54 protein-coding genes (2 of these 54 running past the window's edge) are annotated in these 56,297 nt (G+C 72.4%); 39 read left to right on the top strand and 15 right to left on the bottom strand.

Going from position 1 to position 56,297, the window contains the following annotated elements; translation table 11 throughout:
- The 6 genes from H283_RS0117875 to H283_RS0117850 form a co-directional block, all read left to right on the top strand.
- Positions 1–940, top strand: the 3' portion of a protein-coding gene (locus H283_RS0117875; RefSeq protein WP_020144901.1) for an ATP-binding protein. It extends 509 nt beyond the left edge of the window; only the last 940 of its 1,449 coding nucleotides appear in the window; its start codon lies beyond the left edge, outside the window; the stop codon is at positions 938–940.
- Positions 937–1,557, top strand: a complete 621-nt coding sequence (locus H283_RS0117870) for a response regulator transcription factor (protein WP_020144900.1) — start codon at positions 937–939, stop codon at positions 1,555–1,557. Before H283_RS0117875 ends, H283_RS0117870 begins: the two co-directional genes overlap by 4 nt.
- 112 nt (positions 1,558–1,669) lie before the next feature.
- Complete coding sequence (locus H283_RS0117865) at positions 1,670–2,158, top strand: DUF4825 domain-containing protein (RefSeq protein WP_020144899.1); 489 nt, start codon at positions 1,670–1,672, stop codon at positions 2,156–2,158.
- 168 nt (positions 2,159–2,326) lie between these two features.
- Positions 2,327–3,139: an amino acid ABC transporter substrate-binding protein gene (locus tag H283_RS0117860; protein ID WP_020144898.1), complete on the top strand. Its 813-nt coding sequence runs from the start codon at positions 2,327–2,329 to the stop codon at positions 3,137–3,139.
- Positions 3,140–3,146: 7 nt separating this feature from the next.
- Positions 3,147–3,815, top strand: a complete 669-nt coding sequence (locus tag H283_RS0117855; protein WP_020144897.1) for an amino acid ABC transporter permease — start codon at positions 3,147–3,149, stop codon at positions 3,813–3,815.
- Positions 3,812–4,621, top strand: coding sequence for an amino acid ABC transporter ATP-binding protein (locus H283_RS0117850; RefSeq protein WP_051103681.1), 810 nt, complete (start codon positions 3,812–3,814; stop codon positions 4,619–4,621). The genes H283_RS0117855 and H283_RS0117850 overlap by 4 nt, the downstream gene beginning before the upstream one ends.
- A 50-nt stretch (positions 4,622–4,671) precedes the next feature.
- Here H283_RS0117850 and H283_RS0117845 read toward each other — a convergent pair whose 3' ends face one another.
- Entirely contained in the window at positions 4,672–5,385 is a 714-nt protein-coding gene (locus H283_RS0117845; protein ID WP_020144895.1) for an SGNH/GDSL hydrolase family protein, read from the bottom strand.
- A gap of 67 nt (positions 5,386–5,452) precedes the next feature.
- Here H283_RS0117845 and H283_RS0117840 point away from each other — a divergent pair, with 67 nt between their 5' ends.
- Complete coding sequence (locus tag H283_RS0117840; RefSeq protein WP_020144894.1) at positions 5,453–6,631, top strand: cystathionine gamma-synthase; 1,179 nt, start codon at positions 5,453–5,455, stop codon at positions 6,629–6,631.
- Positions 6,632–6,661: 30 nt separating this feature from the next.
- A complete protein-coding gene (locus tag H283_RS0117835) occupies positions 6,662–8,014 on the top strand; it encodes a glutamate mutase L (protein WP_020144893.1) in 1,353 nt (450 codons plus the stop codon).
- Positions 8,015–8,158: 144 nt separating this feature from the next.
- On the opposite strand, the gene greA is transcribed toward H283_RS0117835, so the two are convergent.
- Both greA and H283_RS0117825 read right to left on the bottom strand, forming a co-directional pair.
- Entirely contained in the window at positions 8,159–8,644 is a 486-nt protein-coding gene (gene greA, locus H283_RS0117830; protein ID WP_020144892.1) for a transcription elongation factor GreA, read from the bottom strand.
- A 210-nt stretch (positions 8,645–8,854) separates the two neighbouring features.
- Positions 8,855–9,226, bottom strand: a complete 372-nt coding sequence (locus H283_RS0117825; RefSeq protein ID WP_020144891.1) for a DUF4307 domain-containing protein — start codon at positions 9,224–9,226, stop codon at positions 8,855–8,857.
- A gap of 180 nt (positions 9,227–9,406) precedes the next feature.
- Between H283_RS0117825 and mca the strand changes: the two genes are divergently transcribed.
- Both mca and H283_RS25660 read left to right on the top strand, forming a co-directional pair.
- Positions 9,407–10,471, top strand: a complete 1,065-nt coding sequence (gene mca / locus H283_RS0117820; protein ID WP_231372318.1) for a mycothiol conjugate amidase Mca — start codon at positions 9,407–9,409, stop codon at positions 10,469–10,471.
- Positions 10,468–10,752, top strand: a complete 285-nt coding sequence (locus H283_RS25660; RefSeq protein WP_020144889.1) for a hypothetical protein — start codon at positions 10,468–10,470, stop codon at positions 10,750–10,752. The genes mca and H283_RS25660 overlap by 4 nt, the downstream gene beginning before the upstream one ends.
- A gap of 118 nt (positions 10,753–10,870) precedes the next feature.
- On the opposite strand, the gene H283_RS0117810 is transcribed toward H283_RS25660, so the two are convergent.
- Positions 10,871–11,605, bottom strand: a complete 735-nt coding sequence (locus H283_RS0117810) for a hemolysin III family protein (RefSeq protein WP_020144888.1) — start codon at positions 11,603–11,605, stop codon at positions 10,871–10,873.
- 212 nt (positions 11,606–11,817) lie between these two features.
- Between H283_RS0117810 and H283_RS0117805 the strand changes: the two genes are divergently transcribed.
- The 6 genes from H283_RS0117805 (at position 11,818) to H283_RS26870 (ending at position 17,993) form a co-directional block, all read left to right on the top strand.
- Entirely contained in the window at positions 11,818–12,609 is a 792-nt protein-coding gene (locus tag H283_RS0117805; RefSeq protein ID WP_051103680.1) for an isoprenyl transferase, read from the top strand.
- A gap of 204 nt (positions 12,610–12,813) precedes the next feature.
- A complete protein-coding gene (locus H283_RS0117800; protein WP_028785703.1) occupies positions 12,814–13,776 on the top strand; it encodes a WXG100 family type VII secretion target in 963 nt (320 codons plus the stop codon).
- Positions 13,777–13,902: 126 nt separating this feature from the next.
- Positions 13,903–14,574: a hypothetical protein gene (locus H283_RS0117795; protein WP_020144886.1), complete on the top strand. Its 672-nt coding sequence runs from the start codon at positions 13,903–13,905 to the stop codon at positions 14,572–14,574.
- Positions 14,571–14,909 (top strand): hypothetical protein, encoded by a 339-nt coding sequence (locus tag H283_RS0117790; protein WP_020144885.1) that lies wholly within the window; start codon positions 14,571–14,573, stop codon positions 14,907–14,909. The genes H283_RS0117795 and H283_RS0117790 overlap by 4 nt, the downstream gene beginning before the upstream one ends.
- A gap of 510 nt (positions 14,910–15,419) precedes the next feature.
- Positions 15,420–16,655: a PhoH family protein gene (locus tag H283_RS0117785; RefSeq protein WP_369791902.1), complete on the top strand. Its 1,236-nt coding sequence runs from the start codon at positions 15,420–15,422 to the stop codon at positions 16,653–16,655.
- A gap of 294 nt (positions 16,656–16,949) precedes the next feature.
- Entirely contained in the window at positions 16,950–17,993 is a 1,044-nt protein-coding gene (locus H283_RS26870) for a hypothetical protein (RefSeq protein WP_020144883.1), read from the top strand.
- 101 nt (positions 17,994–18,094) lie between these two features.
- Here H283_RS26870 and coaA read toward each other — a convergent pair whose 3' ends face one another.
- Entirely contained in the window at positions 18,095–19,096 is a 1,002-nt protein-coding gene (gene coaA, locus H283_RS0117775; protein WP_020144882.1) for a type I pantothenate kinase, read from the bottom strand.
- Between the two features lie 63 nt (positions 19,097–19,159).
- Between coaA and glmS the strand changes: the two genes are divergently transcribed.
- The 9 genes from glmS (at position 19,160) to tsaD (ending at position 28,211) form a co-directional block, all read left to right on the top strand.
- The gene (gene glmS, locus H283_RS0117770) at positions 19,160–21,019 is read left to right on the top strand and encodes a glutamine--fructose-6-phosphate transaminase (isomerizing) (protein ID WP_028785701.1); all 1,860 of its coding nucleotides are present in this window, start codon (positions 19,160–19,162) and stop codon (positions 21,017–21,019) included.
- 1 nt (position 21,020) lies between these two features.
- The gene (locus H283_RS0117765) at positions 21,021–21,371 is read left to right on the top strand and encodes a holo-ACP synthase (RefSeq protein WP_020144880.1); all 351 of its coding nucleotides are present in this window, start codon (positions 21,021–21,023) and stop codon (positions 21,369–21,371) included.
- Positions 21,371–22,885, top strand: a complete 1,515-nt coding sequence (locus H283_RS0117760; RefSeq protein WP_020144879.1) for a bifunctional ADP-dependent NAD(P)H-hydrate dehydratase/NAD(P)H-hydrate epimerase — start codon at positions 21,371–21,373, stop codon at positions 22,883–22,885. The genes H283_RS0117765 and H283_RS0117760 overlap by 1 nt, the downstream gene beginning before the upstream one ends.
- 66 nt (positions 22,886–22,951) lie before the next feature.
- Positions 22,952–24,166, top strand: coding sequence for an alanine racemase (gene alr / locus H283_RS0117755; protein ID WP_020144878.1), 1,215 nt, complete (start codon positions 22,952–22,954; stop codon positions 24,164–24,166).
- Positions 24,163–25,413, top strand: coding sequence for an alpha/beta fold hydrolase (locus H283_RS0117750; protein ID WP_020144877.1), 1,251 nt, complete (start codon positions 24,163–24,165; stop codon positions 25,411–25,413). Before alr ends, H283_RS0117750 begins: the two co-directional genes overlap by 4 nt.
- 4 nt (positions 25,414–25,417) lie before the next feature.
- The gene (tsaE, locus tag H283_RS0117745) at positions 25,418–25,882 is read left to right on the top strand and encodes a tRNA (adenosine(37)-N6)-threonylcarbamoyltransferase complex ATPase subunit type 1 TsaE (RefSeq protein WP_020144876.1); all 465 of its coding nucleotides are present in this window, start codon (positions 25,418–25,420) and stop codon (positions 25,880–25,882) included.
- 81 nt (positions 25,883–25,963) lie between these two features.
- Complete coding sequence (tsaB, locus tag H283_RS0117740) at positions 25,964–26,674, top strand: tRNA (adenosine(37)-N6)-threonylcarbamoyltransferase complex dimerization subunit type 1 TsaB (RefSeq protein ID WP_020144875.1); 711 nt, start codon at positions 25,964–25,966, stop codon at positions 26,672–26,674.
- Complete coding sequence (gene rimI, locus H283_RS0117735) at positions 26,671–27,168, top strand: ribosomal protein S18-alanine N-acetyltransferase (RefSeq protein ID WP_020144874.1); 498 nt, start codon at positions 26,671–26,673, stop codon at positions 27,166–27,168. Before tsaB ends, rimI begins: the two co-directional genes overlap by 4 nt.
- Positions 27,165–28,211 carry a tRNA (adenosine(37)-N6)-threonylcarbamoyltransferase complex transferase subunit TsaD gene (gene tsaD, locus H283_RS0117730; protein WP_020144873.1) on the top strand — a complete coding sequence of 349 codons (1,047 nt, stop codon included), beginning with the start codon at positions 27,165–27,167 and terminating at the stop codon, positions 28,209–28,211. The genes rimI and tsaD overlap by 4 nt, the downstream gene beginning before the upstream one ends.
- A 363-nt stretch (positions 28,212–28,574) precedes the next feature.
- On the opposite strand, the gene H283_RS0117725 is transcribed toward tsaD, so the two are convergent.
- Entirely contained in the window at positions 28,575–29,870 is a 1,296-nt protein-coding gene (locus H283_RS0117725; protein ID WP_020144872.1) for a glycoside hydrolase family 3 N-terminal domain-containing protein, read from the bottom strand.
- Positions 29,871–29,944: 74 nt separating this feature from the next.
- On the opposite strand from H283_RS0117725, the gene H283_RS0117720 reads away from it, so the two are divergent.
- The 4 genes from H283_RS0117720 to H283_RS26865 all read left to right on the top strand — a co-directional run bounded on the left by H283_RS0117720 (position 29,945) and on the right by H283_RS26865 (position 32,714).
- On the top strand, positions 29,945–30,934 hold the full coding sequence (locus H283_RS0117720) for a nucleoside hydrolase (RefSeq protein WP_020144871.1): 990 nt from the start codon (positions 29,945–29,947) through the stop codon (positions 30,932–30,934).
- The gene (locus tag H283_RS0117715; RefSeq protein WP_020144870.1) at positions 30,934–31,764 is read left to right on the top strand and encodes a PfkB family carbohydrate kinase; all 831 of its coding nucleotides are present in this window, start codon (positions 30,934–30,936) and stop codon (positions 31,762–31,764) included. Before H283_RS0117720 ends, H283_RS0117715 begins: the two co-directional genes overlap by 1 nt.
- A gap of 135 nt (positions 31,765–31,899) precedes the next feature.
- Positions 31,900–32,229 carry a metalloregulator ArsR/SmtB family transcription factor gene (locus H283_RS0117710; RefSeq protein WP_156023290.1) on the top strand — a complete coding sequence of 110 codons (330 nt, stop codon included), beginning with the start codon at positions 31,900–31,902 and terminating at the stop codon, positions 32,227–32,229.
- Positions 32,226–32,714, top strand: coding sequence for an SRPBCC family protein (locus tag H283_RS26865; RefSeq protein WP_020144868.1), 489 nt, complete (start codon positions 32,226–32,228; stop codon positions 32,712–32,714). The genes H283_RS0117710 and H283_RS26865 overlap by 4 nt, the downstream gene beginning before the upstream one ends.
- A 183-nt stretch (positions 32,715–32,897) precedes the next feature.
- Here H283_RS26865 and H283_RS0117700 read toward each other — a convergent pair whose 3' ends face one another.
- Positions 32,898–34,139: a class I SAM-dependent methyltransferase gene (locus tag H283_RS0117700; protein WP_020144867.1), complete on the bottom strand. Its 1,242-nt coding sequence runs from the start codon at positions 34,137–34,139 to the stop codon at positions 32,898–32,900.
- A 237-nt stretch (positions 34,140–34,376) separates the two neighbouring features.
- Here H283_RS0117700 and groES point away from each other — a divergent pair, with 237 nt between their 5' ends.
- Both groES and groL read left to right on the top strand, forming a co-directional pair.
- On the top strand, positions 34,377–34,673 hold the full coding sequence (groES, locus tag H283_RS0117695; protein ID WP_020144866.1) for a co-chaperone GroES: 297 nt from the start codon (positions 34,377–34,379) through the stop codon (positions 34,671–34,673).
- A 134-nt stretch (positions 34,674–34,807) separates the two neighbouring features.
- Positions 34,808–36,424 (top strand): chaperonin GroEL, encoded by a 1,617-nt coding sequence (gene groL / locus H283_RS0117690; protein ID WP_020144865.1) that lies wholly within the window; start codon positions 34,808–34,810, stop codon positions 36,422–36,424.
- Positions 36,425–36,621: 197 nt separating this feature from the next.
- On the opposite strand, the gene H283_RS0117685 is transcribed toward groL, so the two are convergent.
- Complete coding sequence (locus tag H283_RS0117685; RefSeq protein WP_020144864.1) at positions 36,622–36,909, bottom strand: WhiB family transcriptional regulator; 288 nt, start codon at positions 36,907–36,909, stop codon at positions 36,622–36,624.
- Positions 36,910–37,284: 375 nt separating this feature from the next.
- Between H283_RS0117685 and H283_RS0117680 the strand changes: the two genes are divergently transcribed.
- From H283_RS0117680 to H283_RS0117660, 5 genes are all read left to right on the top strand, one after another.
- On the top strand, positions 37,285–37,851 hold the full coding sequence (locus tag H283_RS0117680; protein ID WP_020144863.1) for a sigma-70 family RNA polymerase sigma factor: 567 nt from the start codon (positions 37,285–37,287) through the stop codon (positions 37,849–37,851).
- Complete coding sequence (locus H283_RS0117675; RefSeq protein ID WP_156023289.1) at positions 37,848–38,954, top strand: hypothetical protein; 1,107 nt, start codon at positions 37,848–37,850, stop codon at positions 38,952–38,954. The genes H283_RS0117680 and H283_RS0117675 overlap by 4 nt, the downstream gene beginning before the upstream one ends.
- Positions 38,955–38,996: 42 nt before the next feature.
- Positions 38,997–40,514, top strand: coding sequence for an IMP dehydrogenase (guaB, locus tag H283_RS0117670; RefSeq protein WP_028785697.1), 1,518 nt, complete (start codon positions 38,997–38,999; stop codon positions 40,512–40,514).
- Between the two features lie 94 nt (positions 40,515–40,608).
- A complete protein-coding gene (locus H283_RS0117665; protein ID WP_020144860.1) occupies positions 40,609–41,730 on the top strand; it encodes a GuaB3 family IMP dehydrogenase-related protein in 1,122 nt (373 codons plus the stop codon).
- Between the two features lie 189 nt (positions 41,731–41,919).
- Positions 41,920–44,541 (top strand): glycosyltransferase, encoded by a 2,622-nt coding sequence (locus H283_RS0117660; RefSeq protein ID WP_020144859.1) that lies wholly within the window; start codon positions 41,920–41,922, stop codon positions 44,539–44,541.
- A 13-nt stretch (positions 44,542–44,554) separates the two neighbouring features.
- Here H283_RS0117660 and H283_RS26860 read toward each other — a convergent pair whose 3' ends face one another.
- Positions 44,555–46,156, bottom strand: coding sequence for a glycosyltransferase family 2 protein (locus tag H283_RS26860; RefSeq protein ID WP_051103679.1), 1,602 nt, complete (start codon positions 46,154–46,156; stop codon positions 44,555–44,557).
- Positions 46,157–46,396: 240 nt separating this feature from the next.
- On the opposite strand from H283_RS26860, the gene H283_RS25640 reads away from it, so the two are divergent.
- From H283_RS25640 to H283_RS0117640, 3 genes are all read left to right on the top strand, one after another.
- On the top strand, positions 46,397–48,490 hold the full coding sequence (locus H283_RS25640; protein WP_196806016.1) for an acyltransferase family protein: 2,094 nt from the start codon (positions 46,397–46,399) through the stop codon (positions 48,488–48,490).
- 60 nt (positions 48,491–48,550) lie between these two features.
- The gene (locus H283_RS25635) at positions 48,551–50,218 is read left to right on the top strand and encodes a GMC oxidoreductase (protein ID WP_020144857.1); all 1,668 of its coding nucleotides are present in this window, start codon (positions 48,551–48,553) and stop codon (positions 50,216–50,218) included.
- A 112-nt stretch (positions 50,219–50,330) separates the two neighbouring features.
- Positions 50,331–50,624, top strand: a complete 294-nt coding sequence (locus H283_RS0117640; protein ID WP_020144856.1) for a hypothetical protein — start codon at positions 50,331–50,333, stop codon at positions 50,622–50,624.
- 317 nt (positions 50,625–50,941) lie between these two features.
- Here the strand turns inward: H283_RS0117640 and H283_RS0117635 are convergent, their stop codons facing one another.
- The 6 genes from H283_RS0117635 to H283_RS0117610 form a co-directional block, all read right to left on the bottom strand.
- Positions 50,942–52,717, bottom strand: coding sequence for an ABC transporter ATP-binding protein (locus H283_RS0117635; protein ID WP_020144855.1), 1,776 nt, complete (start codon positions 52,715–52,717; stop codon positions 50,942–50,944).
- A complete protein-coding gene (locus H283_RS0117630; RefSeq protein WP_043649994.1) occupies positions 52,717–54,438 on the bottom strand; it encodes an ABC transporter ATP-binding protein in 1,722 nt (573 codons plus the stop codon). The genes H283_RS0117635 and H283_RS0117630 overlap by 1 nt, the downstream gene beginning before the upstream one ends.
- Positions 54,439–54,557: 119 nt before the next feature.
- Complete coding sequence (mnhG, locus tag H283_RS0117625) at positions 54,558–54,923, bottom strand: monovalent cation/H(+) antiporter subunit G (protein ID WP_020144853.1); 366 nt, start codon at positions 54,921–54,923, stop codon at positions 54,558–54,560.
- A complete protein-coding gene (locus H283_RS0117620; RefSeq protein WP_020144852.1) occupies positions 54,920–55,246 on the bottom strand; it encodes a monovalent cation/H+ antiporter complex subunit F in 327 nt (108 codons plus the stop codon). Before H283_RS0117620 ends, mnhG begins: the two co-directional genes overlap by 4 nt.
- Entirely contained in the window at positions 55,243–55,962 is a 720-nt protein-coding gene (locus H283_RS25630; RefSeq protein ID WP_020144851.1) for a Na+/H+ antiporter subunit E, read from the bottom strand. The genes H283_RS0117620 and H283_RS25630 overlap by 4 nt, the downstream gene beginning before the upstream one ends.
- Positions 55,959–56,297: the end of a Na+/H+ antiporter subunit D gene (locus H283_RS0117610; protein WP_020144850.1), read on the bottom strand. 1,296 nt of this gene lie beyond the right edge of the window; 339 of the gene's 1,635 nt are visible here — the last part of the coding sequence; its start codon lies beyond the right edge, outside the window — the gene reads right to left on this strand; the stop codon is at positions 55,959–55,961. The genes H283_RS25630 and H283_RS0117610 overlap by 4 nt, the downstream gene beginning before the upstream one ends.

Here is a 56,297-nt window from a genome sequence, read left to right as displayed (position 1 = left end):
GGCCGAGGTCTCCGACCTCGACCGCTCCGAGAACGAGTTCGAGCGCTACGGCGGCAAGCTTCTCGAGGTCTACCGCCCGGTGTGGACCCCGTCCGGTTCCGAGCTGCTCTTCGAGGTCTACGGCGACTACGGTCCCGTCAGGACGCGCGCCTCCGACGTGTGGCGCGGTCTGGCCGGAGTGCTGGCGAGCAGCCTCCTGCTGCTCCTCGTCCTCATGGCACCGATCATCTGGCGACTGCTCGACCGACTCGGCACGGCGCAGGAGCAGCGCGAGTCCCTGCTGCGGCGCGCGGTCGACGCCTCGGCCCGGGAGCGGCGCCGCATCGCGGCCGACCTCCACGACGGTCCGGTCCAGGACCTCGTCGCGAGCTCCTTCGCCGTCAGCGGTGCCGCGGAGTCCGCGCGGGCACAAGGCCGCTCGGCGCTCTCCTCCACGATCAGCGACGCGGCCTCGACGGTGCGGGCGAGCATCGCCAGCCTGCGTTCCCTCCTCGTCGACATCTATCCCGAACGGCTCGCGGACGCAGGGCTCGCGACGGCCGTCACCGACCTCGCCCGTCCGCTCGCCGGACGCGGCATCGCGGTGTCCGTCGACGTCGACGAGGACCAGGCTGCGCGACTCAGCGAGCTGGCCCAGCAGGTGGCGCACCGCGTCACCCGCGAGTGCCTGCGCAACGTCGTGCGCCACGCCGAGGCCACCCACGTCTGGATCCGGCTCTGCGCCGAGGACGCCGACCCGGCGCGCCCGGTGGTGCTGCGGGTCCGGGACGACGGGATCGGCTTCGATCCCACACTGTTGCCCGGGTTCGAGGGACACTTCGGCGTACGCGTGCTCGCCGACCTGGCGACCGACGTCGGGGCGGTCCTGCGGGTCCGGTCCGCGCCGGGACGCGGCACCCAGTGGCTGCTCGCACTCCCGGTGCAGAAGGAGGAGGGATGACGACCGTCGTCGTCGTGGACGACCATCGCCTGGTCCGTGCCGGGCTGCGCACCATCATCGACGCCAGCGACGACCTTCGCGTCGTCGGGGAGGCTGCCGACGGGGCGGAGGCCGTCGTGGTCGTCGGCGACCTCGGTCCCGACGTCGTCCTCATGGACCTCTCGATGCCGGGCGTCGACGGCGTGGAGGCGATCCGCCGCCTCCGCGCCGCCGGCACCACGTCTCCCGTCGTCGTCCTCACCTCGTTCGCGGAGGCCGACCGGGTTCGCGCCGCGGTCGAGGCCGGAGCCATCGGCTACCTGCTCAAGGACAGCGAGCCCGGCGACGTCCTCGACGCGGTCCGCGCCGCGGCTGCCGGACACGCGCCCCTCGACCCGCGGGTGGCTCGCGCCCTGCTCCCGTCGCCCGACCCTCGCCCCGCCGGTCCGGCCCTGAGCGATCGTGAGCGGGAGGTGCTGACGCACGTCGCGCGAGGCCTCGCCAACAAGCAGATCGCCCGCAACCTCGGTATCAGCGAACGCACGGTCAAGGTGCACCTCGGCAACGTCTTCCGCCGGCTCGGCGTCGGTGACCGGACGTCGGCGGCGCTCTGGGCCCGCGACCACGGCGTCGGCTGAGGCCGCGAGGAGTGGGCCGGTCCCGCCGCGGCCGACCGGAACCGGGGGAGGGCGCGCAGCGTCCCTGACCTGCAGCGCACCGGTGGTCGGTGCCGCAGACAGGAGAGCCGTCATGGTCCGGAACGTCGTCGCCTCGCTGGCCGTCGGGGTCCTCGCCCTCGCCGGGTGCACCACGTCGCCGGCCGACGATCCGTCGTCTGGAGCGTCCGGGCCGGTCGCTGCGGACGACCGCGCGCAGGCGCTCTGGGCCGACCGGACGGCATACGTCGGCGACAACTCCAGGGTCGTCGCGCTCGTCGAGGACGCCGGGTTCGGGCCGGTCGGCAGCTTCTCGCTCTCGCTGTGGACGACCCGCCCTCCGTATGCCGTGACGATCACCGTCACCGACCCGGCCAAGCCGCTCGAGGCGACCGACCTCACCGGACCGGCCACGCTGCTGCTCGGCACGGTGACGAACCTCGACGCCGTCCACGTGACCGGACCGGGTCGCGAGTTCTCGCTGACGGCGCGCGAGGCGACCGCGGCCCTCGGGCACGACGTCAAGACGCTGGGTACCGACCGCGGCGCCCTCGCCGACTACGTCCGTTCGCTCGACGACTGAGGGCCTCCACGCCGGCGCGCGACACGCCGGGGTGGGAATGCCAGCGGCTCGCGCTCGGTTGGCACGCGGTGGGCCATGCCGACACCTGATTATGTCCATCCCAAGATGGGCTTATAGGTTGGCGCTCGCCCCGACCCCATCCGAACGATCCACCAGGAAGTGCCCACCATGCGTTCGAGGTTCACCCTCACCGCCCTGCTCGCCACGCTCGTCGCCGTCCTCCTCACCGCCTGCAGCACCGGCTCCGGTGGCGGCTCCGACCTCGAGTCCGTCAAGCAGGCGGGCGTCCTGCGCGTCGCCACGGAGGGCACCTACTCGCCGTTCTCGTTCCACGACCCGAAGACGAACGCCCTGACCGGCTACGACGTCGAGGTCGCGAAGGCGGTCGCCGACAAGCTCGGCGTCAAGGTCGAGTACGTCGAGACGCCCTGGGACGCGATCTTCGCCGGTCTGGCCGCCGACCGCTACGACGTCGTCGTCAACCAGGTCACGAAGAACCCCGAGCGCGCCGGCCTCTACGGCCTGAGCAGCACGTACACGTGGTCCGAGGGCGTCATCGCCACCCGCGCCGACGACGCGTCGGTCACCTCGCTCAAGAGCCTCGAGGGCAAGAAGTCCGCGCAGAGCCTGACGAGCAACTGGGCCAAGGTCGCCAAGGACGCCGGCGCCCAGGTCGAGTCGGTCGAGGGGTTCACCCAGGCCATCACGCTGCTCAAGCAGTCGCGCGTCGACGCGACCGTCAACGACAGCCTCGCGATCCTCGACTACCTGAAGTCGACGGGCGACACGACGGTGAAGATCGCGGCGAAGACCGGTGACGTCTCCGAGCAGGTCGTCGCGACGCGCAAGGACTCCGACCTCGTCGCCGCCATCGACAAGGCGCTCGCCGACCTCGAGGCCGACGGCACCCTGACGAAGATCTCGCAGAAGTACTTCTCGGCCGACGTCTCGAAGCAGCCGGCCGGCGTCTCCGGTTCGTGAGCGGGTCGTGAACGACCAGACGACCCAGCTGATCCTCGACTCGCTGGGCCCGCTCCTGCGGGCCACGGTGACCACGACGATCCCGCTGACCATCATCAGCTTCGTCCTCGGGCTGGTCCTCGCGCTCGGCGTCGCCCTCATGCGGCTGTCGTCGGTGCCCGTGGTCTCGTCCCTGGCACGGATCTACGTCTCGCTGGTCCGTGGCACGCCGCTGCTGCTCCAGCTGTTCATCATCTACTACGGCCTGCCCGCCCTCGGCGTGCGCTTCGACCCCTTCCCCGCCGCGGTCGTCGCCTTCACGCTCAACGTCGGGGGGTACGCGGCCGAGGTGATCCGTTCGGCCATCCTCTCGGTCCCCAAGGGCCAGTGGGAGGCGGCCTCGACGGTCGGGATGGGCTACGTCACCACCCTGCGCCGGGTGGTCCTGCCGCAGGCCGTGCGCACGGCGATCCCGCCGCTGTCCAACACGCTCATCTCCCTCGTCAAGGACACCTCGCTGGCCTCGACCATCCAGGTCACCGAGCTGCTCCGGGTGGCGCAGGAGGCGGCGGCACCCACGTACGAGTTCTTCGCCCTCTACGGCGTCGCCGCCGTCTACTACTGGGTCGTGTGCCTCGTCCTCTCCTTCGTCCAGTCCCGTCTCGAGGAACGACAGAACAGGTACGTCGCGACATGACCGAGCCCACCACCCCCCTGACAACGGCGGAACCCGCTGTGCTGCAGCCTGGCCCGCTCGTCTCGGTGTCCGGCCTCGCGAAGTCGTTCGGCGACCACGAGGTGCTCCGGTCGATCGACTTCGAGGTCGACCCCGGCAGCGTCACCGTCCTCATCGGGCCTTCCGGTTCGGGCAAGACGACGGTGCTGCGCTCGCTCAACGCGCTGGACGTGGCGGATGCGGGCGTCGTCCGCATCGGTGAGGTCGAGGTCGACTTCGCGCGGCGTCCGGTGACCAAGCAGGAGGTGGCGACCCTCCGCGCCCAGAGCGGCATGGTCTTCCAGTCGCACCATCTCTTCCCGCACCTGACGGTTCTCGAGAACGTCACGGCGGGACCGGTCCTCGCACAGCGTCGCGACCGGTCCGAGGTGGCGGGGGAGGCGCGAGAGCTGCTGCGGCTCGTCGGGCTCGAGGAGAAGGCCGACGCCTACCCCTACCAGCTCTCCGGCGGGCAGCAGCAGCGCGTCGGCATCGCCCGCGCGCTCGCGATCAGGCCCAAGCTGATGCTCTTCGACGAGCCGACGTCGGCCCTCGACCCCGAGCTCGTCGGCGAGGTGCTCGTGGTCATGAAGAACCTTGCGGCACAGGGCTGGACGATGGTCGTGGTCACGCACGAGATCCGTTTCGCCCAGCAGGTCGCAGACCAGGTGCTCTTCATGGATGGTGGCGTCATCGTCGAACGCGGCACGCCGGACGAGGTGCTGACCCGACCGCGCACCGAGCGCGCCCGCCAGTTCCTCCACCGGATCCTCGACCCGCTCGACTGACCCGTCCTGCTGCGCAACCGGACCCGGGGGGCGTATGCCGTCCGGCCGGCTCAGGCGACGAGGCCCGCCCGGTCGACGGCGCGCTCCACGACGGTGGCCATCTCGGCGTAGCCGCGGTCGTTGGGATGGAACTTGTCGGACGCCAGCCGGCCCCGCCAGGACCGGGGCCCGTCACGGCGCATGTCGACGAGGACGAGGCGTCCGGCGTCGGCGCGGTCGCGCAGCATGGCGTCGACGGCGCGGGCCTCGCGGTGCGGGTTGGGCAGGTTCGAGACGAGCGCACCCTCTGGCAGCCGGTCGAGCATCGCCGCGAAGCGCTCGACGAGGCCACGACGGTGGCGACGCACGACGACGTCGTTCGAGCCGATGACGACCGTGACCAGGGCCGGCGTCCGGCTGCCCGTGGCGAGGGTCTCGAGAGCCGGCAGCTGGCGGTCGAGCACGTCCTCGACCCGCGCGCCGTTGACCCCGAGGTTGACGACGCGGTGGTCCCACCCGCGCACGGCGAGCCGCCCGCTCAGCTGGCCGACCCAGCCACGGTCCGGGGCGCTCGCCCCGATCCCTTGCGTCATGGAGTCCCCCAGAGCGACCCACAATGGCCCGTCGCCCCCGGCGGCCACGCGGTTGTGGGACTCCCACCACACGGCATACGGCAGCACCTGCTCCTGGACCGCGCGCACGCCGGGGAAGGCCGTCGAGAGTGCCGACAGCACGGGACCGCGCGGCCGCTCGCTGCGGTTGCTGTAGTCGAACTCGGGCGCCATCACGGCAGCATCGCAGACGCCCGGGTGGCCGTCCGGCAGGTGGCGCTCAGGGCATAGGCTCGTCCCCATGTCTGACGAGCACGGCTTCTCCACACGCGCCATCCACGCCGGCCAGGAGGCCGACGAGCTCACCGGAGCGGTGGTGCCCCCGATCTACCAGGTCTCGACCTACAAGCAGGACGGCATCGGTGGCTTCCGTGGCGGCTACGAGTACAGCCGGTCGGCCAACCCGACGCGCACCGCGCTCGAGGAGTGCATCGCCGCGCTCGAGGGCGGCAGCCGCGGCTTCGCCTTCGCGTCCGGCCTCGCCGGCCAGGACACCGTGGCCCGCGCCCTGCTCGTCCCCGGCGACCACGTCGTCGTCCCGAACGACGCCTACGGCGGCACGTACCGCTACTTCAACAAGGTCGCGAAGCCCCAGGGCGTCGAGCACTCCATCGCGAACATGGGCGACGTCGAGGCGGTCCGCGCCGCGATCCGCCCCGGGCAGACGAGGATGGTCTGGGTCGAGACCCCGACCAACCCGCTGCTCGGCATCGCCGACATCGAGGCCATCGCCGCGATCGCCCACGAGGCCGGTGCCGTGCTCGTCGTCGACAACACCTTCGCGACGGCCTACCTCCAGAGCCCCCTGGCGCTCGGCGCCGACGTCGTGACGCACTCGACGACGAAGTACTCCGGCGGGCACAGCGACGTCGTCGGTGGGGCCGTCGTGACGGCCACGAGCATCACGGTGCCCGGCTACGAGGACGCCGAGGAGCGGATCGCCTTCCACCAGAACAGCATCGGCGGTGTCGCCGGCCCGTTCGACTCGTGGCTGACCCTGCGCGGGCTCAAGACCCTCGCCATCCGCATGGAGCGCCACTGCGACAACGCCGAGAAGGTCGTCGAGTTCCTCGAGGGGCACGACGGCGTCTCGCAGGTGCTCTACCCCGGTCTGCCCGGCCACGCCAACCACGACGTGGCCGCACGCCAGATGAAGCGCTTCGGCGGCATGGTCAGCTTCCGGATGCGCCGCGGTGAGGACGCCGCCGTCAAGGCGTGCGCCGCCGTCAGCCTCTGGACGCTGGGGGAGTCGCTCGGCGGCGTCGAGTCGCTCATCGAGCACCCGGGCCGGATGACCCACGCAAGCGTCGCCGGCACCGAGCTCGAGGTGCCCGCCGACCTCATCCGCCTCTCGGTCGGCATCGAGGACGTCGACGACCTCATCGCCGACCTGCGCGAGGCGCTCGACATCCACGGCTGACGCTCCGCCACGAGACCGCGACCACCGCGCATGACGATCCTCGCCGTCGACTTCGGGTCGACGTTCACCAAGGGTGCCCTCCTCGCCGACGACGGCGCCGTGCTCGGCACGGCGTCGACCCCGACGACCGGCACCGACGGCCGGGGCGACATCCTCGACGGCTACCGGACGTTGCGCGACGAGCTGGACGTCCCCGACGACGCGACGGTGCGTGCCTGCTCGAGCGCGGGTGGTGGGCTGCGGCTCGCCGTGGTCGGCTACGAGCGCACCGTCACCGCCCAGGCCGGGCACCGGGTCGGCCTGTCGGCCGGGGCCAAGGTCGTCCACGTCGCCGCCGGGGAGCTGACGACCGCCGACGTCGCGGGCATCCGCGCGGCCCGGCCCGACATGATCCTGCTCGTCGGTGGCACGGACGGCGGCAACAGCAACGTCCTGCTGCACAACGCCGTCCGGCTCGCCAAGGGCGCCATCGGCGGTCACGGGGCGCACGCCGTGCCGGTCGTCGTCGCCGGCAACGTCGACGCGCGCGACGAGGCGGAGGCCGTCCTCGCGACGACGGGCCGGCCGACGGTCCTCGCCGAGAACGTCCTCCCGCAGATCGGGGTCATCGCGCCCGAGTCGGCCCGTGCCGCGATCCGCGACGCCTTCCTGCGCCACGTCATCGGTGGCAAGGGGCTCTCGCGCGACCCGGCCTTCGCCGCGATGGTCCGGGCCGCGACCCCTGACGTCGTCCTGCGCGGTGTCGAGGTGCTGGCGTCGGTGACCGACGGCGGCGACGTCCTCGTCGTCGACGTCGGCGGTGCGACGACCGACGTCTACTCCTGCCTGACCCCCGAGGGCGAGGACGCCGGCCTGCGCAAGGACGTCGTCGCCCCGCTGTGGCACGCCCGCACCGTCGAGGGTGACCTCGGCATGCGGTGGAACGCCGAGCACGTCGTCGAGGCCGCCGTGACCGAGCACCTGCTCGACACCGTGGCAGACCCCGACGCCCTGACCGCGTATGCCGCCCGCGTCCACGAGCGCCCCGGCTCGCTCCCCGTCGACGACCGTGAGCGTGGGCTCGACCTCGAGCTCGCGCGGCTCGCGGCGCTCGTCGCGGTGCGCCGGCACGCGCGCCCGGCCCAGCCGACGGAGTCGCCGCGACCGCTCGCGAACGTCACGGCGCTCGTCGGGTCCGGGGGAGTGCTGCGCCACACCGACGCCGCCGGGCGCGACCACGTGCTCGGCGCGGTCCTCGCCGACCACGCCGGAGGCTGGAAGGTGCCGCGCGCCGCGCGCGCGACGGTCGACACGGCATACCTCCTCTTCGCGGCCGGCCTGCTCGCCGACGACCCCGACGAGGGGCACCTCGCCCGGGCCGTCGCCGCCCAGATCGTGCACTGACGCCGGTCCCGCTCGTGCGCGCCGGTCCGACTCAGCGCACCCGGAGCGCTTCGGCGTCCCTGAGCGCATTCGACGGCGGACAAACCGAACGGGCCGGCCACCCCCGAGGGGATGGCCGGCCCGTTGGTCAGGCGTCTGGGGTGCTCAGCCGGTGTAGGGCTTCGCGGCGATGATCTTGACGCCGATGGTCTTGCCGTTGGGGGCGACGTAGCTCGTGCTGTCGCCGACGCTCTTGCCGTTGATGGCGGCGCCCATGGCGGACTTCTCGGAGAAGACCTGCAGGTCGGAGCCGTCGGCGATCTCGCGGTTGCCGAGCAGGAAGGTCTCCTCGTCGCCGAAGATCTCGACGGTCACGAGCATGCCCGGCTCGACGATGCCGTCGTCGGGAGGCGTCTCGCCGATCGTCGCGTTCTGGAGCAGCTCGGTGAGCTGGCGGATGCGGGCCTCCATCTTGCCCTGCTCCTCGCGGGCGGCGTGGTAGCCGCCGTTCTCCTTGAGGTCGCCCTCCTCGCGGGCCTCCTCGATCTTGTGCGCGATCTCGATGCGACCTTCGCCCGTCAGCTGGTCGAGCTCCGCCTTGAGGCGGTCATGGGCCTCCTGGGTCAGGAAGCCAGCGGCAGTCTCGGTCACGGTGTGTCACTCCTCGGATGAACAGCGCCCACGCGGTGCTCGCGTGGGCGCCTGCACAAAAATATGGGCCCGAACCGTGGTGTCGTCGACTCGTGATGCCGGTCGGCGACGGGTCCGGACCCTGGATGAAGGAACAAGGATAACAAAATGACGGGCAAACGTGCAGTTCACGCGGCATTTCCGCGGCGGCGACCCCGCGGCGCGGCCCGCTCAGGAGCAGGTCTTGACCTGCCCGGTCACGGCCCGTGACGTCGTGCGGAGCATCACCGACTCGTCCGTCGTCTCGTCGGCGCTCGCCGGCACCTGCACGGTGCTCGTCCCGACCGGTGCGAAGTCGCGCGCCAGCGCCTCGACCGTGCAGGTCAGGGCCGTGCCGCCGGGTCGGTAGACCTGGAAGTCGACGCGCACCTGCTGGTCGCTGACCACCTTGTAGCCCAGGGTCTGCCACGACGGCTGGCCCAGCGTGGACGACAGGCCGAACCAGATCGCGAGGCCGACACCGGCGAGGATGCCGACCGTGCCGACGACCCACCACTTCAGCTGGCCGGGGGCGGGGCGGGGCAGGGTCGTGCGGGACGGCATACGGAGTCCTGGCGGTTCGAGCCCCCGCATCGTCAGGTGCGGGGGAGTGAGAGGATGGCGGACGGGTCCAGTGTCTCCCATGGCACCGGCGAGAGCCGCACGGACCCGGACGCCGAGGGGCACCGGAGATCACCAGCCGCCCGCGTCCCACCGAGGAACTGACGACGAACAGGGAGCCACGTGGCCCAGGGCATGCGTTTGATGGCGGTGCACGCGCACCCGGACGACGAGTCGAGCAAGGGCGCCGCGACGACGGCCAGGTACGTCGCCGCCGGCACCTCCGTCATGGTCGTGTCGTGCACGGGGGGTGAGCGCGGCGACATCCTCAACGAGAAGCTCAAGGACGACCCGCACATCCTGCGTGACATCGCCCAGGTGCGGCGCGACGAGATGAAGGCCGCGCAGGAGGTGCTCGGCTGCGAGCACACGTGGCTCGGCTTCGTCGACTCCGGTCTGCCGGAGGGCGACCCGCTGCCGCCGCTGCCCGACGGCTGCTTCGGCCTCGAGGACATCGACGTGACCACCGAGGCGCTCGTCCGCGTCATCCGCGCGTGGCGACCGCACGTCATGACGACCTACGACGAGAAGGGTGGCTACCCCCACCCCGACCACATCATGTGCCACACGGTCTCCATGGCGGCCTTCGAGGCGGCGGGCGACCCGACCCGCTACCCGCACGCCGGCGAGCCGTGGCAGCCGCTCAAGATCTACTACAACGGCGGCTGGTCCAAGGACCGCCTCGAGGCGATCCACGACGCGATGCTCGCCGAGGGGCTCGAGAGCCCGTATGCCGAGTGGCTGGCCAACTGGAAGCCGCGGCGTTCCGGACGCCCCACGACGACGATCGCGTGCGGCGAGTACTTCGAGACGCGTGACCGTGCGCTCATGGCGCACGCGACGCAGGTCGACCCCGACGGCTTCTGGTTCCAGGTGCCGCTCGAGATCCAGAAGCGCGTCTGGGGCGTCGAGGAGTTCGAGGCCGCCCTGTCCTACGTCGAGATCGCCGACGGGGAGGACGACCTCTTCGCCGGGCTCGGGACCCCTGCGGAGGCGGACGCGCTCGCGACCCGCACCGACCTCGAGCTCGTCCACGACGGCCGCGTCACGGACGAGCCCGAGCCCGAGGAGGTCGAGCAGGAGTCCGGTCGCGCCCACGGCGACAGCTCCGACACGCACACCGACGAGGATGACGCCGACCGGGACAGCGACAGCGACAGCGACAGCGAGAAGGCGGACGCGCGATGAGCGGCGGCGGCAACCTCCCGATCGGTCCCGGCATCTGGGGCTTCATCGCGTTCTTCGTCCTCGCGGTCGCCCTGTGGTTCCTCGTGCGCAACATGAACAACCGGCTGCGACGGATGGCCTACCGCGACCGGGACCGGGCCGAGCAGTTCGTCGCGGACGCCGACGGCACCACGGGCGGCCGGGCGACGGACGGCGCCCCCGAGACCGACGCGGCCGGCGAGGCCCCGATGCGCGACCACGATGACGACCCGCACCCGAACGGTGAGGCGCCGCGCCCCTGAGACGCCGCGGACGGCCTACGCCACGACCGGCGTGCGCCCTCGGACACGACGAACGCCCCGGCACGGTGCCGGGGCGTTCGGACGTTCTGGGCTCAGGTGAGCACGGTGCCTGCCGGCGTCACGTCGCTGCCTGGTAACCGATGACGGCGAGCGTCACGGCCACGAAGTGCGTGAGGAAGCCGCCGAGCGTGAAGGCGTGGAAGACCTCGTGGAAGCCGAACCACCGGGGCCACGGGTTGGGCCGCTTCGTGCCGTAGACGATGCCGCCGGCGGTGTACATGAGGCCGCCGAGGCCGATGAGCGAGCCGATGAGCGGGCCACCCTCGCGCCAGAACGGCACGACGTAGAAGATGGCGGCCCAGCCGAGCGCGAGGTAGAGCGCCGTGTAGAGCCAGCGCGGGGCGCCGACCCAGAAGACCCGGAAGAGGACGCCGGCGATGGCGCCGCCCCAGATGACGAGGAGGAGCAGCCGGGCCTGGTCGGCCGGCAGGAGCGTCACGGCGAACGGCGTGTAGGTGCCGGCGATGATGAGGTAGATGTTCGAGTGGTCGAACCGCTTGAGCAGGCCCGACATCTTCGGGCCCCAGGTGCCGCGGTGGTAGACGGCCGAGACGCCGAAGAGCAGGGCGGCGCTGATCGTGAAGACGATCGAGGCCGTGCGCACGGATCCGGGGTCGGAGAGGAGCACGAGGACCAGGCCGCCGATGAGGGCGACGGGGAACATGCCGAGGTGCAGCCAGCCGCGCAGGCGGGGCTTGACGATCGCGACGAGGTCGGCGACGGGGGTGCCCGACGCGTCCTCGGTGCTGGGGTCAGGGCTGTGGCCAGCGGTGGGCTCGGGGGTGCTGCTCATGGCCCCACTCTAACCTACGCAACCGTAAGTTACGGCAACGTAGGTTCAACGTCTCCTGAGTGCCACTGGCTCCCGGGCCACCTTCACGAGACCCTCACGAGGTCGTCACCGAACCCCCGCGACGACTCCCGCCCGACCGCCTCGGCACGCCGATGGGCGAGCGGTACGGTGGGACCGCGGCCCGCTCGGGGCTGCCCAGACCGTGACCGGCGATGACACGAGCGAGTCGACGAGGAGGCCCCGTGGGGTGGCGCGATGTGGTCTACGGCGCGTACGAACGCCGAGTCCTCAAGGATCTCCCCAAGGAGGCGCTCCCGCGGCACGTCGCCGTCATGCTCGACGGCAACCGGCGGTGGGCCAAGGCCCGCGGCGCCGGCACGGCGAGCGGCCACCAGGCAGGGGCCGACAAGATCGAGGAGCTGCTCGAGTGGTGCCGCGAGGCCGGCGTCGAGTACGTCACCCTCTGGCTGCTCTCGACCGACAACCTGCGCCGCGCCGAGGAGGAGCTCGCACCGCTCCTCAAGATCATCGAGACGGCCGTCGCCGACCTCGCCGAGTCGGGCCACTGGCAGCTCAAGATCGTCGGCGCCCTCGACCTGCTGCCGCCCGAGACCGCCGCGAGCCTCAGCGCGTCGGCCGAGCGCACCAAGGACGTCGACGGGATGACGGTCAACGTCGCCGTCGGCTACGGCGGACGCCGCGAGATCGCCGACGCCGTGCGCGACCTGCTGCTCGCCCGGGCCGCCGACGGCGAGACCATCGAGCAGATCGCCGCCGAGCTCACGGTCGAGGACATCGCCGAGCACCTCTACACCAAGGGTCAGCCGGACCCCGACCTCGTCATCCGCACGTCGGGGGAGCAGCGGCTCGGTGGCTTCCTGCTGTGGCAGAGCGCGACGTCGGAGTTCTACTTCTGCGAGGCCTACTGGCCCGACTTCCGTCACGTCGACTTCCTCCGCGCACTCCGGGCGTATGCCGGTCGGCACCGTCGCTTCGGCGGCTGACCGGCCGCTCGACCGACCGCTCGACCGACCACCGGCCGTCCCGACTGCGACACTCCGCAGCCGTGGGGAGTCCTCCCCATTGTCCGGGTTGGCCCGGTTGCGTAGGTTGCGGGTGGGCCGAGACGCCGGGGGCACGTACAGCGGCTCCGGGGCGGCCGGCACGAGCACGACGAACACCGCGACGACGTCAGGGGAGTACGAGAGATGGCGATCTACAAGAAGGGTGCCGACCCGGTGGCCCTGCGGGCGTCGGCCGAGCGCATCTCCGGGCACGCCCGTGAGTGCGACACCCTCAAGGGCGAGGCCAGCCGCGCGGTCCACGCCCTCAAGGGCCAGTGGGGCGGCGCGGACCTCGACCACCTCATGGACCGCTGGCCGCCGGTCGAGGCCCAGCTCACCCAGTTCGGCACCGACCTCGGCAAGCTGGCCGAGGCGCTGCGTCGCAACGCCGGCGCCCAGGACAGCACGAGCGGCCAGGGCGGCTCGGGGTCGGGAGGCGGACCCGGCGGGTCCGGCGGCAGCGGTGGCGACGGCGGCATCCCGGGCTACGACCTGCTCAAGTCGCTCTGGACCCCGATCAAGGGCCTCGGCACCGCCGTCGGCCTGCTCGGCACCGGCATGAAGATCAAGAACTTCCTCTCCAACCTCGGCAGCTGGGACCGGGCGACGGGCCTGTTCGCCAACCTCAAGAACGCGTGGAGCACCGGTCGGCTCGCCGAGTTCGGCGACGCGCTCAACCCGAAGAACTGGAGCTCCCTCTCGCGCTTCATGCCGTCGCTCGCCGAGGGCGGCGCGCTCGCCCGCTCGCTCGGCACCGTCGGCAAGGCCCTGGGCCCGATCGGTGTGGCCTTCGGTGGCTTCACCGTCGCCAACGACATCTCCGAGGGCAACTACGGCCGCGCCGGCTACGACTCCGTCATGACCGGTCTCGGCGCGGCGGCGCTCATGACGCCGCCTCCCGTCGACGTCGTCTGCGGCATCGCCGCCGGTGGCATGGCCGTCGGCCAGCTCGTCTACGACAACTGGGACACGATCAGCGACTTCACCGGTGACGCCGTCGACGCCGTCGGCGACTTCACGGGTGACGCCGTCGACGCGGTGGGTGACTTCGCCTCCGACGCCGGCCACGCGATCGGTGACCTCGCCGACAAGGCCTGGCCGTTCTGACCGGTCCCGAGGGCCCCGGGAGGCGAAACCTCGGGGCACCCGGCATCGTTGACGTGACGACGGGGCCCCGACGGCGGCCGCACGACCATCCCGCGAACGACACACAGACCACGACCGAGGAGAACCATGGCTGACCCGATGAAGGGCACCCCGCTCGAGGGCTTCGAGCTCCCCGAGGACGTCTTCGGGCTGGGAGCCGCCGAGCTCGCCTACCTGATGGCCCGTCACGAGACCCCGGCCGGGGAGCGCTCGCGCCGCCTGCTCATGCTCGACCCCCGTGCGGCCGACGACGCCGCCCTGCTCGCCGGCGCCTCGAGCCTCGCGTCGCGTGGCTGGCTCACGGTCGCCGACGACGGCACGCCGCAGTCGCGGTCGAACGCCGCGCTCGTCGAGTACGCCGTGGGGGCCGCCACACGGTGGACGCGCATCGGGCTCGTGGGTGAGAACGTCAGCCAGGCCGACTTCGCGATCCTCGTCGAGTCCGACACCGTCATCGCCCTCATGCAGCCGCGCCAGCTCGCGTCGTGGTTCATCCGCCTCGGCGAGCGCGACGGCAACACCGGTGCCCTCGTGACCGGGCTCGTGCGCGAGCGGTTCGCCGCGAACGCCGAGGCCGGCGTCTTCCTCGAGGTGCAGACCCTCGAGGGCAGCACCAACCTCGCGATACGCCGCTCCGGCACCGACTTCGAGGCGCTCACCGACGTCGCCGGGCCGGGCACCGGCACGGGCGGGGTCGTCGACGCCGAGGGCCTCCAGGATGCCGTGTCCGCCCTCTACAACGAGAAGGTCGACGCATGAGCGCCCCGACGCCCCGCCAGACCGATCCCACCGGCGCCACCCCGCCGAAGGAGCCGTTCTCCTACGTCAGCCAGCAGCGCGGGCTGCTCACGCTCAAGATCCGTGAGCCCGCGCTGATGTTCGTCTTCTTCCTCGCCTTCACGGTCGTCGGCGTCATCTTCTTCTCCATGGTCAAGAAGGGCGCCGACCAGGGGGCCGAGGGCGCCATGGGCGTCGCCTACCTCATCCTCGCGATCTTCGGCGGCCTCGGCGTCATCGGCATGGCCATCGCCGCCGTGCGCTGGCGCTGGAAGCGTGAGTACGTCCGCGTCATGGGTCGCTCTCCCTGGGCCTGACGCCCAGCCGCGCCGACCACGGCGCGAGCACCCGAGTGCGCCCGCCTCGCCGTCGGTGCCGGTCCACGACCGGTGCCGGCGGCGACCGGCGTGTTACGCCCACGTGAACACTCCGGCGACACGACGACACGACGTCACTCAATCCCCGAAGCCGTCGTCTCCGGGTCGTACCGTCGTCCCAACGGCCGACACCCGTCGGGCGTTGCCAGGAGGCCCACCCATGGAGCGATCGCTCAGGACGGAGGGTCGGGCAGTGCGCCACCCTCTGGTGGTCACCGCCCGGCATCTCGGGAGCGATTAGGCGCGCGACGCGCGCCGCGTAGGGAGTGGCACATGGCTCGTACGACCCGTCAGGTCACGTCGGACCCCGCCAGCACGAACACCAAGCCGGCCGCGGCCTCCACACGCGCCACGACTCGCGCCTCCACGCGCACGACGGCCCGCGAACGCGAGCCCGAGCACAAGACGTACGTCCTCGACACGTCGGTGCTCCTGTCCGATCCCCGGGCCATGCTCCGCTTCGCCGAGCACGAGGTCGTCCTGCCGGTCGTCGTGGTGACCGAGCTCGAGGGCAAGCGGCACCACCCCGAGCTCGGCTACTTCGCCCGCCAGGCCCTGCGCCTGCTCGACGACCTGCGCGTCAGCGAGGGCCGGCTCGACAAGCCGGTCGCCGTCGGGACCGACGGAGGCACGCTGCGCGTCGAGCTCAACCACACCGACCCGTCGTCGCTGCCGGCGGGCTTCCGCCTCGGCGACAACGACACCCGCATCCTCGCGGTGGCCCGCAACCTCGCCAACGAGGGCGCCGACGTCACCATCGTGTCCAAGGACCTCCCGATGCGGGTCAAGGCCTCGGCGTGCGGTCTCGAGGCGGAGGAGTACCGCCACGAGCAGGGCGTCGACTCGGGCTGGACCGGGCTGCAGGAGCTCGAGGTCAGCAGCGAGGAGCTCGACCAGCTCTACGACCGTGGCCGCATCGAGCACACCGGCGCCGCCGAGCTGCCGTGCCACACGGGTCTCGTCCTGCTCTCGCCGCGGGGAAGCGGTCTGGGGCGGGTCGGCGCCGACAAGCAGATCCGGCTCGTGCGCGGTGACCGGGACGCGTTCGGCCTGCACGGCCGCAGCGCCGAGCAGCGGATCGCCCTCGACCTGCTCCTCGACCCCGACGTGGGCATCGTCAGCCTCGGCGGTCGGGCCGGCACCGGCAAGTCGGCGCTCGCGCTCTGTGCGGGCCTCGAGTCGGTCATGGAGCGCCGAGCCCAGCGCAAGGTCCTCGTCTTCCGCCCGCTCTTCGCCGTCGGTGGCCAGGAGCTCGGCTACCTGCCCGGCACCGAGCAGGAGAAGATGAACCCGTGGGGCCAGGCGGTCTTCGATACCCTGGGGGCGCTCGTCTCGACGGAGGTCGTCGAGGAGATCATGGACCGTGGCCTGCTCGAGGTCCTGCCACTGACGCACATCCGCGGACGCTCGCTCCACGACGCGTTCGTCATCGTCGACGAGGCCCAGTCGCTCGAGCGCAACGTGCTCCTCACCGTCCTGTCGCGCATCGGCCAGAACAGCAAGGTCGTGCTCACCCACGACGTGGCCCAGCGGGACAACCTGCGCGTCGGGCGGCACGACGGCGTGGCCGCCGTCATCGAGAAGCTCAAGGGACACCCGCTCTTCGCCCACGTCACGCTGACGCGAAGCGAGCGCAGCCCCATCGCGGCGCTCGTCACCGACATGCTCGAAGGTCTCGAGATGTGACCTGAGTCACAGGCCGCACGGCGTTCCCCGAGCACGTAGCTCGGGGACGCTGTGCGCTGGACCACTCGCTCTGGCCTCTGGAACGCCCCTCGACACTGGACGCCGACTTGCCCCTCGGGGCGGTCGAATGGCACCGTGTGAGGTTGCACGTCTCGGAACGGTAACGCTCACCTTGGGGTGTGAGCGCGATCGGCCGGGTCGTTTCCACACGTCGGGCGCAGCCGTCGACGGGCCAGCGCCCGCAGACGCACGCGCCGGGCACCCCCTCGACACAGGAAGGCGTGACGTCTGTTCATGGCACGGTATGAAGGCCGGCACCGCAACGCACCGGCTCCCTCGACCGCTCCGCGCCCGAACCCCGCCACACCCTCGGCGCGGTCCGGCCGCGTCCACCCCGAGACGGCTCCGGCCGTCCCCCGCAGCCCCCGCCCCGTCAGCCACGGCTCGACCGGCGCAGCCGTCGCGGCAGGCGCTCGGGGCGCGAAGGGTGCGACGCAGGGGGCCCGGCGGGCCTTCGACCCGACGCGTGCCATCCCCGTCACCCCGGCCGCTGACCGCGCCGCCTCCTCCAGGAGTGCTGCCGGCCCCGACGACCGCCGCTCGTCGTCGGCCCAGGCGCACGCGACGCGCAGCAGCCGACACCACAAGCCGTCCGCGCGCAAGCGGCACGTCGGCCGACCGATCCTCGCCGGCGCCCTCGCCGTCGGCCTCGGCGCCTCCGGGTTCGCCTACGCCAAGGCCACGAACCTCATCGGCGCCGACGCGGCCGCCTTCGTCGTCGGCAGCGGCGTCGTCGCCCAGACCGACGAGCTGGCCCGCGCCTCGACGGTCGACACGACCTACCGCGCCGCCGCCTCCGTGTCGCGCAACGAGCGCCGCACCGCCATCGCGGCCACCGGCCTGCGCACGGCCAAGGAGCTCGAGGCCAAGAAGAAGAAGGAAGCCGCCAAGCAGGCCGAGCTGGCCCGCGAGGAGGCGGCGAAGGCCGAGCGTGCCAAGGAGCGCCAGCGCGCCATCGACAACGCCAAGGACGACCCGCAGGCCGCGGCCCGCGTCCTCATGGCCGACCACGGCTGGACGAGCGACGCGCAGTACAACTGCCTCGTCAACCTCTGGACCGGCGAGAGCGACTGGCGCTGGTTCGCCGAGAACCCCAGCTCGGGCGCCTACGGCATCCCGCAGTCCCTGCCCGCCCGCAAGATGTCCCAGTTCGGTGCCGACTACCGCACCAACCCGTTGACCCAGATCAAGTGGGGTCTCTGGTACATCGAGATGTCCTACGGCAACCCGTGCAACGCCTGGTCCACGTGGCAGGCGCGCTCGCCGCACTGGTACTGACCTGACCCAGCCGTATGCCGTGTGGCCGGCTCCCAGCGGAGCCCGCCACACGGCATACGTGCGTCGGGGGCGGAGCGGCCGGGTATCCGGCAGCCGGTCGGTCAGATCTTGCGGAGGCGCACCCGGCGGACCTCGTGGTTGTCGCCCTTGGACAGCACGAGGCTGGCCCGTGAGCGCGTCGGGAGGATGTTCTCGACGAGGTTCGGGCCGTTGATCTCGCGCCAGATCCGGTTGGCGGTCGCGACGGCCTCGTCGTCGGACAGCACGGCATACCGGTGGAAGTACGAGTCGGGGTCCGAGAACGCCGTCTCGCGCAGGCGCAGGAAGCGCTCGACGTACCACTTGCGCACGTCGTCGACCCACGCGTCGACGTAGACCGAGAAGTCGAAGAAGTCGCTGACCGCGAGACCGGTCCCGCGCACGGGGTGCACCTCCGGTGCCTGGAGCACGTTGAGGCCCTCGACGATGAGCACGTCGGGCTGGCGCACGACGATGCGCTCGCCGGGGACGATGTCGTAGGTCAGGTGCGAGTAGACGGGGGCGGTGACCTCGGCCCGACCGGACTTGATCTCGGCGACGAAGCGGAGCAGGGCGCGCCGGTCGTAGGACTCGGGGAAGCCCTTGCGCTGCAGGATGCCCCGGCGCTCGAGCTCGGCGTTGGGGAAGAGGAAGCCGTCGGTCGTGACGAGCGCGACGCGCGGGGTGTCGGGCCAGCGGGCCAGCATCTCGCGCAGGATGCGGGCCGTCGTCGACTTCCCGACGGCCACCGAGCCCGCGACGCCGATGACGAAGGGCGTCTTGGCCGGACGCTCGCCGAGGAAGTCGCTCGTCACCTGGTGCAGCTGGCGCGTGGCGCCGACGTAGAAGTTGAGCAGGCGCGAGAGCGGGAGGTAGACCTCCTCGACCTCGTTGAGGTCGACGCGGTCACCGAGGCCGCGCAGCCGCGCGAGGTCGGCGTCGTCGAGGTTGAGCGGGTGGTTCTCGCGCAACCGGGACCACGCGGCCCGGTCGAACTCGACGTACGGCGACGGGATCGCGGTCCCGTTGGCGCCGTCGCCGCCGTTCCCGCCGGTACCGCTGGATGGCTCCGACACGTGCGACATTCTTGCGGACGTCAGGGGCGGGGGTGGCGTTGGGCCCCCGGACGGTCCCCTAGGCTGGACCTCATGTGCGGAATCGTGGGATACGTCGGGCGGACCGACGACGGGACGGCGCTCGACGTCGTCATGGAGGGTCTGGCGCGCCTGGAGTACCGCGGCTACGACTCGGCCGGCGTGGCGCTCATCGACGGAGACCACGTCGAGACCCGCAAGAAGTCGGGCAAGCTGGCCAACCTCACGGCCGAGCTCGAGGCCGACCCGATGCCGTCATCGACGACGGGCATCGGCCACACCCGCTGGGCCACGCACGGCGGCCCCACCGACCAGAACGCCCACCCGCACCGCGGTGGCAAGGACGGCAAGCTCGCCCTCATCCACAACGGCATCATCGAGAACTTCCACAGCCTGAAGAAGGGCCTGCTGGCCGACGGCGTCGAGTTCGCGAGCGAGACCGACACGGAGGTCGTCGCCCACCTCGTCGCTGCCGCCTACGAGCGCGATCAGGACCTGACCGACGCCATGCGCGCCGTCGTCGCCGAGCTCGAGGGCGCGTTCACGCTCCTCGCGATCCACGCCGACCAGCCCGGCGTCGTCGTCGGTGCCCGCCGCAACAGCCCGCTCGTGGTCGGCCTCGGCGACGACGCCAACTACCTCGGCTCCGACGTCGCGGCCTTCATCGGCCACACGCGCCACGCGCTCGAGCTCGCCCAGGACCAGATCGTCACGATCACGCCCGAGGGTGCCAGCGTCATCAACTTCGACGGCACGCCCGCCGAGGGCAAGGCGTACGAGGTCACCTGGGACGCCGCGGCTGCCGAGAAGGGCGGCTACGCGACGTTCATGGAGAAGGAGATCCACGACCAGCCGCACGCCGTAGCCGACACGCTCCTCGGGCGCACCGACGCCGAGGGCCGGCTCGTCCTCGACGAGATGAGCATCTCCGAGGAGCAGCTCCGTTCGGTGGACCGCATCACGATCGTGGCGTGCGGCACCGCCGCGTACGCCGGCATGGTCGCGAAGTACGCCATCGAGCACTGGACGCGGATCCCGGTCGAGGTCGCCCTCGCCCACGAGTTCCGCTACTGCGACCCCATCGTCAACGAGCGCACCCTCGTCGTCTCGATCAGCCAGTCCGGCGAGACGATGGACACCCTCATGGCGGTCAAGCACGCCCGCGAGCTCGGTGCCATCACGGTCTCCGTGTGCAACACGCACGGCTCGACGATCCCGCGAGAGTCCGACGCCGTGCTCTACACGCACGCCGGCCCCGAGATCGCCGTGGCCTCGACGAAGGCGTTCCTCGCCCAGATCACCGCCTGCTACGTCCTCGGCCTCTACCTCGCGCAGCTGCGTGGCGGCTCGTTCGCCGACGACGCGCAGTCGGTCATGAAGGAGCTGAGCGGCGTTCCCGCCAAGATCGAGACGCTGCTCGGCCAGATGGGCCGCGTCCGGGAGATCGCCAAGTTCATGGCCGACACCCGCTCGGTCCTCTTCCTCGGGCGTCACGTCGGCTACCCGATCGCCATGGAGGGCGCACTCAAGCTCAAGGAGCTCGCCTACATCCACGCCGAGGGCTTCGCGGCCGGCGAGCTCAAGCACGGCCCGATCGCGCTCATCGAGCCGGGACAGCCGGTCTTCGTCGTCGTGCCGTCGCCGACGAGCGAGCACGGCCTGCACGGCAAGGTCGTCAGCAACATCCAGGAGATCCGCGCCCGTGGCGCCCGCACCCTCGTCATCGCCGAGGAGGGCGACGACTCGGTCGAGCCCTTCGCCGACGAGGTCATCCGGGTGCCCGCCACGTCGTCGCTGCTCGCGCCGCTGCTCACCGTCGTGCCGCTCCAGGTCTTCGCGCTGTGGCTCTCGACGGCCAAGGGCCTCGACGTCGACCAGCCGCGAAACCTCGCCAAGTCGGTCACGGTCGAGTGACGTGATCGTCGGGGTCGGGATCGACGTCGTCGACATCGCGCGTTTCGAGTCCACCCTCGAGCGCACCCCGGCGCTGCGCGAGCGGCTCTTCACGATCGAGGAGCGCCACCTCGGCATCGCCTCGCTCGCGGCGCGCTTCGCCGCGAAGGAGGCGCTCGCCAAGTCGCTCGGTGCCCCGGTCGGGCTGCACTGGACCGACGCCCGGGTCGTGACGAACGACGAGGGACGTCCCACGCTCGAGATCGGCGGCACCGTGCTCGCACGGGCCAACGACCTCGGCGTCGACTCCTTCCACGTGTCCCTGTCGCACGACGCCGGTGTGGCGTCGGCCGTCGTCATCGCGGAGGGCTGATGATCCGCGCGCACTCCGTCGACGCGGTCCGGTCCGCCGAGGCCGCCGCCATGGCGCAGCTCCCCGAGGGGGAGCTCATGTCCCGGGCCGCGCTGGGCCTCGCCGAGGTGGCCCTGGCCCGTCTCGCCGACGTCGAGGGCACGACCGTCGTCGGGCTGATCGGAGTCGGCGACAACGGCGGCGACACGCTGTATGCCGTCGCCCACCTCGCGGAGTCGGGCTTCGCCTGCGCCGTGGTGCTCGTGCCGGCCTCGGGCCGTGCGGGGGTCCACGCGGCCGGCCTCGAGGCCGCCGAGGCAGCCGGTGTCATGGTCCACGCCGCGAGCGACGACCCGGCTGCCGCCGCTGCCGTCGTCGCCGAGGCCGACCTCGTGCTCGACGGCATCGTCGGCATCGGTGGTCGCCCCGGCCTGCGTCCCGAGGCGGCGCACCTCGTCGACGCGGTGGACGACGACGCCTGGGTGCTCGCCGTCGACCTCGCCAGCGGGCTCGACCCCGCCGGTGAGTCCGGCGAGGACGACGCCGTCTGGGCCGACGAGACCGTCACCTTCGGCACTCCGAAGCCCGTGCACCTGCTCCCGGCGGGAGAGGCCGCGACCGGCCGGCTCACGGTCGTCGACATCGGGATCGACGTCGACGAGGTGCCAGCGGCCGTCGAGCGCCTGACCTGGGACGACGTCGCCGGCCTGTGGCCCGTGCCCGGCCGGGGTGACGACAAGTACTCCCGCGGCGTCCTCGGCGTCGTGGCAGGCAGCGAGGCCTACCCCGGCGCTGCCGTGCTGTGCACGACGTCGGCCGTCGAGGCCGGCGTCGGGATGCTCCGCTACGTCGGAACGCCGACCCCGGTGGGTCTGGTTCACCAGGCTGTGCCCGAGGCGGTCATGGGCGACGGTCGGGTCCAGGCCTGGGTCATCGGCCCGGGCCTCGACGTCGAGAGCACCGACCCGGAGGCACAGGCCCAGGTCGCGGTGGCCCGGGCCGCCCTCGCCTCCGACCTGCCCGTCGTCGTCGACGCGGGCGGCCTCGACCTCATCGAGGGCTGGCGCGACGCGCCGACCGTGGTCACCCCGCACGCGGGAGAGCTCGGCCGGCTGCTCGCACGGATGGTCCGGCCCGGCGCCGACCCCGGCGAGCTCGAGATCACCGCCGCCGACGTCAAGGCCGATCCGCTGCGCTCCGCCCGCGACCTCGCCGGGCTCATCGGCGGCACCGTGCTGCTCAAGGGAGCCACGACGCTCGTCGTCAGCCACGGCGACCTGCCGGTGCGTTCCCAGGCCGATGCGCCGCCGTGGCTGGCCACGGCCGGAGCCGGTGACGTGCTCTCCGGCGTCATCGGCGCCCTGCTCGCTGCGGGGCTCTCCCCGCTCGACGCGGCCTCGCTCGGCGCGCTCGTCCACGGCGTCACCGCCGACCGGGTCTCCGGCGGCGGCCCGCTGCGGGCGCTCGCGGTGGCCCACGGCATCCGACCGACGGTGCGCGACCTGCTGGCCCGGGGACGGTCCGCGCCCGGCTGAGCCCGTCCCGCGCCGCGCGCGGGGCCCTGCACCCGGACCTCCCACACGAACTGCGAGACTGAACCGATGAGCCAGATCGACGCCTCCGACGCCGAGCGGACCGCGACGCCCACCGCGGGCGAGCGCCCCGCCGCGCCGGAGACCCACGGACTGACGGTCTGGGCCGAGATCGACCTCGACGCGCTCGAGGCCAACGTGCGCACGCTGCGCGCCCTTGCGCCCGGCGCCGAGTTCATGGCCGTCGTCAAGGCGGACGCCTACGGGCACGGCCTGCTGCCCGTCGCGCGCGCAGCCGTGCGCGGTGGCGCCACCTGGCTCGGCGCGGCCCAGCTCGCGGAGGCGTTCGCGTTGCGCGACGCCGGCCTCACGACGCGTCTGCTGACGTGGCTCACGGTGCCCGGATCGGACGTCGGCGGCGCCATCCGGCGCGACATCGACCTCTCGGCCTCGGCGCCGTGGGTCCTCGACGAGATCGCGGCCGCCGCGTCGGCGCTCGGTCGCGCCGCCCGCGTGCACCTCAAGGTCGACACCGGCCTCGGGCGCGGGGGAGCCTACGGCCCTGACTGGACCACGCTCGTGCAGCACGCTCGTCACCTCGAGGAGGAGGGTGCACTCTCGGTCGTCGGGGTGTGGACCCACTTCGCCCACGCCGACTCACCCGAGCACCCCACGGTGCTCGCGCAGCAGGAGCGCTTCTTCGAGGCCGTCACCGAGGCCGAGCGGGCCGGTCTGCGGCCCGAGCTGCGCCACCTCGCGAACTCCGCCGCGACCCTCGTGCACCCGTCGGCGCACGCCGACCTCGTGCGCCCCGGCATCGCGATGTACGGCCTGACGCCGGTGCCGCAGGTCGACGACGACTTCGGGCTGCGTCCGGTCATGACCCTCCGCGCGCGCCTCGCCCTCGTCAAGGCGCTCCCGGCCGGACAGGGGATCAGCTACGGACACGCGTACGTCCCGGACGTCGACACGGTCGTCGGGCTCGTGCCCGCCGGCTACGCCGACGGCGTCCCCCGCAACGCTACGAACGTCGGACCACTGCTCGTCGACGGCCGGCGCACCACCATCGCCGGGCGCGTCTGCATGGACCAGTTCGTCGTCGACCTCGGACCGGGGTCCACGGCGCAGGCCGGTGACGTCGTCACGCTCTTCGGTGGCGCGCCGGGCGAGCCGACGGCCCAGGAGTGGGCCGACGCGACCGACACGATCAGCTACGAGATCGTGACGCGGCTCGGGGCCCGCGTGCCGCGGCTCTACGTCGGCGGCTCGGAGGCCGGCGCATGAGCCCGCGTCGCAACCCCGTCATCGGCATCGCCGCCGCGACCCTCGGTGTCGCCGCGGGTGTGGCGGCCGGCATCGCCGCCGACCGTGCCGGCAAGCACCGTGCGGCGATGGCCGCACTCGAGACGCCCGAGCTGCTCGAGATCACTCCCGACGAGGAGCACGTCGTGCTCACCGACGACGGTGTGCCGCTCCACGTCGAGATCGACCTCCCAGCTGCGGCCGCAGCCGAGACGGCCGCCGACGGCACCACCCGCCACGGCCGTCCCGACGAGCTGCCCACCGTCGTGCTGACCCACGGCTACTGCCTCAGCCTGCGCTGCTGGGTCTACCAGCGCCGGGCCCTCAAGGAGGCCGGCTACCGCGTCGTCAGCTGGGACCAGCGCGGGCACGGCCGCTCGGGGAGCGGCGAGAAGGACAGCTACACGATCGACCGGCTCGGTCAGGACCTCCACACCGTCATCACCGAGCTCGTGCCCGAGGGCGACCTCGTCCTCGTCGGCCACTCGATGGGTGGCATGACGATGCTTGCGCTCGGCGAGCACCAGCCGCGGCTGGTCCTCGACCGAGTCGTCGGCGCCGCCTTCGTCGCGACGAGCCCGGGGGGCATCATGCTCGCCAACGGCGGACGTACCGCGACCCTCGGACGCCTCATGCTCGAGCGCCTCGGACCGGGGGTGCTCGGCCCGCTGAGCCACCGGCCCGAGCTCTTCACCCGGATCCGTCGCGTCGGCCGAGACATCGAGCACTTCATGGTCGAGCAGAACTCGTTCGCCTCGCCGGTGCCGCGCTCGGTCGTGCGCTACACGAGCGACATCCTCCTCGGCACGCCTCTCGACGTCGTCAACGACTACCTCCAGACGTTCGACGGCTTCGACAAGCGTCCCGCGCTGCTCGAGTTCCGGCACGCCGTCGTCCTCGTCTTCAACGGGCGCGACGACATCCTCACGCCGCCGTCGCACAGCGAGCTCATCGTCGAGGGCATCCCGGGCGCCGAGCACATCGTCGTCAACGACGCCGGGCACGTCATCATGCTCGAGCACCCCGACCTGCTCAACGCGCACCTCGTCCAGCTCGTCGACCAGTCGGCGCGGGCGCGTGCCGAGCAGATCGAGGTCGCCCAGCAACCGCGGGTGCGGCGCATCGTCACCGACGTCGCCAAGAACCGCCGCCAGCGCCGCCTCGAGAAGGAGGCCGCCGAGCTCGTCCGCTCCGGTCGCGTCAAGCAGGCGCGCTCCAAGGGGGCGTGAGCACGTGGAGCGCCAGGTCCGCTGGGCCACCACCGACGACACCCAGGACTTCGGCCGCCGGCTCGGCGCCCTGCTGCGCGGTGGCGACGTTCTCGTCCTCACCGGCGACCTCGGTGCCGGCAAGACGACGCTGACCCAGGGCATCGCCGAGGGGCTGGGCGTCCGCGGACCCATCACGTCGCCGACCTTCGTCATCGCGCGCGTGCACCCGTCGCTCGTCGGCGGCCCGCTGCTCGTCCACGTCGACGCCTACCGCCTCGGCAGCGCTCTCGAGCTCGACGACCTCGACCTCGACGCCGACCTCGACGCGAGCGTCACGGTCGTCGAGTGGGGCGCGGGTCTCGCCGAACAGCTGAGCGACACCCGGCTCGAGCTGACCATCAGCGGCGACGACCTGCGCACGGCGCGGTTGGTCGGGGTGGGCGACCGGTGGGACGAGGTCCTCGAGGTCGTGGCGCCCGCGACCTGAAAGCGGTCGCGTGAGCCGGGTGGACGGCATACGCCGGCGCGGGTTCGGGGACCCGGCGCGTGCTCGGATAGCCTGACCGACGTGCTCCTGCTCGCGATCGACACCTCCACGACCGCCATCACCGTCGGCCTGCACGACGGCAGCTCGGTCGTCGCGGAGGCCTCGACGCTCGACGCCCGGGCGCACGCCGAGCACCTCGCCCCCAACATGCGCGACGTCCTGGCCACCGCCGGGGCGGAGCCCGGCGACGTCACCGACGTCGTCGTGGGCATCGGCCCGGGCCCGTTCACCGGCCTGCGTGTCGGGATCGTCACCGGACGCACCTTCGCCTTCGCGCTCGGCCTGCCCGTGCGCGGGCTGACGAGTCTCGACGCGATCGCGCACGAGGCATGGCTCGACGGCCGACGTGGCGAGCTCGTCGTCGCCACCGACGCCCGTCGCAAGGAGGTGTACGCCGCTGCGTACGTCCTCGGGGACGAGCGCGCCGACCGTGTGAGCGAGCCCACCGTGTCCCGCGCGGCCGACCTGCCTGCCGAGACCCGCGCCCTGCCGACCGCGGGTCGTGGTCCCATCCTCTACGCCGAGGCGCTCCCGCACGCCGTGGCACCGCTCGACGTCAGCGGGGGAGCGCTCGCCGACCTCGCGGTGCGCCGACTCCGCGAGAGCGCACCCGGCCCCGGTGAGCTGCAGTGGGTCGACCCCGGCCACGGCTTCGACGGGCTCGAGCCGCTCTACCTGCGCCGGCCCGACGCGGCGCCCGCTCCGCCATCGACCAAGTCCACCCTCGGATGACCGTGACCCAGCCGCGCACGCACCCCGGCGAGGAGGTCGTGCTGCGCGACCTCGAGTGGACCGACCTCGCCCACCTCGCGACGCTCGAGCAGCTGCTCTTCGCCGACGACGCGTGGTCCGAGGCCACGTGGTGGAGCGAGCTCGCCGGCCGCCCGCGTCGCGACTACGTCGTCGCCACGACGCTCGACGGCACGATCGCCGGCTATGCCGGCCTCGACGTCGCGGGAGACGTCGCCGACGTCATGACCATCGCCACCAGCCCCGGTCACCAGGGCCGTGGCACGGGGCGGGTCCTGCTCGACGAGCTCGTCCGTCGGGCGACCCTGCGAGGCGTCGACGCGGTGCTGCTCGAGGTGCGCGCCGACAACGACGCGGCGCGGCGCCTCTACGACCGGGCCGGCTTCGAGGTCATCTCGGTGCGCCGCCGCTACTACCAACCAGGCAACGGGGACGCGCTCGTCATGCGCCTCCTCGTCACGAAGGGAGACGCATGAGCGACGAGCCGCTCGTCCTCGGCATCGAGACGTCCTGCGACGAGACCGGGGTCGGCATCGTGCGCGGCCAGACGCTCCTCGTGGACACGGTCGCGAGCAGCGTCGAGGAGCACGCCCGTTTCGGTGGCGTCGTGCCAGAGGTCGCGAGCCGCGCCCACCTCGAGGCCATGGTGCCGACCATCGAGCGCGCGTGCCGCGAGGCGGGCGTCCGGCTGCGCGACCTCGACGCCATCTCGGTGACCTCGGGTCCCGGTCTCGCAGGTGCGCTGCTCGTCGGGGTCGCCTCGGCCAAGGCCCTGGCGCTCGCCCTCGGCAAGCCGATCTACGGCGTCAACCACCTCGCCTCGCACGTCGCGGTCGACATCGTCGAGCACGGGCCGCTGCCCGAGCCGACGATGGCGATGCTCGTCTCCGGCGGGCACTCCTCGCTGCTCCTCGTGCCCGACGTCACCAACGACGTCCGCTCGCTCGGCTCGACGATGGACGACGCCGCCGGTGAGGCCTTCGACAAGGTCGCGCGGGTGCTCGGGCTGCCCTTCCCGGGAGGTCCGCACGTGGATCGCGCTGCGCGAGAAGGCAACCGGATCGCCATCGACTTCCCCCGCGGCCTCACCACCGGGCGCGACATGGAGCGGCACCGCTTCGACTTCTCCTTCTCGGGCCTCAAGACCGCCGTCGCGCGGTGGGTCGAGACGCGCCAGCGTGCCGGCGAGGCCGTACCGGTCGCCGACGTCGCCGCGAGCTTCCAGGAGGCGGTCGTCGACGTCCTCACCCGCAAGGCCCTGCTCGCCTGCAAGGAGCACGACGTCGACCACCTGCTCATCGGCGGCGGCGTCGCGGCGAACTCGCGCCTTCGCGCGCTCGCCGAGGAGCGGTGCGCCAAGGCCGGTGTCACCCTGCGCGTACCGCGCCCCGGACTGTGCACCGACAACGGGGCGATGGTCGCGGCGCTCGGGGCGCAGATGGTGGCGAAGGGGCGCTTGCCCAGCGACCTCGGCCTCCCAACCGACTCGTCGATGCCGGTCACGCTCGTCCAGGCGTAGGCCCGTCACGGGCCGCTCGGCTGGCGCTCGTCGGGCGTGCCCGTGCGAACGGCGGGCACCCGTTCGCCCGCGCGGCGTGGAGCGAAGGCGGCGTATGCCGTCACGTGGCCTTCCAGCGTCACCGTGCCGCCTTCGATGCCGCGCGGACGAACGGCTGCCCACCTCCGGTCACGCGCAACCGAGCGTCCCATTGTCAGCTCGCCTGGCGCCATCTCGTCCCGGCTGGGTGTGACCGGGCTGCAGCGGGTCCGCACCCGCACCCGGTCGGCGGCTCGCGCCTGAGGAGTTTGGGGTTCGGTGGGACGGGTCTCGATGTCGGGGCCGGTGCGGGGGCGTTGCGACTGGGGGTGTTGCGGTGCGGGGCTAGGGGCAGCGAGCGAGGCCCATTCTCAGCTTGAGGTCGACGACGCGCGTGGCTGCGGCCCGGACCTGTTCGGCGAAGGCGGGGCTCGCGTTCATCTTCTTCGTGATGGCGTCGTGCATGGTGGGCACCGTGGCCGGACGGGCGGTCAGCGTGATGTCACCACCGGCCTCGATGAAGCGCGTGGCGCGCGCGCCGACGGGCACGTCGGCGACGGCCTTCGCGGCGCCGACGTCGTCGGTGATGACGACCCCGTCGTAGGAGAGCCGGTCGCGGAGCAGGTCGGTGACGATCGGCCGTGAGAAGACGGCGTTGGTGCCCGGATCGATGCGGCTGTAGATGGCCGAGCCGACCATGACGAGCTCGACGCCATCCTGGATGCCGGTGCGGAACGGCTCGAGGTAGGGGTCGTCGACGGTCGTCGTGCGGTCGGTGATGCCGCGTGCCGTGACGTCGGTGTTGCCGGTGATGCGGCCCAGGCCGGGGAAGTGCTTGACGGTCGAGGCCACGCCGCCCGCGCGCATGCCGGCGATGAACGCACCGACCATGCGTGCGTTGCGCTCGGGGTCGCTGGAGAACTGACGGTCGTACTGGCCGATCGGCCCGTTGGCGCGCCCGATCGAGGTCGGGACCGTGTCGGCGACCGGCGCGAGGTTGACGTTGATGCCGGCCCGGCGCAGCTGGTCGGCCCACCGCGTCGCATCGGCGGTGAGGGCGCTCGCCGAGCCCTGGTCCTGGACGCGGGCGGACGGCATACGGCTGAAGCCGTCGCCACGCAGCTGCTGCACGGCGCCGCCCTCCTGGTCGGCGGCGAGGAGCAGGCCGAGGCCGGCGGTGTCCTCCTTCGAGGCGAGCGCCGCGAGGTGGCGGGTCGTGGCGCGGACGCGTTCGGTGCCGCCGTCCCAGCCCCCGAGCAGGATGACGCCGCCGAGGTGGCGCCGGGCCACGAGCGCGTCGAGACTCGTGCGGCTCGCCCCGTTGTCGAGGCCGACCATGAGCAGCTGCCCCGCGCGTTCGTCGTCGTCCATGCCGGCGACGATCGCCGGGGCGCAGGAGGAGGGCGTCGACGGCGTGGTGGTCGTCGGGGCGGGAGTGTGGCTCGTGGACGGGGTGGCGCTCGTCGGCGCGGTCGTCGTGGGCGCGCTCGATGCCGAGGTCGTCGTGCCCGTCGTGCCCGTCGCGCGGGGCCCGGCTGCCGGCGGGGCTGAGGAGCAGGCGGTCGCGACCGCGGTCACGGCAGCCGCGAGGACGGCCCACCGGGCGGGGGACGGGCGGCGTCGGCTGTGGCTCGGGCGCATCGTTCGAGCCTATCCTCGGACGCCGGTGGTCCCCACCGGGGCTGCGGCGGCCACCCGACCGGTACGTTGCCGCTGTGACGACCGAACCCACCCCCATCGTGCTCGACGTCGACACCGGCGTCGACGACGCGTGCGCCCTGCTCCTCGCCGCCCTGCACCCGGCACTCGACCTGCGCGCCGTGTCGTGCGTCGGGGGCAACGCCCCCGTCGACGACGTCGTGCGCAACACGCTGCTCGTCCTCGAGACCGCGGGACGCACCGACGTCCCGGTGGCCCGGGGTGCCGAGCGGCCCCTGCTCGAGGCGCCCGTCGACGCCCGCCACGTGCACGGTGCCGACGGCATGGGCGAGCTGGGCTGGCCACCCCCGTCCGCGACGGCCGACCGGCGCCACGCCGTCGAGCTGCTCCGGGACGCCTGCCGGGAGGCCGCGGATGCGGACCGCCCCGTCACGCTCGTGCCCCTCGCCCCGCTGACGAACATCGCCCTGCTGCTCCGGACCTATCCGGACGTCGTGGCGGGCATCTCCGAGATCGTCTTCATGGGCGGCGCCGCCAACGTCGGCAACGCGACGGCGTCGGCCGAGTTCAACGTCTTCCACGACCCCGAGGCGGCGGCGGTCGCGCTCGACGCCGCGGCCGACCTCGGCATCCCCGTGACGATGTACGGCCTCGACGTCTTCTACGAGCCTGTCGTGTCGGCCGAGCTGGCCGACGAGCTCGTCGCCGTCGGTGGCCGGGGCCCCGCCGAGCTCGCAGGCAGCCTGATCCGCTTCCAGAACGCCCGCTTCGACCGGCCCGCGTCGACCATCGGTGACGCCGGCGCCGTCTGCGTCGTCATCGACCGCGCCGGGATCCGGACCGAGCCGCTGCCGCTGCGCGTCGAGCTCGCCGGCACGTGGTCACGGGGACGCACCATCGTCGACCGGCGCGACTGGAGCGGCGACATGGCCCACGACCCGCACGGCGAGGCGCCCGTGCGCGTCGACGTGGCGCTCGAGGTCGACGGTCCCCGCTACGCACGGCTCTGGGCCGACACCCTGCTCGGCCGGGTGGGCGAGCGCTGATGGGCCGCGTCGCGGTCCTGGGCTCGCTCAACGTCGACGTCGTCACCCTCGTCGAGCGGCACCCGGTGCCCGGGGAGACCCTGCTCGGTGAGGCCGAGGGCACCTATGCCGGTGGCAAGGGCGGCAACCAGGCCGCGGCCGCCGCTCGGGCCGGGGCGGCCGTCTCGATGCTCGCCCGGGTCGGCGACGACGGACCGGGCCGGGCCTACCTCGACCGCCTCAGCGGCCTCGGCATCGACACCGCGGCGGTGTCGACGAGCGACAGCGCCCCGACCGGCACGGCCTTCATCACCGTCGACGAGCAGGGCGAGAACTCGATCATCGTCGTGGCCGGCGCCAACGGTGAGCGAGACCGTGCGCTCGTCGAGCGGGCCGGAGGGCTCGAGCCCGGCGACGTGCTGCTCTGCTCGCTCGAGGTCGACCTCACCACGGTGGCCGACGCCGCCCGCGCGGCCCACGCCGCCGGGGCCCGGGTCGTCCTCAACCTCGCGCCGTATGCCGCACTGCCCCCCGACGTCGTCGCGCTCGCCGACCCGGTCGTCGTCAACGAGTCGGAGATGCGCGACCTCGCCGACTCCGACCTCGTGCCGCAGTCGCTGCTCGTGACGTTCGGGGCAGCGGGCGCGCGCTGGGGGATGGACGGCGTGGACGGCATACCCGTGGCGAAGCGTGACTTCGGTGACACGGTCGGCGCCGGGGACGCGTTCTGCGGGGCGCTCGCAGCGGCGCTCGCCGGGGGAGCGGACCGTCAGGACGCCCTCGAGGCGGCCAACGCGGCCGGCGCGGCCGCCGTGCGTTGGGTCGGGGCTCAGCCGGACGCCGCCCTCTGACCCACCTCACTTCGCAACACACCGAGCAGGTCACAACACACCCGGATCGGATCGCGGTGGGTTGTGACCTGCTCGGTGTGTTGCGGACGAGGGCGTACCTTGTCAGTTACGTAACTCGTGGGTTACTCTTTGCTCGTGAGTGGGACCTGGGACGCGTTGACCGACCCGACGCGGCGGACCATCGTCGAGCACCTCGCCCGTGAGGAGCTGACGGCGGGCGAGGTCGCGGCGCTCTTCGACGCCGCGCGGCCCGGGATCTCGAGGCACCTGCGGGTGCTGCGGGAGGCCGGCGTCGTCGAGGCCGAGGCCGTCGGGCAGCGGCGCCTCTACCGGCTCGCGCCGGGCGCCCTCGACGAGGTCGAGCAGTGGTGCCGTGAGGTCCGCTCGTTCTGGGGGCAGCGCCTCGACGCCCTCGACACCGAGATCGCCCGTGGCGCGCGGGCCCGACGACAGGGACAGAGATGAGCGAGCTGACGCAGGTGCTGGGCCGGATCGACCGCGACGGCGACGCGGTGGTGGTCGTGTTCGACCGGCACTACGCGACGTCGCCCGACGACCTCTGGCGAGCGTGCACCGAGCCTGACCGCCTCGCCCGCTGGTTCGCCCCCGTCGAGGGGGAGCTGCGACCCGGTGGCGACTTCACGATCCACTTCGACGACGCCGACACCCCGGTGTGCCGAGTCGTGGCGTGCGAGGTGCCGAGCCGGCTCGTCTGGGAGTGGCCGCTCGGCGACGTGCGGTCGGTCGTCACCGCCGAGGTCGTCGCCGACGGGGACGGCGCCCGCCTGCACCTCCGGCACGAGCGGCTCTCCGGCGCCCAGGCGTCGGGGTATGCCGCGGGCTGGGACACCTATGTGCGTCGCCTGGAGTCGGACCTCGCGGGTGCTGCGATGCCGGACTGGGACGCCACGTGGAGCGCCCTGCACGCGCTCTACGCCGCCACCGCCTGAGGCCGGTGGCGGCCGTCGCGCTCAGTCCAGGAGTGCGGAGGCGTCCGTTGCCGGGAGCGGCATCGGCGGCGGGCCGCTGACGCTGGAACGCCACGTCGGAGACGGACGCCCGCCGACGCTCCACGCCGCGAGCGGTGGCGGTCGCCTTGGCAGTCGAGGGCGCCGGTCAGCCGGGGCCGCCGATCAGGCGGGGGTGACGACGAGGGCGACCTGGCCGCCGCCGACGCGCGTCAGGACGAGCGTCGCCTCGGAGCCGCCCTTGCCCCGGCCGGTCATCTTCAGCTGCCGGCGCAGCAGGTCGGCGTCGAGGGTCACGCCGCGCTTCTTGATCGTGACCCGGTCGTGGCCGTGGTCGCGCAGCCAGCGGGCGAGGCGCTTCGTCGACAGGGGCATCGCCTCGACGACCCGGAAGCGCCGCGCCCAGGGCAGCTCGCGCGCGCCGCCGCTCGAGACGTAGCCGACGCCCGTCGCGAGCTCGGCGCCGTCGACGGCCGCGACGAGCGCCCCCGTGAGCCCGGCCCGGATGACGGCCCGGTCGGGCTCGTAGAGCCACTCGCCGATGTCGGTGACCGACCCGAGGCCGGGCCGCTGCCCGCCGTCGAGGGCGTCCTGCTCCGTGACGACGGAGGTCGAGGTCTCGGTGCACACGGCGGCCGTGCGCCCCGCAGTCGTGACGAGCGGGCCCCACCACACGGCGCACTCGAGCACCTCACCGTGCCACGACGTCCACTGCGCCTCCGCGCCTGACGGGACCGAGCCGTGCGGGAACGCGGGGGAGAGCTTGGCGCCCGTCGCCGGCACCTGCTCGGCGAAGTCGAGCACCTGTGACCACGACGGCGAGATCGCGTCGAGCGAGAAGACGCGCTTCGTGCGCCCGCTGATGTCGGCCACCCCGGTGACACGGCGGGCCGGGTCGAGCCACAGCCCGAGGTGCCGCCGCCCCTCACCCTGCGGCAGGCTCACGTCCTCGGCGAGCCCGTGCGTCACCCGAGCTGACGGCCAGTGGCGCAGGTTGACCGCGGCGATGCGGGCCGTCGTGTCGTCGGCGTCGACGGCGTGGACCGTCAGGTCCAGTCCGGCGAACGCCATCGCGTCGGCGCCCAGCCCGCACCCGAGGTCGTAGACGTCGCGGACCCCGGCGGCGGCATACCGGTGCGCGTGGCGGGCGGCGACGGCGAGGCGCGTCGACTGCTCGAGCCCGTCGGGGGTGAAGAGCATGCCGGCGGCGAAGTCGCCGAACTTGTCGGTGCCGCGCGAGCGCAGCCGCGACTGGGTCATGGCGGCCGCGACGAGGTCGGCCGCGAAGCCCGCCTCGCGCAGTCGGCCCTGCAGGTGCAGCGAGCCCTCCTCGTCGTAGGGAGGCAGCGACTGGAGCAGGGCCCAGCCCTCACCTGCGGAGAGGCGATCGACCATGGCGGCGTCCATGGCCTCATCCTGCCAGCGCCGGCGGGTGCGTCCGTCCGACCGCGGCGCGCCGTCGAATCTGGCACTCGACTTGACCGAGTGCTAATGACAAACCTAGATTTCATCTTGTTGGCACTCTCGACCTGAAAGTGCCAGCACCCTCATCGAGGGAGGTCGACCCCCGCGACGGCGGCCAGCCTCGAAGAGCCCACAGTCCGTTGTCAGTTTTCCGACTGTCCCGAAGGGAAGGTCACCACCGTGTCGGTTTCCATCAAGCCGCTCGAAGACCGCATCGTCGTCAAGTCCCTCGAGGCCGAGCAGACCACTGCGTCCGGCCTCGTCATCCCGGACACGGCCAAGGAGAAGCCCCAGGAGGGCGAGGTCCTCGCCGTCGGCCCCGGCCGCTTCAACGACACCGGCACCGAGCGCGTCCCGCTCGACGTCAAGGTCGGCGACAAGGTCATCTACAGCAAGTACGGCGGCACCGAGGTCAAGTACGGCGGCGAGGAGTTCCTGATCCTCTCGGCCCGCGACGTCCTCGCCATCGTCGGCTGACCCAGCCGTATGCCGTGACCGCACCCCGGTGAGCCCCGCTGGGGTCTCCCCGGGGTGCGTCTCGTTTGACCGGGCATGCTCGCAGATGCCCGCATTCCCAGGAACCACAAAGCAACCCGAGCCAAAGGAACACCATGGCCAAGCAGCTGGAGTTCGACGACTCCGCCCGCAAGTCGCTCGAGCGCGGCGTTGACGCGCTCGCCAACGCCGTCAAGGTGACGCTCGGCCCGAAGGGCCGCAACGTCGTCATCGACAAGAAGTGGGGCGCCCCCACGATCACGAACGACGGCGTGACCATCGCCCGCGAGATCGAGCTCGAGGACCCCTACGAGAACCTCGGCGCCCAGCTCGCCAAGGAGGTCGCGACCAAGACCAACGACGTCGCCGGTGACGGCACGACGACCGCGACCGTCCTCGCCCAGGCCATGGTCAAGGAGGGCCTGCGCAACGTCGCCGCCGGTGCCGCCCCGGCCGCGCTCAAGCGCGGCATGGACAAGGCCGTCACCGCGGTCAACGACCGCCTCCTCGAGAACGCCCGCGAGGTCGACGGCAAGGACGAGATCGCCTCCGTCGCGACGCTCTCCGCCCAGGACGCCACCCTCGGTGGCCTCATCGGCGAGGCGTTCGACAAGGTCGGCAAGGACGGCGTCATCACCGTCGAGGAGTCCTCGACGACGGCTACCGAGCTCGAGTTCACCGAGGGCATGCAGTTCGACAAGGGCTACCTCTCGGCGTACTTCGTCACCGACACCGAGCGCATGGAGACCGTCCTCGAGGACGCCTACGTCCTCATCAACCAGGGCAAGATCTCCTCGGTCGCCGAGATCCTCCCGGTCCTCGAGAAGGTCGTGCAGTCGGGCAAGCCGCTGCTCATCATCGCCGAGGACGTCGACGGCGAGGCCCTCTCGACGCTCGTCGTCAACAAGATCCGCGGCACGTTCAACGTCGCGGCCGTCAAGGCCCCCGGCTTCGGCGACCGTCGCAAGGCCATGCTCCAGGACATCGCCATCCTCACCGGTGGCCAGGTCATCGCGCCCGAGGTCGGCCTCAGCCTCGACCAGGCCGACCTGACCGTCCTCGGCCAGGCCCGCCGCGTCGTCCTCACCAAGGACAACACGACGATCATCGACGGCAACGGCGAGGAGGGCGAGGTCTCCGGCCGCGTCCACCAGATCAAGGCCGAGATCGAGCGCACCGACTCCGACTGGGACCGCGAGAAGCTCCAGGAGCGCCTCGCCAAGCTCGCCGGTGGCGTCTGCGTCATCAAGGTCGGCGCCCACACCGAGGTCGAGCTCAAGGAGAAGAAGCACCGCATCGAGGACGCCATCTCGGCGACCCGCGCGGCCATCGAGGAGGGCATCGTCGCCGGTGGCGGCACGGCCCTCATCCACGCCGCCTCCGCGATCGACGCCCTCGAGCTGACCGGTGACGAGGCCACGGGCGCGTCCATCGTGCGCAAGGCCGTCGCCGAGCCGCTGCGCTGGATCGCCGAGAACGCCGGCCTCCAGGGCTACGTCGTCACCTCCAAGGTGGCCGAGCTGCCCATCGGGCAGGGCCTCAACGCGGCCACGGGCGAGTACGGCGACCTCATCGCCGCCGGCGTCATCGACCCGGTCAAGGTCACGCGTTCCGCGCTGCGCAACGCCGAGTCCATCGCGTCGATGATCCTCACGACCGACACGCTCGTCGTCGACAAGCCCGAGGACGAGGAGCCGTCCGCCGGCGGCCACGGCCACGGCCACGGTCACTGACCGACCGCGCGACACGGCATACGGCCGGGGTCCCTGACGGGGTCCCGGCCCGAAGCCCCGCACGACAGCGAGGGCCGCTCCCCGACGGGGAGCGGCCCTCGCTGCGTCTCGACCTGCGCGACCCCGTCGTGTCTCGCGCGGTCCGGTCGAGCGGCTGCGTCGGTCGTCGGCGGCGTGTGCCGGCGACCGTCAGACGGTCAGGAAGCCTCCTGGATGCCGTCGTAGAGGACCTCGCGCTCGGCCTCGGTCAGCCCGCCCCAGACGCCGTAGGGCTCGCGGACCTCGAGGGCGTGCGAGCGGCACTGGGCCACGACGGGACAGGCGGCGCACACGGCCTTGGCCTGGGCGTCCCGGTTGCGACGGCGAGGGCCGCGCTCGCCCTCGGGGTGGAAGAAGACCTCGGGGCTGACGCCTCGGCAGGCCCCGTCCAGCTGCCAGTCCCAGAGGTCGGCTACCGGTCCGGGCAGGCGGGTGATCTCGGCCATGAACTCGTCTCTCGGTCGGGCGGGGGTGCCCGCCGTGTCGTACCGGCCCGCTCGGTGCGTGTGGTGGGTCGCGGGGCCGCGGAATCGACGCTAACCGGGCACGCGATCACGGATAAAGAGCGGAATCTTAAGGACTTGTTCAAGAATTGCCATCTGGATGGCATGCTCGTCCAAGGAGGCGGATCCGACCATCCGTAGTCGTCCGGAGGGGTCCGTTCGCACTACCATGGCCCCGCTCCGAGCGAGCACCGACGGCGGCGCGGACGAAGGCGTCGCCTGCACAGACAACAGTTCGGGGGGACGAGGACTCACATGGGTCTTGGTTGGTCCACGCACACCGGCGTAACACCCGGTGGCGTTGGTGCGATGGAGCGGATGGACGCTCCATCGCTTCGTGAGCTTGCGGCGCTCGCCGCGCGTGACGACAACGCGCGCGACGTGCTGCTGGCGCGCGTCAGGGACATGGCCCTGCGGTACTCCCGCGTCCGCCTCGGCCGCTTCGGCGCCGAGGACACAGCCCAGGACGTCGCTCAGGAGGTGTGCATGGCCGTCGTGACCGCCCTGCCCACCTACCAGGAGCGCGGGCTGCCCTTCGAGGCGTTCGTCTACACCATCACCTCCCGCAAGCTCGCCGACGCCCAGCGTGCCGCGATGCGCGGACCCTCACCCGTCGCCGACGTCCCCGACGGACCCGACGACGGTCCGTCGCCCGAGTCCGTCGCCGTCATGCGCGACGACGCCGCCACGGCGATGGCCCTCATGCAGCAGCTGCCCGGCCAGCAGCGCGAGATCCTCACGCTGCGCGTCGCCGTCGGCATGAGCACCGACGAGACCGCGGCCGCACTCGGCATGTCCGCCGGCGCCATCCGCGTCGCGCAGCACCGGGCTCTCACGAGGCTTCGCGCGATGATCGCCGAGGCCGGGGCAGGTGACGTCGCATGAACGACCTGTCTCCCATGAGCGACGTCATCGCCGACGACCTGCTGCTCGACCGCCTTGCCGGCCGCCTGGACGCCGGGTCCGAGCCGGTCGCCGCGTTGCTCGGTGCCCTTTCGGCGCACGCCGACACCCCGCTGCCCTCGCGCACCGGGCGCCGACGGATCGCCAACAAGCACCGCTATCTCGGCGCCTTCGCGGCCCTCGCGGTCGCGGCGTCCGGCGCCGGGGTCGCGGCTGCCGTCACGCTCCCGGCCAACGGCCCCAGCCAGGCCGACCGCGCCCGCATCGTCGAGAAGATGGACGAGAGCGCCCGGAGCGGCAGTCCCAGCGCGCTGCTCGCGCGCCTCGGCCTCCCGCAGACGTCGGGCACCACCGAGGCCAGGGGACTCGTCCTCGCGCGCGCCGAGGACGGCACGATCGTGCTGCTGCCCGCCGCGGTGGTCGCCGCCCAGGGCCGCGCGGCAGCCGCCGGCGCCAACGGCATGCCCGGCGCCGCCGCCGGAGCGGAGGGCGGTCGTCCGGTCGCGAACGGTCTCACCGGCGGCCAGAACGGCCAGGCCGGCAACGGTCAGGTGGGCAACGGTCAGGTCGGCAACGGTCAGGTCGGCAACGGTCAGGGCGGCAACCCGCAGGGCGGCGCCGCGGCCGGTGGGGGCCAGACCGGCACGCCGCAGGCGACGAACAACGGCAAGAAGCCAGCGCCCGGCACCAAGGGCGGGAAGAAGTCCACCGTCACGCCGACGGCCACCCCGACACCCACCCCGACGGGCACGTCGGAGGTCGTCGTCCCGCCGGCCACGTTCGCCACGAGCACCCCCACCGCCCCGGCATCCAGGACGCGCACCCCCGGCCCCGTCCGTCCGCGCCCGACCGGGGGCGCCGGCGGTTCGACCGGCTCGGGGTCGTCCGGCACCTCCGGCACCTCCGGCGGCACGACCGACGGCACCGGGGGCCCGAGCGAGGCCAGCGGCGGCACCAGCAGCACGGACGGCACCAGCGGCACCAGCGGTCTCACCGACACCCTCTCCGGCAGCCTCGACGGCGCCGCCTCGACGGCAGCGGGTGTCGTCGGCGCCGTCACCGGGCCCGTCGTGCCCACCCTCTGAGGCGCGTTCGGCCGCACCTCCGGCAGCCCGTAGAATCGGGCAATGAGCCTCGGATCGTCTGACGTGCCCGCTGCTTTCGCCTCGATGGGGCTGACGTACGACGACGTCCTGCTCCTGCCGGGCTACAGCGACCTCGCCCCCAACGACATCGACACGACGACGCGCCTGACGCGCGAGCTGTCGATCCGGTCGCCGCTCATCTCGGCGGCGATGGACACCGTCACCGAGGCCAGGATGGCCATCGCGATGGCGCGCCAGGGTGGTCTCGGCGTCCTGCACCGCAACCTCTCGATCCAGGACCAGGCCTACCAGGTCGACCTCGTCAAGCGGACCCAGACCGGGATGATCTCCAACCCGATCACCATCGGCCCCGACCGCACCCTCGAGGAGCTCGACACGATCTGCGGCGAGTACCGCGTCTCGGGTCTGCCGGTCATCGGTGACGACAAGAAGCTCATCGGCATGGTGACCAACCGCGACCTGCGCTTCACGCCGGTCGCCGAGTGGGCCACGACGCTCGTGAGCGACGTCATGACCCCGATGCCGCTCATCACCGGCCCGGTCGGCATCGGCCGCGACGAGGCGACGGCGCTGCTGCGCCAGCACAAGCGCGAGCGCCTGCCGATCGTCGACTCCGAGGGCCACCTCGCCGGGCTCATCACGGTCAAGGACTTCGTCAAGGGCGAGCAGTTCCCCGACGCGAGCAACGACGCCGACGGCCGCCTCATGGTCGGTGCGGCCATCGGCTACTTCGGCGACGCGTGGGAGCGCGCCACCACCCTCATCGAGGCCGGGGTGGACGTGCTCGTCGCCGACACCGCCCACGGCCACGTGCGCCTGCTCATCGAGATGGTCGCGCGCCTCAAGAGCGACCCCGCCACGCGTCACGTCCAGGTCATCGGCGGCAACGTCGCCACCCGCGAGGGCGCCCAGGCGTTCGTCGACGCCGGGGCCGACGCCGTGAAGGTCGGCGTGGGTCCGGGCTCGATCTGCACGACGCGCATCGTCACCGGAGTGGGCGCCCCGCAGGTCACTGCGGTCCACGCCGCCGCCCGGGCGTGCAAGCCGGCCGGCGTGCCGGTCATCGCCGACGGCGGACTCCAGTACTCCGGCGACATCGCCAAGGCCATCGTCGCCGGGGCCGACTCGGTCATGGTCGGCTCGCTCCTCGCCGGCTGCGAGGAGAGCCCGGGAGAGCTGATCTTCGTCAACGGCAAGCAGTTCAAGGCCTACCGGGGCATGGGCTCGCTCGGCGCGATGAGCAGCCGGGGCAAGAAGTCCTACTCCAAGGACCGCTACTTCCAGGCCGAGGTCGACTCCGACGACAAGATCGTGCCCGAGGGCATCGAGGGTCGCGTGGCCTACCGTGGACCGCTCGCGGCCGTCGCCCACCAGATGCTCGGTGGCCTGCGCCAGTCGATGTTCTACGTCGGCGCGCGCACGATCCCCGAGCTGCAGGACAAGGGCCAGTTCGTGCGCATCACGTCGGCCTCGCTCAAGGAGAGCCACCCGCACGACATCCAGGGCATCGTCGAGGCGCCGAACTACTCGATCGGCTGACACCACCCGGCGCACCACCCGATGACGTATGCCGTCCCGCGGAGCCCGCGGGACGGCATACGTCCGCTCGTGGCCGGGTCGGTAGGATCGGCCGGTGACCGAGATCGAGATTGGCCGAGGCAAGCGCGGACGGCGCGCCTACTCCTTCGACGACATCGCCGTCGTGCCCTCCCGGCGCACGCGCGACCCCGAGGAGGTCTCGGTGTCGTGGCAGATCGACGCCTACCACTTCGACATCCCGGTCATGGCGGCGCCGATGGACTCCGTCGTGTCGCCCGAGAGCGCGACCGTGCTCGGCAAGCTCGGCGCGCTGCCGGTGCTCGACCTCGAGGGCCTGTGGACCCGCTACGAGGACCCGACCGCCCAGCTGCGTGAGATCGCCGAGATCGAGCCGGAGGCCGCCACCGCGCGCATGCAGCAGATCTACGCCGAGCCGATCAAGCCCGAGCTCATCACCGAGCGCCTGCGCCAGCTGCGCGAGGCCGGGGTCACGGTCGCCGGCGCGCTGTCCCCGCAGCGCACGCAGCAGCACTGGAAGACCGTCGTCGACGCCGGCGTCGACCTCTTCGTCATCCGCGGCACGACGGTGTCGGCCGAGCACGTCTCGGGCCGCGCGGAGCCGCTCAACCTCAAGCGCTTCATCTACGAGCTCGACGTGCCGGTCATCGTCGGCGGCGCCGCGTCCTACACCGCGGCCCTGCACCTGATGCGCACGGGCGCGGCCGGTGTCCTCGTCGGCTTCGGCGGTGGTGCGGCGCACACGACCCGCACGGCCCTCGGCATCCACGCCCCGATGGCCTCGGCGGTCGCCGACGTCGCAGCCGCCCGCCGCGACTACCTCGACGAGTCCGGCGGCCGCTACGTCCACGTCATCGCCGACGGTGGCGTCGGCACCTCCGGCGACATCGTCAAGGCCGTCGCGTGCGGCGCCGACGCGGTCATGCTCGGGGCGGCCCTCGCCCGGGCCACCGACGCCCCCGGCGGCGGCTACCACTGGGGCCCCGAGGCCCACCACCAGCAGCTGCCGCGCGGCGAGCGCATCGCGCTCGGCACCCAGGCCTCCCTCGAGGAGATCCTCTTCGGCCCGGGCCGACAGGCCGACGGTGCCACCAACGTCATCGGAGCCCTGAAGCGGGCGATGGCCACGACCGGCTACTCCGACGTCAAGGAGTTCCAGCGCGTCGAGGTCGTGGTCTCGCCCTACCTCGGCAACTGAGCTGCCTGCCGTCCTCGGGGGCGGGCACGGCGTCCGGAACGACCCGCGTTCGGGACAGATAGTATTTGTGCGGCAATCGCCCCGAGCGGGGTGGCGCGGCCGGGATGGCGTCAGGGGACGCCCGCCGCGAGACCAGATCCACCGGAGCACGGGAGCCACGCGCTGCCCCGTGCGGGAAAGGCACCAGACATGACCGAGGCGACTCCCGAGCACGTGACCCTGCCGAGTCCGGGCAGGCCACTCTTCTCGGTGGTCTCGGCCGTCTACAACGTCTCGCGCTACCTCGAGGAGTACATCGCCTCGATCGAGGCGCAGACCTTCGACCTCGCGCGACTCCAGGTCGTCCTCGTCGACGACGGCTCGACCGACGACTCGCGGGCCGTCCTCGAGGAGTGGGCCACGCGCGCCCGCTGCGAGGTCGTCGTGCTGCACCAGGAGAATGCCGGGCAGGCCGCAGCCCGCAACGCCGGCCTCGAGCGGGCCACCGGTGAGTGGGTCACCTTCATCGACCCCGACGACACCGTCAACGCGAAGTTCTTCGCCTCGATGGCCTCCTTCGCCGCCGCGAACCCCGAGGTCCAGTTCCTCTCGGCCAACGTCGTGCTGCGCAACGAGGGCACGGGCGAGCTCGGCAAGCACCCGCGCTGGAAGATGTACGGCGAGGACCGCCTCGTCGACCTCGACGTCGCGACCTCCTACATCCCGGGGAGCTCGACCACCTCGGTGATGCGCCGCGAGGTCATCGGCGACCTGCGCTTCAACGCCGGCCTGCGCCCGAACTTCGAGGACGGCGACTTCGCCGTGCGCTACCTGCTCGCGGCGCCCAGCCGTCAGACCGGCTTCATCGGGTCGGCGCGCTACTACTACCGCAAGCGTGCCGACCAGAGCTCGACGCTGCAGACCGGCATCTCGGCGACGGGCCGCTACTCGACCGTTCCTCGCGACGGCTACCTCGAGCTGCTCCGCGAGGCGCGTCGTCGCCACGGCGCCGTCCCGATGTGGGTCCAGCACGTCATCCTCTACGAGCTGTCGTGGTACTTCTCGTCCGAGGACGCGATGGCCAACTCGGCGTCCGCCATCAGCGGTGACCTCGCGGCGACGTTCCGCGAGACCCTCGGCGAGATCGCCGAGCTGCTGGCCCCGGACGTCGTCGACTCCTTCACGATCCGCAAGTTCCAGCCGCACTGGCGCGACATCCTGCTGCACGGCCTCCGCGGCCGGGACTGGCACACCTCGTACGCCGTGACGGACAACTACGACCGCACCAAGCGGATGGTGCGCGTCCTCTACCGCTACGTCGGCGAACCGCCCGAGGAGGCGGTCTACTCGCGCGGCGAGCTCAAGACCCCGCGCTACGCCAAGACGCGCGCCATCGAGTTCTTCGGCGACACGCTCATGTGGGAGCGCGTCCTGTGGGTCGACGCCCGGGGCACCCTCGAGCTGCGTCTCGACGGCTCGCGGGTCGAGCTGCTCGCCGGCTGGAAGGGCGTGCGCACGCGTGCCCTCGGGGCCCGCGCGATCGCCAACCGGTTCCGTCGTCCGAGTCGGCGGCGCCGCGAGGCTCTGGAGCGGCTCAAGGTCGACCCGGTGCGCGTGCTCGCGTCCCGGGCCCAGGTGCGCAAGCAGTTCGAGGGCGCCTGGGTGCTCATGGACCGCATCCACGACGCCAACGACTCGGGCGAGATCCTCTTCCGGTGGCTGCGCGACAACCGCGAGGACGTCAATGCGTGGTTCGTCCTCGAGAAGGACACCCCGGACTGGAAGCGGCTCAAGGCCGAGGGCTACGGCTCGCGGCTCGTCGCCCACGGCACGCTGCGGTGGAAGCTGCTCATGATCAACGCCGGGCACCTCATCTCCTCGCACATCGACGCGCCCGTGCAGAAGCCACCGGCCATCCTCAAGCACATCGACCCGCGCTGGAAGTTCACCTTCCTCCAGCACGGCGTCATCAAGGACGACCTGTCGCGCTGGCTCAACCCGAAGCAGATGGACATCTTCGTCACGTCGACGCCGGGGGAGTACGAGTCGATCGCGGGTGACGGCTCGCCCTACGTCTTCACGGCCAAGGAGGTGGCCCTCACCGGGCTGCCGCGCTTCGACCGGCTGCACGCCAAGGCCCAGCGGATCCAGGGCGATGCGTGCGACCTCATCCTCGTCGCCCCGACCTGGCGCAACTGGCTCGTGCCGCCGCTCAAGCCGGGCAGCCAGCGCCGCGTCATCGACTCGCACTTCTTCGAGACCGAGTACGCCAAGCAGTGGACGGCCTTCCTGCGCAGCCCCGAGCTGACCGAGCTCGCCGCCCGCACCGGGCGCACCGTCGCCTTCCTGCCGCACCCGAACATCCAGCCGGTCCTGGCCAAGATGGACCTGCCCGACTCGGTGCTGCGCCTGTCGTTCGACGGCGCCGACGTGCAGGAGTACTTCGCGCGTTCCGCCGTGCTCGTCACCGACTACTCGTCGATGGCGTTCAACGCCGCCTACATGGACCGCCCCGTCGTCTACTTCCAGTTCGACGCGCAGCGGGTCATGGCCGGCGGGCACGTCGGGCGGGCCGGCTACTTCCAGTACCCCCGTGACGGTTTCGGGCCGGTGGTCGAGGACGTCGACGCGGCTGTCGCGGCCGTCGTCGACATCGCCGACAACGGGTATGCCGCCCGACCGGACTTCCAGAGCCGCATCGACGCGACGTTCCCGATGCGTGACGGCCAGTGCTGCGCCCGCGTCACGGCGGCCATCGAGGAGCTCGACCGGACCCGCCAGGGGGAGCCCGGGCGCTCGAAGAAGGACCAGGCCGCGGCCGTGAGCCGCTGACGTCGGGGCGGGCTCAGCCGGCGCCGCCGGCCGGGCCCGCTCCGTCGCGGGCACCGGATCCGTCGTCCGCGTCGTGGCGAGCACGGTCGCCGGACGGCCGGATCGACAGGTTCCCGTTGCGCGTGCGGTAGACCTCGATGCCGTCGAGCGACGGGAGCGCGACGGTCGTGGGCAGCTCGACGGGGTGTGGCTTGCGGGTCCGCACCGGGAGCCGGCTGCGCAGCGCCCCCACGACGTCGACCCGGACGTCCCACGCCGTGGCCGGTGTCGCGGCCGAGTCGCGTGACGGCAGCGCGAGGGCCGCGTCGAAGGCCCCGTCGGGGCGCAGCCGTGCGACGGCCGAGGACAGGCGTGCGCTGGTGTCACGATCGACGAGCGAGACGGCGAGACGCGCGCGCGCACCGATGCCGTGGTCGCCGTCGACGACCGTGCCGGTGAGGTGCAGGGCGTCCTCCTCGACCCGCACCGCCCGACAGGTCGTCGTCCAGATGCGCCGTCGCCGGGCGTGCTCCGTCGCGACGACCGTCGTCAGGTCGTGGTCGGCAGACGCCTCGCCTGCGGGGCGGTACGGCCACCACCACCGCTCATCGCGCTGCTCGAGCGGACGGTCGACGTGGAGGCGGCGGTAGGCGAAGAGGCAGGCGGCCACGGCGCTCTCGGAGCTCCCGTCGACGAGCTCGCGGACCGCCAGGCGGTAGGGCTGGTCGAGACCCTCGCGCAGCTCGGCGGGCAGCTCGGTCAGGTAGTCCCGCACCGCGGCGAGGAAGGCGGCCCGGTAGCCCGCGTCCCGGGCGTCGAGGTCCTTGCCGTAGAGCGAGAGATCGTGGCGGACGAACTTGTCGAGCTTGGCCGGCGCGAGGTCCGGGCGGCTGGTCAGCTGGACGTCGATGGCCCGGTTGGCGGCGAGGCGGTCGTGGAAGTTGGTGATCTCGTGGCGGCGCGCGGTGATCGACTCCTCGCCCGCGACGTTGTTGACGTACCAGTGGTAGACGACCTCGTCGAGGGTCGCGATCCGTCGTGCCGTCGACCAGAGCGCCACGGTGAAGGGCTGGTCCTCGTAGAGGATCCCCTCCGGGAACCGGATCGCGTGCTCGTCGAGCAGGGCCCGCCGCATGACCTTCGCGACGGCGATGGTGTCCTGCCACAGGGGTGAGCCGGGCGAGAGCGGCTCGACCGCCCCCGCGGTGTAGCCGGTCGCGGGAAGCGGCGTGACGCGGTCGGTCCGCTCGTTGTAGCGGGCCACGGCGCCGGCCGCGACGTCGGCGTCCTGGGCGACCGCCGACTCGAGCAGCCGGCGCAGCGAGCCGGAGACGTACGTGTCGTCGCTGTCGACGAAGGCCACCCAGTCCCCGCGGGCCTCGTCGAGTCCGAGGTTGCGCGGCGCCCCCGGGGCGCCGTCGTTGACGCCACGGTGCACGACGCGTACGCGCTCGTCCTCGGCGGCCAGCCGGTCGGCGACGGCGCCGGTGTCGTCGGTCGAGCCGTCGTCGACGACGAGGACCTCGACGTCGGGTCCCTCGCACGCGGCGAGCGCCGACCCGACGGCCCGCGGGAGCCGTGCGGCGTCGTTGTGGACGTTGCAGATGACGGTCAGCAGGGGAGCGGCGGAGGGCACGCAGATTCTCTTCCGGTCGAGGAGGGTCGGCCCATCCTATGGGCCGGCGCCTGAGCGGAGCCTGTGCTCACGAGCGCCCCACAGGCCCGGCGAATCGGTCTCCAGCAGGTTCGTGCGTTAGTTTGTCGGGGTCGATTCGCGGCGCCCGGGTGCGCCGTGCGCATGTACCAGTAGTTCGGAGCAGATCCCTTGGCACCACCCGACGGAACGAGTGCAGTGGTCGTCGGCGACCCCACGGACGTGGCGGACCGCCCCCAGGAGACCACCGCTCGACCCGCCAAGGCGGGACCGCGCAAGGACATCCAGGCGCTCCGTGCCATCGCGGTCACGCTGGTCGTGCTCTACCACTTCTGGCCGGCCCGTCTCACGGGCGGCTACGTCGGCGTCGACGTCTTCTTCGTCATCTCCGGCTTCCTCATCACCCTGCACCTGCTCCAGCGGCCGATCCGCAGCGTCAAGGACCTCTTCTCGTTCTGGGCACGGCGCGTCCGGCGGCTCATCCCCGCCGCCACCGTCGTGCTCGTCGCGACGCTCGCGGCCAGCCTCGTGTGGCTGCCGCAGACGGTGCACGCGCGCGTGGCCCAGGAGGTCATCGCCTCGGCGCTCTACGTCGAGAACTGGCTGCTCGCGCTGACGTCCACGGACTACCTCGCCACCGACCAGCTGCACTCACCCACCCAGCACTACTGGTCGCTGTCGGTCGAGGAGCAGTTCTACATCCTCTGGCCGGTGCTCATCGGCCTCGCCTTCCTCGTGTGCCGTCGGCTCGGCCGGTCGTTCCGCTTCCCGCCGCTCGTCGTCATCGGCGTCGTCAGCCTCGCGTCGCTCGGCTTCTCGGCCTGGTTCACCGGCGAGGACGCGGCCCAGGCCTACTTCGTCTCGACGACGCGCATCTGGGAGCTCGGCGTCGGGGCGGCGCTGGCAGCGGCGGTGCACGCCGGGCTGCGCTTCCGTGCCACGGTCGTGCGCGCCGCGCTCGTCTGGGGCGGTCTCGCCGCCATCCTGTGGGCCTCGCTCACGTTCACCGGAGCCACGCCGTTCCCCGGGGTCGCAGCACTGCTGCCGACGCTCGGCGCCGCGGCCGTCATCGCGGCCGGCTCCGACGACCTCAGGGTCGGTCCGCACCGCCTCTGGTCCGGTCGTCCCGTCCAGTGGCTCGGCGACGTGTCCTACTCGGTCTACCTCTGGCACTGGCCGGCGATCGTCATCGCGCCGTTCGTCCTCGACGTCGACAACGTCAACTGGTGGCAGAAGCTCGTCATCATCGTCGTCGTCCTCGGTCTCTCGGCGGCCTCGAAGCGCTGGATCGAGGACCTCATGCGCTTCACGCCGCGGATCGCCCGCAGCACGAGACGCTCCTTCCTCCTGCTCGCGGCCTGCCTCGGCATCTCGCTGACCGTCGCGGGGCTCGCGCTCTGGCAGGCCCAGCGGGCCACCGACGCGGCCGAGTCGGTCGTCATCGACTCCACCGCCCCGTGCGTCGGGGCGGACTACCTCCGCACCGCCTCGTGCTCCGGGCGCGAGATGGCGATGCTGAGCAACCCGATCCAGGCAGCCAAGGACAAGCCTCAGGTCTACGCCGACGACTGCTGGAACAACCGCCCGTTCACCCGTCGCAAGGTGTGCAGCTACGGTCCGAGGAACGCGCCGGTCAAGGTCGCGATCTACGGCAACTCGCACGCCGGCCAGTGGTCCCCGCCGATCCTCCAGACGGCGAAGGCCCGGGGGTGGCGCGTCGACACCTACATCGCGTCCGAGTGCTACTCCGTCGACATCCCGGTGTCCTTCGGCACGAAGACGCTCGAGGACAACTGCGTCGCCTTCAACGCCTGGGCCCGCGACCGGATCACCAAGGGCGGCTACGACCTCGTCGTCATGTCCGACCGCACCCTCCAGCCGCTCGCGGGGGTGCCCGCCGCCCAGAAGACGACCGTCGCCAAGGCTGCGTACAACCGCGTCCTCGACACCTTCACCACGGCCGGTTCCCGGGTCCTCGTCATCCGCGACACCCCGGGCTCGGCCGAGAGCGTCCCCGACTGCGTGGCGCGGTACCTCGACGACGTGAGCCGCTGCGCGACGAACGTGAAGTTCGCCGGCACCTCGGGTCTCGAGCCCGACCCGCTGGCCGACGCGGCTGCCGGGAGGACCGGTCGCGACGTGACCCGCCTCGAGGTCACCGACCTGCTCTGCCGGGACGGCTCCTGCCCCGCGGTGCTCGGGGGCCTCATCACCTACTTCGACCACGGCCACATGACGAAGTCGTTCTCGCTGACCCTCTACCCCGAGGTCTCGAGAGCCCTGCGCAAGGCACTCGACGGCATACCCGGGGCGTGAGCCCTGTGGCGAAGGTTACTGACGGTAGCCTTTGCGGGGCCGGCTCCCTAGGCTGACGCCATGGAGTTCGACCACGACGTCGTCGTCATCGGGTCCGGCTTCGGTGGGTCCGTGGCCGCGCTGCGTCTCGCCGAGAAGGGCTATCGCGTCCACGTCTACGAGGCCGGCCGCCGCTTCGAGGACGACGACTTCGCCCGGACGAGCTGGGACGTGCGCCGCTACCTCTGGGCGCCACGCCTCGGCCTCTTCGGGGTCCAGCGCATCCACCGGCTGCCCGACTGTCTCGTCCTCGCGGGCGCCGGCGTCGGTGGGGGGTCGCTCAACTACGCCAACACCCTCTACGTGCCGCCGGCGCCGTTCTTCCGCGACCGCCAGTGGGGGCACATCACCGACTGGCAGGCCGAGCTCGCGCCGCACTACGCCACGGCCCAGCGGATGCTCGGCGTGACCGTCAACCCGTGCGACGGCCCCGTGGAGCAGCTGATGCGCGACACGGCGGCCGACCTCGGCGTCGGTGAGAGCTTCCGCAAGACGCCGGTCGGCGTCTTCTTCGGCGAGCCCGGCAAGCGCGTCCCCGACCCCTACTTCGGCGGCGAGGGGCCGGCCCGCACCGGGTGCACCGAGTGCGGCAACTGCATGGTCGGCTGCCGCGTCGGCGCCAAGAACACCCTCGTCAAGAACTACCTCGCGCTCGCCGAGAGACGCGGGGTCACCATCGAGCCGCTGCGCACGGTGACCCGGGTGCGACCGCTCGACCCGGCTGCGCCGGGGCAGGGGTATGCCGTCACGACGGTCCGCAGCGGGTCGTGGGGTCGGCGTCGGGCGGGGGAGCGCACCGTCACGGCCGGTCAGGTCGTCGTCGCGGCGGGGGCGTGGGGCACGGCCCAGCTGCTCCAGGCGATGAAGGCGGAGCCCGAGGAGCGAGGGCTGCCGCGACTGTCCGACGCGCTCGGGAAGCTGACCCGGACGAACTCCGAGGCGCTCGGCGGCGCGATGACCGCTCGGGTGCCCGACGGCGTGGACCTGACGCGGGGCGTCGCGATCACGTCGAGCTTCCACGTCTCCGAGACGACGCACGTGGAGAACGTCCGCTACGGCAAGGGCTCGAACCTCATGGGGGCGCTCGCCGTCTTGCAGGTCGACGGAGGCGGACGCGTCCCGCGATGGGTGCGGTTCGCCGGGACGGCAGCGCGGCACCCGTGGGTGTTCGCGCGGTCGCTGTCGAGCCGGCGCTGGAGCGAGCGCACCGTCATCGCGCTCGTCATGCAGTCGAGCGACAACTCGATCACCGTGCGCCGTCGGCGTGGCCTCCTCGGCTGGCACCTGACGTCGACGCAGGGCCACGGCGAACCCAACCCGACCTACATCCCCGAGGGCAACGAGGCCGTGCGCGCCATGGCGTCGAGGCTCGAGCGGACGACGGGGGAGCGGGCCTGGCCCGGGTCGTCCGTCGGTGAGGTCCTCGACATCCCGATGACGGCGCACTTCCTCGGCGGAGCGGTCATCTCCGACTCGCCGGAGCACGGGGTGGTCGATCCCTACCAGCGGGTGTGGGGCTACCCGGGCCTGCACGTGCTCGACGGGTCGGCGGTCTCGGCCAACCTCGGGGTCAACCCGAGCCTGACCATCACGGCGCAGGCCGAGCGGGCCGTGTCGCTGTGGCCCGTGCACGGCGAGGCCGACCAGCGCCCGGCCCAGGGTGAGGCCTACCGACTCGTCGACGCCTGAGCGCGTCCCGGGCTGTCGGGCCGCTACCCTGCCGTGTGCGGTCGACGGTGCCCTGACCCCCACAGGTGCGCCCACGACCGGACGAGACATCGGACGTCAGGGGAGGGCACGGATGGACATCGAGGCGGACAGCTCGAACACTGCGAACACTGCCAACACCTCGGGGGGCGGGCCTGAGGCGCAGCCGGCCGACCAGACGGCGACGCGGGAGCAGCAGGCGATCGTGGCGGGACTCGTGCTCGCGGCGCTCCTGCTGCCCGGGGTCGTGCGTGCGGCGCTGCTCGTGGCTGCGGCGCTCGTGTCGGCCGTCGTGCACTGCCCGAGATGGGTGGGCAGCCTGCTCGTCTCGGCGGGGGTGCCGCTCCTGCTCTTCTCGGCCGTCACCGGGAGCCTGTGGTACCCCTGACCGGCGGGTCTGCGCACCGCACCCACCCCGAGATGAGGGAGGGTGAGGCCGTCACCCCTCAGAGACGGCCCCACCCGGCGGTGCGGGCTAGCAACCGGTCGAGAAACAGCCCGGCACCGCGCTGACAACGACGCAGCCCGAGGGGGGTTACGGCATCTGCCATTTATTTGCCGAAGTTGCCAGAACTCTTCTTGCGCGGTGTGACGACGGGGCCACTCGACGGCTGGCTGCGAGGTCCGGTGGGACGACGGGGCCACCCGACGTGATCGTCGAGTGGCCCCGTCGTCCCGGGTGTCCCGGAGGCTGCCGGCCGGTCGTCAGCGGGCGGGCTGCGGCTCGTCGCGCCACGAGCGCCACAGGGCGGCATACGCCCCGTCGGCCTCGAGCAGCTCCTCGTGCGAGCCGATCTCGCTGATGCGTCCGTCCTCGACGACGCACACGCGGTCGGCGTCGTGCGCGGTCATGAGCCGGTGCGCGATGGCGACCACGGTGCGGCCGTCGACGACGGCGGCGAGCGATCGTTCGAGGTGGCGGGCCGCACGCGGGTCGAGGAGCGAGGTCGCCTCGTCGAGGACGAGCGTGTGCGGGTCGGCGAGGACGAGCCGTGCGAGGGCGAGCTGCTGGGCCTGCGGCTCGGTGAGCCGGTGACCGCCGGAGCCGACGACGGTGTCGAGCCCGTCGGGCAGCTCGAGCGCCCAGCCGCGTGCGTCGACCGCGGCGAGGGCCTCGAGCAGCTGCTCGCGGGAGGCCTCGGGGCGGGCGAGACGCAGGTTGTCCTCGAGCGACCCGACGAAGACGTGGTGCTCCTGCGTCACGAGCGCGACCTGGCCGCGCAGCTGCGCGAGCTCGAGGTCGACGAGGCGGACGCCACCGACGTCGACCCGGCCCTGGCGCGGACCGTCGATGCCGGCCATGAGCCGTCCCAGCGTCGACTTGCCCGCTCCGGAGGGACCGACGATGGCGAGGCGTTCGCCCGGCTGCAGGTCGAGGGAGACGCCACGCAGCACGTCGCGGCCGGCGCGGTAGGAGTAGTGGACGTCCTCGACCTCGAGGTGGTCGTCCTCCGGCTCCTCACCGGTCGCGGAGCGGTCGGCCGGGACGTCGGCGATACCGATGACCCGGGCGAGCGAGGTCGCACCGACCTGGATCTCGTCGAGCCACGAGATGAGCTCGTCGAGCGGCCCGGCCATCTGCTGGACGTAGAGGGCCACCGCCGTGACGGTGCCGGCCGTCGCGACGTCGCGCGAGATGAGCCAGCCGCCCCACAGGAGGGTCACGGCGACGGGCGCGAAGAAGGCGAACTCGACGGAGGGGAACCACCGCATCCGCAGCTTCAGCGTGTAGAGCTCGGCGTCGTAGCAGTCGTGCAGCGCGTCGTCCATGCGCTGCCGGCGGCGGCTGCGCAGGCCGAGGGCGTCGACGGTGCGGGCGCCGTCGGCCGACTCCGTCACGACACCGTTGAGCACGGCGTACGTCGCGCGCTCGCGCAGGTAGCCGTCGGGCGCGTATCTCAGGTAGCGCCGCGTCGACATCACGAGGATCGGGACGCCGACGACGACGGCGAGCGCGACCTGCCACCCCGTGAGGAAGGCCGCGACGACGGTGATCGCCGTCGTGACGGCGCCGACGAAGATCGACGGGATGCCGAACCGGATGACGTGCGAGAGGGCCTCGACGTCGTTCGTGGTCCGCGAGACGAGGTCGCCCGTGCCGGCCCGCTCGACCGTCGACAGGGGCAGCTCGACGACGCGGCCCATGAACTGCTCGCGCAGCTCGGCGAAGATCGTCTCGCCCATGACGAAGGAGGCGCGCCGGGCGAACCACGTGACGACGGTCTGGACGACGACCGCGCCGGCGATCCAGAGCGCGAGCCGGTTGACGACCTCGAGCGACCGGCCGTGGCTGATCTCGTCGACGAGCAGGCCGATGACGCGGGGAGCGACGAGCGCGGCGCAGGCGGCGACGGCGTGCAGGCCGATGACGGTGAGCAGGCTGCCGCGGTGGCGGCGGAGCAGGCCGCGGGTGTGGTCCTTGACCGAGTCCATGTCGGCCACGGGAAGCGTGCGCGTGGACGGCGCTGGTGTCAGCGACATCAGTCCTCCTCTCCTCGGACGACGGTGCGTCGGTAGTCGGGTACGTCGGCCATGAGCCGGCTGTGGGTGCCCGTCGCAGCGACCGTGCCCCCGCGGAGGAAGACGACGTGGTCGGCCTGGTCGAGGATGAGCGGGCTCGCCGACATGACGACGGTCGTGCGTCCGGCGCGGGCCGCGGTCAGGCGCCCGGCGATGCGGGCCTCGGTGTGGGCGTCGACGGCGCTCGTGGGCTCGACGAGCACGAGGGTGTCGGCCTGGGTGAGGAGGGCGCGGGTCAGGGCGAGTCGCTGGCGCTGGCCGCCGGAGAAGGCGCGGCCGCGCTCCTCGACCTCGTTGTCGAGACCGCCGGGCAGCGCCTCGAGCACGTCGTCGCCACCTGCCACCGACAGGGCGTCGAGGATGGAGGCGTCGTCGTGGTCACCCCACGGGTCGAGCTCGTCGCGCAGCGTGCCGGTGAAGAGGCGTGGGTCGGTCTCGGACACGACGACGCGGCGGCGCACCTCGGCCAGCGAGGCGTCGGCCAGGCGCGTGCCGTCGAGCCGCACGTCCGTCTCCCCGGCACCGAAGCGACCGAGCCGGTCGGCGAGGGCCGCGGACTCCTCCGGGCGTGCCGACACGACGACGGTGAACCGGCCGGGCTCGATGGTGACGCCGCTGCGCGGGTCGTAGAGGCGAGCGGGCCCGGTGGGCAGCGGCTGGGCGTCCGCGGTCTCGACGTGGTCGGGCTGGACGCGCAGGATCTTCGTCAGCTTGCGGGCACCGATGTGGGCCCGGGTCGCCCGGTCGACCATCTCGGTCGCCGTGCGGAGCGGGATGACGAGGAAGGCCGTGTAGCCGTAGAACGCGACGAGCTGCCCCGCCGTGATCTCGCCCGCGATCGCGAAGCGTGCCCCGAGCCACACGACGACGAGGACGAAGAGCCCGGGCAGCAGCACCTGCGCCGCGTCGAGCGCCGCCTGGTAGCCGGCAACCCGGTTGCCCACCTGGCGCACGGACTGCGACTGGACGGCATACCTGCTCAGGAAGGTGTGCTCGCCGCCGATGCCGCGCAGCACACGCAGCCCGGCGACGGTGTCGGCGCCGAGCCCGATGAGCTTGCCGGCCTCCTCGCGCTGGGCGAGCTGGCGCGCCTGGAGCGGGCGGACGATGAAGGTGAGGCAGGCGACGAGCACGGGGACGCCGATGAGGACGACGAGGCCGAGCGGCGCCGAGGCGCCGAGCAGGATGAGCGCGACGACGACGTAGGACACGACGGCGCCGGCGAACCGCGCCGACACGTCGTAGAGCCCACCGATGCGCATCGCGTCGGAGCTGACCGTCGCGACGACGTCGCCGGTCGGGACCGAGCGCGACAGGGCCTCACCGGTGTCGGCCGCCTTGTGACCGATGAGCTGGGCCGAGCGGAAGGCGCCCTGCATCCAGTTGGCGACGGCGTACTTGTGCCGCATCGCGCCGGACAGGGCGCTGATGGTCACGAGACCGACGAGGATGCCGCACCACAGCAGGAGGGAGCCCGGGTCGCCGCCGATGATGCCCTCGTCGATGGCCTTGCCCATCGCCGCGGGGAAGAGTGCCTGGCTGACGAGCCACACGATGCCGAAGGCGATGGCGACGACGAGGGTGCGCCACTGGCCCTTGCCGACCCAGCGGAGGTAGGCCGTCGGGCTGGTCAGGTCGGGAGTGCCGGGGTCGGCGTGGGGCAGCGAGATCACTTGGTTCATCGTACGTTCGGCGCGGGTATGCCTCATGCCATTTTCCGTGGGGGCCACGGGCCGACCGTAGGAGCTCGAGCAGGCTTGAGGTCAACCGCTGATGGCGTATGCCGTGTGGCCGCCTCGCGTCAGCGCGTGGGGTCCCAGCCCGAGCGGTCGAGAGCGTCGGAGAGCTCGTCGACGTCGAGGGTGTCCGGGTCGACGCAGCGGTTGCGGTAGGCCGCCCGCCCGACGAGGTGCGCGGAGACCGGGGAGGTGAAGAACTGCGTCGCGGCGAGCAGGACGAGCGTCGTGACCGCCGCCCAGGTGCGCAGCGTCAGGGCGAGCCCGGCGAGGATGAGGATGAGCCCGAGGGTCTGTGGCTTCGTCGCCGCGTGCAGGCGAGAGAGCGTGTCGGGGAAGCGGATCAGGCCGACGGCCCCGGCCAGGCAGAGGAACGAGCCGAGCAGGAGGCACACGGCCCCGGCGACGTCGAGGACGGACGACCACGTCATGACTGCTCCCACCCCTCGGGCTGCTGTCGCGGCTCCGGATGGTCGGCCTCGACCGCATCGGGCTCGTCGGAGTCACGGGACAGGAAGCGGGTGACGGCGACGCCGCCGACGAAGCCGACGAGCCCGAGGATCATGAGCAGCGGCAGGTAGGTCGTGGTCCGCTGGCGGGCCGACTCGAGCGCGACCCCGGCGATGACGACGACGAGGAGGATCTCGGCGGCGACGATGCGGTCGAGGTTGCTCGGACCCGTGAAGAGGCGCACGAGGACGAGCGCCGCCGCGGCGCCGAGCATGGCGAGCGAGATGCCGAGGACGATGGTCACGGGCGCTCCTCCCCGTCGCGGTCGATGGTGTCGTCGACGCCCGGCGCCTCGACGGTGTCGTCGAGGCCCGGCGCCTCGGCGCGGTCGGGGTGGTCGCCTGCATCACGAGGGGCGCTCGCCGGGTCCGGTGCGGCTGCCCCCGGACGGCCGGTCTCGAGCGCGGCGATCTCCTCGCGGGACCCGAGGGCCCGGACGACGCGCCGCTCGACCGCGAGGACGTGGGCGCGCTGGGCCTCGATGGCGCCCTCCCGCTCGACGTCGAGCAGGTGCAGGTAGAGCACTGAGGTCGAGCGCCGGGCGTCGATGACGACCGAGCCGGGCACGAGGGCCACGAGCTCGGCGGTCAGGGTGAGGTAGAAGTCGGACCGCGAGCGCAGCTGCACCTCGATCACGGCGTTGCGCGGGCTCCGGCGGCCGAAGGCGAGCCGGATGACCTGCCACGAGGCGCCGACGAGGTCGACGAGGAAGTGCGCGATGAGCAGGAGCACGCGGTGCGGTCGAAGCCGCCCCTGGAACTCGATCGAGGGGAGCGGGAACGCGTACGTCACGAGCAGGCCGACGAGGACGCCGTTGACGACGTTGCCCCACGTGACGCGGTCCCAGAGCAGGACCCACGCGAGGGCGATCGTCGCGACGGCACGCGGCTGCAGGACCCGCCGCCGACGGCGCGGCGACTCGGGCTCGTGCGCGGCCGTGGCCATCCGGACGTCGGTCATCGGCGGACCTCCACGGGAAGGACGCTCGTGATGTAGGGCTCGCGGCTCATGAGGTCGGTGGCCGCGCGCTGCGTGTAGGCGAAGAGCGGTCCGGCGACGACGGTGATGAGCAGCCCGACGACCGTCATGGCGGCGGTGGCGCCGAGCATGGTGCGGGGCAGCGCTCGGGGGCCGGTGTCGACGCGGACGGTCTCGACGAGGACGGTGCCGGCGGGGTCGGCGCTCGGCTCGACGTCGAGGGTGCCCGCCTCGATGGCCGCTGCCGTCTCGGTCGAGCGCGGGGCGTCGGCGAGGGTGCGCCAGAACGCCTGGCTCCAGACCTTGGTCAGGGCGTA

It is taken from the genome of Terracoccus sp. 273MFTsu3.1, assembly GCF_000383675.1.
Classification (GTDB): Bacteria; Actinomycetota; Actinomycetes; order Actinomycetales; family Dermatophilaceae; genus Terrabacter.
Note: the sequence above shows the minus strand (reverse complement) of the source record. Positions and strands in the feature narration are given on the sequence as shown.

Excerpts from the sequence above, each read along its gene's own strand:
- H283_RS0117870 (WP_020144900.1), top strand. The coding sequence starts at position 937 with ATGACGACCGTCGTCGTCGTGGACGACCATCGCCTGGTCCGTGCCGGG.
- H283_RS0117865 (WP_020144899.1), top strand. The coding sequence starts at position 1,670 with ATGGTCCGGAACGTCGTCGCCTCGCTGGCCGTCGGGGTCCTCGCCCTC.
- H283_RS0117860 (WP_020144898.1), top strand. The coding sequence starts at position 2,327 with ATGCGTTCGAGGTTCACCCTCACCGCCCTGCTCGCCACGCTCGTCGCC.
- H283_RS0117850 (WP_051103681.1), top strand. The coding sequence starts at position 3,812 with ATGACCGAGCCCACCACCCCCCTGACAACGGCGGAACCCGCTGTGCTG.
- H283_RS0117845 (WP_020144895.1), bottom strand. The coding sequence starts at position 5,385 with ATGGCGCCCGAGTTCGACTACAGCAACCGCAGCGAGCGGCCGCGCGGT.
- H283_RS0117840 (WP_020144894.1), top strand. The coding sequence starts at position 5,453 with ATGTCTGACGAGCACGGCTTCTCCACACGCGCCATCCACGCCGGCCAG.
- H283_RS0117835 (WP_020144893.1), top strand. The coding sequence starts at position 6,662 with ATGACGATCCTCGCCGTCGACTTCGGGTCGACGTTCACCAAGGGTGCC.
- H283_RS0117825 (WP_020144891.1), bottom strand. The coding sequence starts at position 9,226 with ATGCCGTCCCGCACGACCCTGCCCCGCCCCGCCCCCGGCCAGCTGAAG.
- H283_RS25660 (WP_020144889.1), top strand. The coding sequence starts at position 10,468 with ATGAGCGGCGGCGGCAACCTCCCGATCGGTCCCGGCATCTGGGGCTTC.
- H283_RS0117810 (WP_020144888.1), bottom strand. The coding sequence starts at position 11,605 with ATGAGCAGCACCCCCGAGCCCACCGCTGGCCACAGCCCTGACCCCAGC.
- H283_RS0117805 (WP_051103680.1), top strand. The coding sequence starts at position 11,818 with ATGACACGAGCGAGTCGACGAGGAGGCCCCGTGGGGTGGCGCGATGTG.
- H283_RS0117800 (WP_028785703.1), top strand. The coding sequence starts at position 12,814 with ATGGCGATCTACAAGAAGGGTGCCGACCCGGTGGCCCTGCGGGCGTCG.
- H283_RS0117795 (WP_020144886.1), top strand. The coding sequence starts at position 13,903 with ATGGCTGACCCGATGAAGGGCACCCCGCTCGAGGGCTTCGAGCTCCCC.
- H283_RS0117790 (WP_020144885.1), top strand. The coding sequence starts at position 14,571 with ATGAGCGCCCCGACGCCCCGCCAGACCGATCCCACCGGCGCCACCCCG.
- H283_RS0117785 (WP_369791902.1), top strand. The coding sequence starts at position 15,420 with ATGCTCCGCTTCGCCGAGCACGAGGTCGTCCTGCCGGTCGTCGTGGTG.
- H283_RS26870 (WP_020144883.1), top strand. The coding sequence starts at position 16,950 with ATGGCACGGTATGAAGGCCGGCACCGCAACGCACCGGCTCCCTCGACC.
- coaA (WP_020144882.1), bottom strand. The coding sequence starts at position 19,096 with ATGTCGCACGTGTCGGAGCCATCCAGCGGTACCGGCGGGAACGGCGGC.
- glmS (WP_028785701.1), top strand. The coding sequence starts at position 19,160 with ATGTGCGGAATCGTGGGATACGTCGGGCGGACCGACGACGGGACGGCG.
- H283_RS0117760 (WP_020144879.1), top strand. The coding sequence starts at position 21,371 with ATGATCCGCGCGCACTCCGTCGACGCGGTCCGGTCCGCCGAGGCCGCC.
- alr (WP_020144878.1), top strand. The coding sequence starts at position 22,952 with ATGAGCCAGATCGACGCCTCCGACGCCGAGCGGACCGCGACGCCCACC.
- H283_RS0117750 (WP_020144877.1), top strand. The coding sequence starts at position 24,163 with ATGAGCCCGCGTCGCAACCCCGTCATCGGCATCGCCGCCGCGACCCTC.
- rimI (WP_020144874.1), top strand. The coding sequence starts at position 26,671 with ATGACCGTGACCCAGCCGCGCACGCACCCCGGCGAGGAGGTCGTGCTG.
- tsaD (WP_020144873.1), top strand. The coding sequence starts at position 27,165 with ATGAGCGACGAGCCGCTCGTCCTCGGCATCGAGACGTCCTGCGACGAG.
- H283_RS0117725 (WP_020144872.1), bottom strand. The coding sequence starts at position 29,870 with ATGCGCCCGAGCCACAGCCGACGCCGCCCGTCCCCCGCCCGGTGGGCC.
- H283_RS0117715 (WP_020144870.1), top strand. The coding sequence starts at position 30,934 with ATGGGCCGCGTCGCGGTCCTGGGCTCGCTCAACGTCGACGTCGTCACC.
- H283_RS26865 (WP_020144868.1), top strand. The coding sequence starts at position 32,226 with ATGAGCGAGCTGACGCAGGTGCTGGGCCGGATCGACCGCGACGGCGAC.
- H283_RS0117700 (WP_020144867.1), bottom strand. The coding sequence starts at position 34,139 with ATGGACGCCGCCATGGTCGATCGCCTCTCCGCAGGTGAGGGCTGGGCC.
- groL (WP_020144865.1), top strand. The coding sequence starts at position 34,808 with ATGGCCAAGCAGCTGGAGTTCGACGACTCCGCCCGCAAGTCGCTCGAG.
- H283_RS0117685 (WP_020144864.1), bottom strand. The coding sequence starts at position 36,909 with ATGGCCGAGATCACCCGCCTGCCCGGACCGGTAGCCGACCTCTGGGAC.
- H283_RS0117680 (WP_020144863.1), top strand. The coding sequence starts at position 37,285 with ATGGACGCTCCATCGCTTCGTGAGCTTGCGGCGCTCGCCGCGCGTGAC.
- H283_RS0117675 (WP_156023289.1), top strand. The coding sequence starts at position 37,848 with ATGAACGACCTGTCTCCCATGAGCGACGTCATCGCCGACGACCTGCTG.
- guaB (WP_028785697.1), top strand. The coding sequence starts at position 38,997 with ATGAGCCTCGGATCGTCTGACGTGCCCGCTGCTTTCGCCTCGATGGGG.
- H283_RS0117660 (WP_020144859.1), top strand. The coding sequence starts at position 41,920 with ATGACCGAGGCGACTCCCGAGCACGTGACCCTGCCGAGTCCGGGCAGG.
- H283_RS25635 (WP_020144857.1), top strand. The coding sequence starts at position 48,551 with ATGGAGTTCGACCACGACGTCGTCGTCATCGGGTCCGGCTTCGGTGGG.
- H283_RS0117640 (WP_020144856.1), top strand. The coding sequence starts at position 50,331 with ATGGACATCGAGGCGGACAGCTCGAACACTGCGAACACTGCCAACACC.
- H283_RS0117635 (WP_020144855.1), bottom strand. The coding sequence starts at position 52,717 with ATGTCGCTGACACCAGCGCCGTCCACGCGCACGCTTCCCGTGGCCGAC.
- H283_RS0117630 (WP_043649994.1), bottom strand. The coding sequence starts at position 54,438 with ATGAACCAAGTGATCTCGCTGCCCCACGCCGACCCCGGCACTCCCGAC.
- mnhG (WP_020144853.1), bottom strand. The coding sequence starts at position 54,923 with ATGACGTGGTCGTCCGTCCTCGACGTCGCCGGGGCCGTGTGCCTCCTG.
- H283_RS25630 (WP_020144851.1), bottom strand. The coding sequence starts at position 55,962 with ATGACCGACGTCCGGATGGCCACGGCCGCGCACGAGCCCGAGTCGCCG.